Source organism: Methylophilus sp. 14 (assembly GCF_015354345.1).
Taxonomy (GTDB): Bacteria; Pseudomonadota; Gammaproteobacteria; order Burkholderiales; family Methylophilaceae; genus Methylophilus.
In genome coordinates this window covers 1-57,671 of the sequence record NZ_JADKYS010000009.1, presented here as the reverse complement: position 1 = coordinate 57,671, position 57,671 = coordinate 1, and the positions used below count along the sequence as shown (strand labels likewise).

At 52.2% G+C, this 57,671-nt stretch carries 45 protein-coding genes and 1 riboswitch (1 of these 46 running past the window's edge); of the genes, 24 read left to right on the top strand and 21 right to left on the bottom strand.

Annotation, left to right across the window (positions count from 1 at the left end; translation table 11 throughout):
- The 16 genes from INP78_RS14185 to INP78_RS14110 all read right to left on the bottom strand — a co-directional run.
- On the bottom strand, positions 1-2,503 hold the 5' portion of the coding sequence (locus INP78_RS14185) for a sulfite reductase subunit alpha (RefSeq protein WP_194742850.1). Its footprint begins 1,664 nt before the window's first position; the window shows 2,503 of its 4,167 coding nt (coding positions 1-2,503); it begins with the start codon at positions 2,501-2,503; its stop codon lies beyond the left edge, outside the window.
- Between the two features lie 18 nt (positions 2,504-2,521).
- A complete protein-coding gene (gene nirD, locus INP78_RS14180) occupies positions 2,522-2,905 on the bottom strand; it encodes a nitrite reductase small subunit NirD (RefSeq protein WP_194742849.1) in 384 nt (127 codons plus the stop codon).
- Positions 2,906-2,920: 15 nt separating this feature from the next.
- Entirely contained in the window at positions 2,921-5,488 is a 2,568-nt protein-coding gene (gene nirB / locus INP78_RS14175) for a nitrite reductase large subunit NirB (protein ID WP_305076183.1), read from the bottom strand.
- 481 nt (positions 5,489-5,969) lie between these two features.
- Positions 5,970-7,658 carry a bifunctional protein-serine/threonine kinase/phosphatase gene (locus INP78_RS14170; RefSeq protein WP_194742848.1) on the bottom strand — a complete coding sequence of 563 codons (1,689 nt, stop codon included), beginning with the start codon at positions 7,656-7,658 and terminating at the stop codon, positions 5,970-5,972.
- A gap of 33 nt (positions 7,659-7,691) precedes the next feature.
- Positions 7,692-8,903: a NarK/NasA family nitrate transporter gene (locus INP78_RS14165; RefSeq protein WP_194742847.1), complete on the bottom strand. Its 1,212-nt coding sequence runs from the start codon at positions 8,901-8,903 to the stop codon at positions 7,692-7,694.
- Between the two features lie 78 nt (positions 8,904-8,981).
- The gene (gene cobA, locus INP78_RS14160) at positions 8,982-9,767 is read right to left on the bottom strand and encodes a uroporphyrinogen-III C-methyltransferase (protein ID WP_194742846.1); all 786 of its coding nucleotides are present in this window, start codon (positions 9,765-9,767) and stop codon (positions 8,982-8,984) included.
- An 18-nt stretch (positions 9,768-9,785) separates the two neighbouring features.
- Positions 9,786-11,255, bottom strand: coding sequence for an alginate export family protein (locus tag INP78_RS14155; RefSeq protein ID WP_194742845.1), 1,470 nt, complete (start codon positions 11,253-11,255; stop codon positions 9,786-9,788).
- Between the two features lie 90 nt (positions 11,256-11,345).
- A complete protein-coding gene (locus INP78_RS14150; RefSeq protein WP_194742844.1) occupies positions 11,346-12,155 on the bottom strand; it encodes an ABC transporter ATP-binding protein in 810 nt (269 codons plus the stop codon).
- A 21-nt stretch (positions 12,156-12,176) separates the two neighbouring features.
- A complete protein-coding gene (gene ntrB, locus INP78_RS14145) occupies positions 12,177-13,103 on the bottom strand; it encodes a nitrate ABC transporter permease (protein ID WP_194742843.1) in 927 nt (308 codons plus the stop codon).
- Positions 13,104-13,121: 18 nt separating this feature from the next.
- Positions 13,122-14,441: a CmpA/NrtA family ABC transporter substrate-binding protein gene (locus INP78_RS14140; protein ID WP_194742842.1), complete on the bottom strand. Its 1,320-nt coding sequence runs from the start codon at positions 14,439-14,441 to the stop codon at positions 13,122-13,124.
- A 347-nt stretch (positions 14,442-14,788) separates the two neighbouring features.
- Positions 14,789-16,057 (bottom strand): nitrate regulatory protein, encoded by a 1,269-nt coding sequence (locus tag INP78_RS14135; RefSeq protein ID WP_194742841.1) that lies wholly within the window; start codon positions 16,055-16,057, stop codon positions 14,789-14,791.
- Between the two features lie 127 nt (positions 16,058-16,184).
- Positions 16,185-17,639, bottom strand: coding sequence for an efflux transporter outer membrane subunit (locus INP78_RS14130; RefSeq protein ID WP_228522921.1), 1,455 nt, complete (start codon positions 17,637-17,639; stop codon positions 16,185-16,187).
- A 4-nt stretch (positions 17,640-17,643) separates the two neighbouring features.
- Positions 17,644-20,790 (bottom strand): efflux RND transporter permease subunit, encoded by a 3,147-nt coding sequence (locus tag INP78_RS14125; protein WP_194742840.1) that lies wholly within the window; start codon positions 20,788-20,790, stop codon positions 17,644-17,646.
- 18 nt (positions 20,791-20,808) lie between these two features.
- Positions 20,809-22,011 carry an efflux RND transporter periplasmic adaptor subunit gene (locus tag INP78_RS14120; protein ID WP_194742839.1) on the bottom strand — a complete coding sequence of 401 codons (1,203 nt, stop codon included), beginning with the start codon at positions 22,009-22,011 and terminating at the stop codon, positions 20,809-20,811.
- Between the two features lie 177 nt (positions 22,012-22,188).
- Complete coding sequence (gene ybaL / locus INP78_RS14115; RefSeq protein ID WP_194742838.1) at positions 22,189-23,886, bottom strand: YbaL family putative K(+) efflux transporter; 1,698 nt, start codon at positions 23,884-23,886, stop codon at positions 22,189-22,191.
- A gap of 202 nt (positions 23,887-24,088) precedes the next feature.
- The gene (locus tag INP78_RS14110) at positions 24,089-24,691 is read right to left on the bottom strand and encodes a TetR family transcriptional regulator (RefSeq protein ID WP_194742837.1); all 603 of its coding nucleotides are present in this window, start codon (positions 24,689-24,691) and stop codon (positions 24,089-24,091) included.
- 127 nt (positions 24,692-24,818) lie between these two features.
- Between INP78_RS14110 and INP78_RS14105 the strand changes: the two genes are divergently transcribed.
- The 11 genes from INP78_RS14105 (at position 24,819) to INP78_RS14055 (ending at position 36,715) form a co-directional block, all read left to right on the top strand.
- Positions 24,819-25,982, top strand: a complete 1,164-nt coding sequence (locus INP78_RS14105; RefSeq protein WP_194742836.1) for an efflux RND transporter periplasmic adaptor subunit — start codon at positions 24,819-24,821, stop codon at positions 25,980-25,982.
- Positions 25,983-26,025: 43 nt separating this feature from the next.
- On the top strand, positions 26,026-29,136 hold the full coding sequence (locus tag INP78_RS14100; RefSeq protein WP_194742835.1) for a multidrug efflux RND transporter permease subunit: 3,111 nt from the start codon (positions 26,026-26,028) through the stop codon (positions 29,134-29,136).
- The gene (locus INP78_RS14095; RefSeq protein WP_194742834.1) at positions 29,126-30,508 is read left to right on the top strand and encodes an efflux transporter outer membrane subunit; all 1,383 of its coding nucleotides are present in this window, start codon (positions 29,126-29,128) and stop codon (positions 30,506-30,508) included. Before INP78_RS14100 ends, INP78_RS14095 begins: the two co-directional genes overlap by 11 nt.
- 177 nt (positions 30,509-30,685) lie before the next feature.
- A complete protein-coding gene (locus INP78_RS14090) occupies positions 30,686-31,321 on the top strand; it encodes a hypothetical protein (protein WP_194742833.1) in 636 nt (211 codons plus the stop codon).
- Between the two features lie 234 nt (positions 31,322-31,555).
- Positions 31,556-31,798, top strand: a complete 243-nt coding sequence (locus INP78_RS14085; RefSeq protein ID WP_194742832.1) for an AbrB/MazE/SpoVT family DNA-binding domain-containing protein — start codon at positions 31,556-31,558, stop codon at positions 31,796-31,798.
- Positions 31,795-32,208, top strand: a complete 414-nt coding sequence (locus tag INP78_RS14080) for a PIN domain-containing protein (protein ID WP_194742831.1) — start codon at positions 31,795-31,797, stop codon at positions 32,206-32,208. The genes INP78_RS14085 and INP78_RS14080 overlap by 4 nt, the downstream gene beginning before the upstream one ends.
- Positions 32,209-32,570: 362 nt before the next feature.
- A complete protein-coding gene (locus tag INP78_RS14075) occupies positions 32,571-33,059 on the top strand; it encodes a DUF2726 domain-containing protein (RefSeq protein WP_228522920.1) in 489 nt (162 codons plus the stop codon).
- Between the two features lie 65 nt (positions 33,060-33,124).
- Complete coding sequence (locus INP78_RS14070; protein ID WP_194742830.1) at positions 33,125-33,652, top strand: transposase; 528 nt, start codon at positions 33,125-33,127, stop codon at positions 33,650-33,652.
- Positions 33,653-33,839: 187 nt separating this feature from the next.
- Positions 33,840-35,180: a GTPase HflX gene (gene hflX, locus INP78_RS14065; RefSeq protein WP_194742829.1), complete on the top strand. Its 1,341-nt coding sequence runs from the start codon at positions 33,840-33,842 to the stop codon at positions 35,178-35,180.
- 138 nt (positions 35,181-35,318) lie between these two features.
- On the top strand, positions 35,319-35,774 hold the full coding sequence (yidD, locus tag INP78_RS14740; protein ID WP_194742828.1) for a membrane protein insertion efficiency factor YidD: 456 nt from the start codon (positions 35,319-35,321) through the stop codon (positions 35,772-35,774).
- 371 nt (positions 35,775-36,145) lie between these two features.
- Positions 36,146-36,715, top strand: a complete 570-nt coding sequence (locus tag INP78_RS14055) for a PEP-CTERM sorting domain-containing protein (protein ID WP_194742827.1) — start codon at positions 36,146-36,148, stop codon at positions 36,713-36,715.
- Between the two features lie 95 nt (positions 36,716-36,810).
- Here INP78_RS14055 and INP78_RS14050 read toward each other — a convergent pair whose 3' ends face one another.
- The gene (locus INP78_RS14050) at positions 36,811-37,695 is read right to left on the bottom strand and encodes a LysR family transcriptional regulator (RefSeq protein ID WP_194742826.1); all 885 of its coding nucleotides are present in this window, start codon (positions 37,693-37,695) and stop codon (positions 36,811-36,813) included.
- Positions 37,696-37,803: 108 nt separating this feature from the next.
- On the opposite strand from INP78_RS14050, the gene metE reads away from it, so the two are divergent.
- The 8 genes from metE (at position 37,804) to INP78_RS14010 (ending at position 49,422) form a co-directional block, all read left to right on the top strand.
- A complete protein-coding gene (gene metE, locus INP78_RS14045) occupies positions 37,804-40,092 on the top strand; it encodes a 5-methyltetrahydropteroyltriglutamate--homocysteine S-methyltransferase (protein WP_194742825.1) in 2,289 nt (762 codons plus the stop codon).
- 177 nt (positions 40,093-40,269) lie between these two features.
- On the top strand, positions 40,270-40,782 hold the full coding sequence (locus INP78_RS14040; RefSeq protein ID WP_368668006.1) for an RNA polymerase sigma factor: 513 nt from the start codon (positions 40,270-40,272) through the stop codon (positions 40,780-40,782).
- Complete coding sequence (locus INP78_RS14035) at positions 40,779-41,630, top strand: FecR family protein (RefSeq protein ID WP_194742824.1); 852 nt, start codon at positions 40,779-40,781, stop codon at positions 41,628-41,630. The genes INP78_RS14040 and INP78_RS14035 overlap by 4 nt, the downstream gene beginning before the upstream one ends.
- 31 nt (positions 41,631-41,661) lie before the next feature.
- Positions 41,662-42,162, top strand: a complete 501-nt coding sequence (locus tag INP78_RS14030) for a sigma-70 family RNA polymerase sigma factor (RefSeq protein ID WP_194742823.1) — start codon at positions 41,662-41,664, stop codon at positions 42,160-42,162.
- The gene (locus INP78_RS14025) at positions 42,147-43,133 is read left to right on the top strand and encodes a FecR domain-containing protein (protein WP_228522919.1); all 987 of its coding nucleotides are present in this window, start codon (positions 42,147-42,149) and stop codon (positions 43,131-43,133) included. Before INP78_RS14030 ends, INP78_RS14025 begins: the two co-directional genes overlap by 16 nt.
- A gap of 104 nt (positions 43,134-43,237) precedes the next feature.
- The gene (locus tag INP78_RS14020; RefSeq protein WP_228522918.1) at positions 43,238-45,607 is read left to right on the top strand and encodes a TonB-dependent receptor; all 2,370 of its coding nucleotides are present in this window, start codon (positions 43,238-43,240) and stop codon (positions 45,605-45,607) included.
- 149 nt (positions 45,608-45,756) lie between these two features.
- Positions 45,757-48,165 (top strand): TonB-dependent siderophore receptor, encoded by a 2,409-nt coding sequence (locus INP78_RS14015; RefSeq protein WP_194742822.1) that lies wholly within the window; start codon positions 45,757-45,759, stop codon positions 48,163-48,165.
- Positions 48,166-48,177: 12 nt separating this feature from the next.
- Entirely contained in the window at positions 48,178-49,422 is a 1,245-nt protein-coding gene (locus tag INP78_RS14010) for a PepSY domain-containing protein (RefSeq protein ID WP_194742821.1), read from the top strand.
- 15 nt (positions 49,423-49,437) lie between these two features.
- Here the strand turns inward: INP78_RS14010 and INP78_RS14005 are convergent, their stop codons facing one another.
- Complete coding sequence (locus INP78_RS14005; protein ID WP_228522917.1) at positions 49,438-50,661, bottom strand: OmpP1/FadL family transporter; 1,224 nt, start codon at positions 50,659-50,661, stop codon at positions 49,438-49,440.
- 282 nt (positions 50,662-50,943) lie between these two features.
- Positions 50,944-51,165: riboswitch (cobalamin riboswitch) on the top strand.
- Between the two features lie 172 nt (positions 51,166-51,337).
- Here INP78_RS14005 and nrdA point away from each other — a divergent pair.
- From nrdA to yfaE, 3 genes are all read left to right on the top strand, one after another.
- Entirely contained in the window at positions 51,338-53,617 is a 2,280-nt protein-coding gene (gene nrdA / locus INP78_RS14000) for a class 1a ribonucleoside-diphosphate reductase subunit alpha (RefSeq protein WP_194742819.1), read from the top strand.
- 210 nt (positions 53,618-53,827) lie between these two features.
- On the top strand, positions 53,828-54,961 hold the full coding sequence (gene nrdB / locus INP78_RS13995) for a class Ia ribonucleoside-diphosphate reductase subunit beta (protein WP_194742818.1): 1,134 nt from the start codon (positions 53,828-53,830) through the stop codon (positions 54,959-54,961).
- 22 nt (positions 54,962-54,983) lie between these two features.
- Positions 54,984-55,394, top strand: coding sequence for a class I ribonucleotide reductase maintenance protein YfaE (gene yfaE, locus INP78_RS13990; protein ID WP_049638982.1), 411 nt, complete (start codon positions 54,984-54,986; stop codon positions 55,392-55,394).
- A 29-nt stretch (positions 55,395-55,423) separates the two neighbouring features.
- Here the strand turns inward: yfaE and INP78_RS13985 are convergent, their stop codons facing one another.
- Both INP78_RS13985 and INP78_RS13980 read right to left on the bottom strand, forming a co-directional pair.
- Positions 55,424-55,831, bottom strand: a complete 408-nt coding sequence (locus INP78_RS13985) for a type II toxin-antitoxin system VapC family toxin (protein ID WP_194742817.1) — start codon at positions 55,829-55,831, stop codon at positions 55,424-55,426.
- Between the two features lie 8 nt (positions 55,832-55,839).
- Positions 55,840-56,094 (bottom strand): type II toxin-antitoxin system Phd/YefM family antitoxin, encoded by a 255-nt coding sequence (locus INP78_RS13980; protein WP_194742816.1) that lies wholly within the window; start codon positions 56,092-56,094, stop codon positions 55,840-55,842.
- 171 nt (positions 56,095-56,265) lie between these two features.
- On the opposite strand from INP78_RS13980, the gene INP78_RS13975 reads away from it, so the two are divergent.
- The gene (locus tag INP78_RS13975; RefSeq protein WP_194742815.1) at positions 56,266-56,514 is read left to right on the top strand and encodes a type II toxin-antitoxin system Phd/YefM family antitoxin; all 249 of its coding nucleotides are present in this window, start codon (positions 56,266-56,268) and stop codon (positions 56,512-56,514) included.
- Between the two features lie 99 nt (positions 56,515-56,613).
- Here INP78_RS13975 and INP78_RS13970 read toward each other — a convergent pair whose 3' ends face one another.
- On the bottom strand, positions 56,614-56,826 hold the full coding sequence (locus tag INP78_RS13970) for a hypothetical protein (protein ID WP_228522916.1): 213 nt from the start codon (positions 56,824-56,826) through the stop codon (positions 56,614-56,616).
- A gap of 279 nt (positions 56,827-57,105) precedes the next feature.
- Here INP78_RS13970 and INP78_RS13965 point away from each other — a divergent pair, with 279 nt between their 5' ends.
- Complete coding sequence (locus tag INP78_RS13965; protein WP_194742814.1) at positions 57,106-57,561, top strand: dsDNA nuclease domain-containing protein; 456 nt, start codon at positions 57,106-57,108, stop codon at positions 57,559-57,561.
- Positions 57,562-57,671: the final 110 nt, after the last annotated feature.

Below are 57,671 nucleotides of genomic sequence, written 5' to 3'. Positions count from 1 at the left end.
CTGGCAAGCCTGCAGGCAGGTTAGCGCCCTCTGGTAGCCAGCTACGTGCAAACAAACCAGCCAGAATTCCGTTAATCAATACATGCTTGGCCGGAGCCAGTGGTGCGTTTTCTGGCAGCGTGGGCACGCCACCTAACTGGCGCGATTCTTCGGTACGCAAGCCGGTGACAAAGCCTTGCAGGTAAAGTTGTTCCTGCGCATCCAGGATGATTTCCGGTTGCTTATCTAGCCCCAGCAACCTGGCTAAAGCGTCGATATCTTTCATATTGAGTTCCTTGTTATTCTTTGTCGAGTCACCTGTGCTGGTGACGGTGATGTGCGCATCGTCTGCCTGGCTAGCGGGGCGCTGCGCGGGCGCGACGCGTGTCATGGCGACGGCGCAGAATTTGAATTCGGGTTGTTGCGAAATGGGGTCTATGGCATCACTGGTGACGGCATTAATGGTGAGGTCGTCGCCGAAGACATCGTTCCAGTGAAAGGGCGTAAAACAATTGCCCGCGCGCACGCGGTCGGTCACCACGGCAGGTAATACGGCGCGGCCACGCCGCGAGCGAATCTCGACCTGGTCTTTATCTTGTATGCCCAACGCAGCAGCATCTTCAGGGTGCAGCTCTACAAAAGGGCCAGGGTTGAGTTTGTTTAATGTGGCAATCTTGCCGGTTTTGGTCAGGGTGTGCCATTGGTGTTGCAGACGGCCGGTATTGAGCACAAACGGGTAGTCCGGGTCAGGCAGTTCGGCCGGATCCATATGCGGGCGGGCAAAAAACACGCCTTTGCCGCTGGCGGTGGCAAACGCAATGCGCGGTTGGCTGCCATCTTCACGAATGGTCAGCTTCTGGCTGATGCCGTCGTTAAGGTAGCGAATCGGGTGCCGATCTTCAGTGTTGTCTGGCGCACATGGCCATTGCAGGGGTTGCTGGCGCAACTTGTCATGGCTGACGCCACGGATGTCGTAGCCGGTGTTCAGGTTAGAGGCGCGGGTGATTTCTTCAAATACTTCGGCGGCAGAGGTATAGCTGAAGCCCTCGCTAAAGCCCATCTCGCAAGCGACTTTTGCAATGATCTGCCAGTCTGTCATCGCCTCGCCCGGCGGATTCACCGCATGCTGCATCAGCGTCATATTGCGTTCGGAGTTAATCATCACGCCTTCTGCCTCGGCCCATAGGGCGCCCGGGAGCAAAATGTCGGCATAGCGATTGGTTTCGGTATCTAAAAACGCATCCTGCGCAATCACCAGTTCGGCTTTTTCTAGCCCTGCAATCACATTTTTACGGTTTGCCATGCTGGCGACCGGGTTGGTGCAAATCACCCAGCACGCTTTGATCTTGCCTGCCATCATCTGTTCAAACATGGCGACCGTGCCGCCACCCAGGCGCGTATGCAGGGTGCCTTCCGGCACCTGCCATAATTGCTCAATAAATTGGCGGTCTTGTTCGACCAGCACAGAGCGCTGGCCTGGTAAGCCTGGGCCCATATAGCCCATTTCACGGCCGCCCATGGCATTGGGTTGTCCGGTCAGTGAAAACGGGCCGCTACCTGGGCGGCAAATCGCACCTGTGGCCAGATGCAGGTTGCAAATGGCATTGGTGTTCCAAGTGCCATGTGTGCTTTGATTCAGGCCCATGGTCCAGCAACTGATCCAGTTTTTGCTGGTGCCTATCCACTCGGCTGCTTGGCGAATATCCGCCTCATTTAAGCCTGTGATGTCCGCCACTTTTGCTGGGGGATAGTCTTCCAGAAAGTCCGACATGTCCTCCCAGCCTTCGGTAAATTCGGCAATAAATGCAGTATCGGTATGGCCGTTTTTTACCAGCAGGTGCAACAGACCATTGAGCAGGGCCAAGTCTGTGCCTGGCTTGATCTGCATAAACAGGTTGGCTTTATCGGCCGTGGTATTGCGGCGTGGGTCGACGACGATTAACTTGGCCCCGGCCTTGACTCTATCCATCATGCGCAGGAACAGGATAGGGTGGCAATCGGCCATATTGGCGCCAATGACAAAGAACAGGTCAGTCTGGTCAAAGTCTTCGTAGGAGCCCGGTGGGCCATCTGCACCCAGCGATAGTTTGTAGCCACTGCCTGCGCTAGCCATGCACAGGCGTGAGTTGGATTCAATATTGTTGCTGCCGAGATAGCCTTTCACCAGTTTGTTGGCGAGGTACTGCGACTCTATCGACATCTGGCCAGACACATACAGCGCAATCGCATCCGGCCCATGTTGGTCCAAAATGGCGCGCAGGCGGCGGGCGGTTTCCTTGATGGCGGCATCCAGCCCGGTACGCACCGACTCTTGCCCGCGCGCCGGGCGCACGTAGGCGTATTCCAAACGTCCGGAGTCGGCGATGGCCTGGATACACGTATTGCCTTTGGTACACAGGCGTCCAAAGTTGGTCGGGTGCTGCTTGTCGCCATACACCTTGATCACCTTCTGGTGTTCTACTTCCATCACAATGCCGCAACCGACACCGCAATAAGGGCAGACTGATTTAACCTGTGTCACCATGATGCTTGTTACCCCTGACTAAACCTGCACCCACACCGTATCGTCGCGCAGTTCTACCGGGTAAGTCTTGAGGCTGATGCTGGCATCCTCTACACAAATCCCCGTGCGCAACTGGTAGTGATGCTTGTAGATAGGCGAGGCGACCACCCGTTCGCCACCTAAGTCACCGACGATGCCGCGCGACAGCACGTTGGCGTCGCTGTGCGGATCATAGTTATCCAAAGCGTAGAGCTGGTTGTCCTGCAGGCGGAAAATCGCAATCTGACGACCTTCAACCAGGGCGCAGACGCCCATATTCGGCCAGATGTCTTCGAGGGCACACACCGTGTGCCAGACGCCAAACTGGCTTGCGCTTTGATTCATTGCCGCATCCAATGCGACGGCTTGTTGAACTTGACTCATGACTGACTCCGTTGATTACTCTGTGGTGGCGAGGATAGGGATGACCTTCGCTTGTTTCTTTTCTTCTACCGTGGCCGGGCGTATCTGTTCGCGTTCGTTCACGAAGACGATGTTGCTGTCTTCTGCTTTGCTGTTCACAAAGCTACGGAAGCGTTTGCGCACTTCAGGATCGTTGACGGCGGTTTTCCATTCATCCTGATAGTGGTCGACCACGTGTTGCATCTGAGCTTCCAGCTCGGCGCCCAGGCCCAGCGAGTCATGAATCACCACGTCGCGCAGGTAGTCGAGGCCACCTTCCATATTGTCGCGCCAGGTGCTGGTGCGTTGCAGGCGGTCGGCAGTGCGGATGTAGAACATCAGGAAGCGGTCTATCATGCGGATCGCTTCTTCTTTGGTTAGGTCGCTGGCAATCAGCTCGGCGTGGCGTGGTTTCATGCCGCCGTTACCGCAGACATACAGGTTCCAGCCATTTTCAGTGGCGATCAAACCGACATCTTTGCCTTGGGCTTCGGCACATTCACGCGTACACCCAGAGACGCCAAACTTGATTTTGTGCGGGGCACGCAGGCCTTTGTAACGGTTCTCCAATTGCACGGCGAGGCCGACACTATCGTCGACGCCATAACGGCACCAGGTAGAACCGACGCAGCTTTTGACCGTGCGCAGTGATTTGCCATAAGCATGGCCAGACTCAAAGCCAGCGGCGATCAGCTCTTCCCAAATATTCGGCAATTGCTCAACGCGGGCACCGAACATATCGACACGGGCGCCGCCGGTGACTTTGGTGTACAAATTGTATTTCTTGGCGATCTGGCCGATGGCGATCAGGCCATCCGGCGTCACTTCGCCTCCCGGCATACGCGGCACGACGGAGTAGCTGCCATCTTTCTGGATATTGCCCAAAAAGTAGTCGTTGGAATCTTGCAGCGAAGCCAGGTCTTTTTTGAGGATAAAGTCGTTCCAGACCGACGCGAGGATACTGGCGGCGGTCGGTTTGCAAATGTCGCAGCCCAGGCCTTTACCGTGTTTTTCCAATAGTTCGTCAAACGTGCGGATTTGCTCTACGCGCACCAGGTGGTAAAGCTCCTGGCGCGAATATGGGAAGTGTTCGCACAGGTGGTTGTTGACGGTCATGCCCAGTTTCACCATCTCGGCCTTCATCACTTGCGTCACCAATGGTACGCAGCCACCGCAGGCCGTCCCCGCTTTGGTGCAGGACTTGATGGCGCCTATGCTGCAATTGCCCGCCGCCACGGCTTCACCAATCGCGCCTTTGCTGACGTTGTTACAAGAACACAGCACCGCGGCGTCAGGCAAGGCATCCACGCCCAGGCCTGGTTTTTCCTTGCCATCGCTGGCTGGCAGAATCAGAAACTCAGGATTTTCCGGCAGCGCCATCGCATTGACGGTCATCTGCTGCAAGGTACCGTATTCATCAGCATTTCCAATCAGCACCGCGCCCAGCAGCTTTTTGCCATCCTCGCTGACGACGATTTTTTTGTAGATATTGCGTACTTCATCCGTGTACTGATAGCTGCGGCAACCATGGGTTTTGCCATGCGCATCGCCCACGCTGGCCACGTCTACGCCCATCAGTTTGAGTTTGGTGCTCATGTCCGCACCTTGGAAGGTGGCCGTGGTTTCACCTGACAAGTGCGCACAGGCGGTACGCGCCATGTCATACCCTGGGGCAACCAGGCCATACATTTCGTCATGCCAGCTGGCGCATTCGCCGATGGCATAAATGTCGTGGTCACTGGAACGGGAGAAAACATCAATGGCGATGCCGCCACGGGCGCCGATAGCCAGGCCAGATTCGCGTGCCAGTTCGTCGCGTGGGCGGATCCCGGCAGAGAACACGATCATGTCGGTTTCCAGCCAGGTGTCATCAAAAAACACCATGCGGTGGCGTGCCGTCGCACCATCCACAATCGCTGTGGTGTTGCGGCTGGTGTGCACGTGTACGCCTAGCTCTTCAATTTTGCTGCGCAGTACTTTGCCGCCCGCTTCGTCGACTTGCACCGCCATCAGGCGTGGTGCAAATTCCACCACGTGGGTGTCCAGGCCCATGTCTTTCAAGGCTTTGGCACACTCCAGGCCCAACAGGCCGCCGCCGACCACGACACCGCTTTTAGCCGTTTTGCCTGCGGCGGTCATTGCTTCCAGGTCTTCAATGGTGCGATAGACAAAGCAGTTTTCGCGATCACGGCCAGCGACAGAAGGCACGAATGGGAAAGAGCCGGTGGCCAGTACCAGCTTGTCGTATGGCAGGACGGTGTTGTCTGTCAGGGTGACGGTATGCTGGTGACGGTCAATCTGGCTGACGCGGGCGTTGAGGCGCAATTCCAGGCCAGGGCGGTCATAAAAACCGGGTTCGACTAAAGATAAATCCTCAGCGGTGCTGCCGGAGAAAAAGCTGGAAAGGTGCACGCGGTCATAGGCAGGCCGTGGCTCTTCGCCCAATACCGTCACTTGCAGCCGCGCCGCGTGCAGATCAGGATGGCGCTTGACCAGCTCCTGCATAAAATAATGTCCTACCATGCCGTTGCCGACGATGACGATGCGGGTAAGTTGATTCATCATGTGTTTCCTATCATGGGCAAGCATGCGCGTGGTCGTTGTGTTGCCATAAACATGTCTTGCGATTTACCTAAGTGTTTACCAGGCCTAAAAACGAAAAAAGGCGTCCATAGCCAATGCCGCGGATGCCTGATGCAACGCTGCGGATAAGCTATGGACGCCGTTGTCCATTCAGGGATGACTGACTGCCAGCATCCCTTTTTAAAAAAATACTCATCTTCAATGAAGAGGATTTATTGCTTGAAAAGCAATTGATATGCCAATCTGAGCTTTGGAGGGGTGTTGAGTGTTTTAACTAATTGATCTGTATAGGTTTTAAATGTGCTCAACAGGTAAAAGGGTGCATCATTATGGGGTGTAAGCAGCGGCCTCTGGGAATGGCGTGTGCACGCTAATGATGCAAATTAAAGGGATTGCACCAGAATTGATCTTTGCGGGAGGCATCGGGGTTGCCTGGGCTGAACAAGCCAGCCGTCTAGGCAAATTAGGAGATAAACAGCAAATACACCAGCAGCAGATTGATCAGCAATGAGCACACCGCCAGCCATTGCCATTTCACCAAGCGGGCGCGCGCAATCAGCGGCGTGCGTGGAATCGCTATCGACTTTAATTCGCCATGTTCTAGTGCCAGCAACATTTCTTCTGCAGTTTCAAAACGGTCGGCTGATTTTCTGGCAATCGCCTTCAGAATAATGTTTTCTAGCCAGGCTGGAATCTCTGGTCGGTAACGGCTGGGTCGGATGGGTTCGCCAAAGCGTGGTGACTGGAAGGGTTCTACTTCGCCATAGGGATATTTACGCGTCAGCAAGTGGTACATGGTGACGCCCGCTGCGTAAATGTCCGCTTGCCTGTCAGCGACTTGGCCATCAAATAACTCGGGGGACATAAAACTGGGGGTGCCTGGATTTTCCATTTGCTCAGGCATGGGCAGGGTAGGGTTGAGCGCGACGCCGAGATCGAGAATACGCAGGCGATTATCACTGCCAATATGAATATTGGCGGGCTTGATATCGCGGTGCACGATATTGAGGCGGTGCAACATGCTGAGCCCGCGCAGTAAGTCCTGGCCGATATTGGCCACACCGTTCATTGTAAAGTGGTGTCCGGCATCCAGCCGTTGCTGCAAGGTCGCGCCTTCATGCCAGGTCATCACGTAGTAAAGATAAGTGCGTTGCTCTCTGGTGAGTGGCAGGATTTGCGGCACACATTGCGACACGACGCGCTTCGCCAGCCACTCTTCATTTAGTAAGGCTTCACAGCTTTCTGTATCATCGGCACGGGCAGGTTGCAGGGTTTTTAATACAAATAATTGCCCGGCCGTGTTTTTGACCTGATACAGGATGCTGACACGGGAATCATGGATGATTTTGGTGACCGTAAATCCATTGATTTGACTGCCAACCGTCAGCTTGGCTGGTAGCGGCAAGTGGTGTGCGTCTGCCAGCATATCGGTCAGATGATCTTGGCCGATGCTTTCGATACTCACCACCACGGCAGAGGCATTATCGGGGCTACCTTTGTCTATCGCCAACTGCGTCAGGTGTTCGGCCACCATTTGCGGTGTGCGGTAGAGCATCAATGCTTTGTGAATTTCGGCATTGCCCAATGCTGACCATACGCCATCGCTAACAATCACATAGACATCGCCGGGTTGCAGCAGTCCTTCGGCATAATCCACCGTTAATTGGTCGTCCAGACCTATGGCCCGTTTGAGGACATGGCGCATGTCTGGCCTGTCCCAGACATGGTCAGTCGTGAGCTGCTCCAGGCATTGTTCGCGCAGACGATAAATACGCGTATCCCCCACATGTGCCAGTACATACCGCTGGCCGCGTAACACCAGCATGGATAAAGTCGTCGCCATGCCCGCCATCTGGCTGTGCTTGCGTGCGTGAGATAACACCCATTGATTAGCCGCCTGAACCACTTTGTCCAACGCATGTTGTATGGTCCAGGTGTCAGGCGTGGCGTAGTAGTCAGCCGAGACGGTTCTTGCCGTCATTTCAGCCGCTTCTGCGCCGCCAGCACCGCCGCTGACGCCATCGGCAACCAGCATCAGTGCGCCTTTGATGGCCAGCTGGGAAGCAGCCGGTGTCACCGCAGTCACGTAGTCTTCATTACGTGGCCGCGGACCGGTCAAACTGCTTTCACCTACTGTAAATACCAGGGTCATCTGTGCGTGATCTTACTTCAATGGTTAGTGTGGTTATACCTTGGCCGCCGTGACACTGGCGGCACCCCAAGTGGTCCGCCAACGGTTTTTAACACCCGCCAGGCCGATGAAAGCCAGGATGGCCAACCCGGCAAAGATGGTTAAGCCAAGCTGGTAGCTGCCGGTGAGTTGTTTGGAGTAACCCAGGCTGGAGGCCAGGTAAAAACCACCGATGCCACCTGCCATGCCGACCAACCCAGTCATCACGCCAATTTCTTTACGGAAACGTTGTGGCACTAATTGAAACACAGCACCATTGCCCATGCCAAGCGAAGCCATGGCCAAGACGACGACGCACAGACCTGCTGCCTGGCTATCCATCCCCAAACTCAGGATAAACAGAAAGGCGGCAGCCAGAATATACATCGCGCTCAGCGTGCGGATGCCGCCGATACGGTCTGCCAGCAAACCACCAAATGGCCGCACCAGTGAACCGGCAAACACACAGGCGGCGGTGAAATAACCCGCATGCACAGGGTCCAGGCCATACTGGTCATGGAAGTAAATGGTCAGCGAAGAAGCCATGCCAACAAAGCCACCAAACGTCACACTGTAAAACAGCATAAACCACCAGGCGTCTTTGTCTTTGAGCACGGACAGATATTGCGACAACGATTTAGGCGCCGGGGTATCTGGCGCATCTTTTGCCAGCGCAGTATAGACAATCAATGCCAGCAACAGCGGGATCAGGGCCAGTCCAAATACATTGTTCCAGCCAAACGCCACGGCCAGGCCCGGGGCGAATAAAGCCGCCAGCGCGGTCCCTGAGTTGCCTGCACCTGCAATACCCAAGGCGGTACCTTGATGCTCAGGTGGATACCAGCGGGAGGCCAGTGGCAAGGCCACGGCAAACGCTGCACCGGCAAAGCCCAAAAACACCCCAAGCAACAAGGCTTGCTGATACGTCTGTATGCCATGCAACCACGCCGTCAGCAAGGCCGCCAGCACGATCACCTGGCCAATCATGCCCGCTTTTTTAGGTTTAAGCTGATCAACGAGTACGCCCATGACAATACGTAACAAGGCGCCTGTCAGCACCGGGGTTGCAACCATCAGGCCCTTTTGCGCCGGGTTTAATTGCAGGTCACTGGCAATTTGCACTGCGAGTGGGCCGAGCATGACCCAGACCATAAAACTCAGGTCAAAATAAAAGAACGCTGAAAATAGCGTAGGCTTGTGGCCTACCTCCCAAAAACTCTTTTTCATCTGTTGCTCCGGTAATCTATGTAAGAGGTTGTTGTGCGTGTGCTGACCATTAAATATGCATCAAGGCACGCTGTAAATTTAAGCTGCATGGGCCTGATTCAACCAGGATTGCAGCGAGTGTTGCCAATCTGGCGCTTGTTCAGTGCGCTTGGCTAATGTCACCACTTCGCCGACGACAATAATGGCCGGACTTTTTATCTCTTCTCGATGGGCTTCATAAGGCATGGCCTGTATTGAGGAGATGACTGAGCGTTGATCATCACGTGTCCCGTTTTCGACCACCATACAGGGCATGTCTGCTGACATCCCTGCCTCTATCAGTGCGCGTGAAATCTCAGGCAAGTGTTGCAAGCCCATATAAATCACCAGCGTGGTATTCGACGCGACCAGCGCTTGCCAAGGCAATGGACCGCCATCCTGCGTATGGCCAGTGACAAAGGTGACGCCATGGTTCAACCCTCTGTGGGTCACAGGCACCTCCATGCTGGCACAGGCGGCGATGCCACTGGTCATGCCGGGAATAATCTCATAAGGCACATTCGCTGCACGCAAGGCCAGCATTTCTTCGCCGCCACGGCCAAACACAAACGGATCGCCGCCCTTGAGGCGCACCACTTGTTGCCCTTGCTCGGCCAGCGCCACCAGCATGCGGTTGATAAAGTGCTGCGGGGTAGACTTGCAGCCGCCGCGCTTGCCGACTGGCACAATGCGTGCCTGCGGGCAATGTGCGAGCAGGGCCGGGTTGACCAGGTCATCGACCAGCACTACCTCAGCTTGCTGCAAGGCCTTGATGGCTTTGAGCGTAATGAGGTCCGGGTCACCTGGGCCAGCTCCGACTAAATAAACTTTTGCGGCTGAAGTCATAGGCAATTCCTTATCGTGTTAAAACGTATACATGGCAGTCAGCCATAATTTTTCGGTGTCGCGCACACGGCCACGGTTACCTGCGACGTTATCTGGGACGTTAGCTGTGAGCGCATAACGGTCGCCTTCCGTAAAGCGGCCATACTCCAGCTTGGTCATCCAGTTTTTATCTACATTCCAGGTCACGGCAGCATTCCATTCTTTACCGTAACGGGAGCCTTTACTGCTGGTGCCGCCACCGACAGTGTGGAAGTCTTCGTCAGAGTCAATCAAGTGATAGTCAGCAAAGAACAACAAGTCGCCATAGCGGTAAGTGGCGGTCACAAAGGTATCTTTAATGCCTTCAAGTGGCGTGGCCAAAAACTTGTCTACCCAGCCCTGGAACAGGTGGTTGGTACCCAGTGGGGTCTGGAAAGCATATTTGCCGTTGTTGCTGGATAACAACTCCTGGTCAACGCGCATGTTGAAGTTATCAATGCCAAAACCGCCGCCGACTTTGTAATAGTGCGCGTCAATACGGGTGTCACCATTGCTGTAATCTGTCTGTTTGGCATATTCAGCTGTGTAGTGTGCACGGTAGTTAGGGGTGAATGGATGTGTGCCATCCAGGCGCAAACCAACAATCTTGTTGCCCTGGTCTGCATTCTGGTTAGCTGCACCGCCTTTGCCAGCAGCAATCGCCGCTGCGGTGGTGCCATTACCAAACCAGGCACGGCCCATGCCTAAATCTTGAAACCCATCCAGGTAGGCATAACCCACCAAGAACTCGGTAGGTGAAATACGGTAGCGAGCATTGACAATATCCAAGGCGCCATCTGAGCGGTGTTTTGCCGTGATTTGCTCCAGGCTCTCAAAGTGGGCAACAAAGATTTCAGTGTCAGGGATGGTTTTATTAAAAATCGACACACCATCAAACACTTGCATGACCTGGCGGAAAGCAATGTCGCCGATAAAGCGCACGTTATCCAGGTTGACTTGCTGGCGGCCTGCACGTACACGGGTGTTTTTAATGCCTGTCCATTCTACAAATAACTGGTTAAGACCGGTGTAGTCAGGGTCAACTACCTTCGCGTATTCGATGTTACGTGCCTGGTTGGAAACACTATTGGTCAGCGTGCTGTTGGTACTATCGTTAAAGTTGTCTGCCAGTTTGGACACGTTAATTAACTGGGCCGCAAAGCTGAAGTTATGGTAGGGCGCAGTTTGCCAGCCAATCAGGCTGCGCATCGTCAATGCGTTGGCATCTTTCAGTTCTTTCGTTGCGGTTGGGTTAGCCGTGCCATTTGGCATGGTCGGTGGCTGCAAACCATCCTGGTCTACATTCTCGTAACGCAACCTGAAACTGGTCATGTTTTTACCGGTTTTAATGGCATCCATGAAGGTATATTCAGGCAGGGCTTCTTCCTCCGCCATGGCTTGCATGCTTAACGCTGCCAGTAAAATCGCGACTGAAACTTGACGCAAGCGTGGGTGTGAGTTAGCGTTCATGTGTTGCTCCTTTATGCAATGTGGGGTAACCATACTTCGATGAGGTATGCGGTGCTGGCGGGTGACCGCCCGTCAGCACTACTTTTATGTTTATGCTGCCTTTTTGGCGTGGCGCTCATACAAAAACTTCAATACTTCGCTACGCAGATGCGTGTAAGCCGGGTCTTCTACCAGCTCCAGGCGTTTGCGCGGGCGTGGTAAATCCACTTCCAGAATTTCACCAATCGTGGCTGCCGGGCCGTTAGTCATCATGACAATGCGGTCTGATAGTAATACGGCCTCATCCACATCGTGCGTGACCATGACAGCGGTGCAACCAGAGCGCGCCATAATGCCCATCAGTTCGTCTTGCAAGCTAGCGCGGGTGAGGGCGTCTAGTGCGCCAAACGGCTCGTCCAGTAACAGCACTTTAGGTTCCATGGCCAGTGCGCGGGCAATGCCAACGCGTTGTTTCATGCCGCCAGAAATCTCGTTCGGGCGTTTTTCCATCGCATGGCTTAAACCCACCAGTTCCAGCGCATCACGCGTGCGCTCAGCCAGTTGTGATGCGCCTTCTTTGTCGCCAAACACGCGCTCTACTGCCAGGTAAACGTTTTCAAAACAAGTGAGCCATGGCAGCAGTGAGTGATTTTGAAAGACCACGGCGCGCTCAGGGCCGGGTTTAGAGATTTCACGACCAGCACAAAACAGGTAGCCTTCACTCGGTTGCAGCAAACCGGCAATCAGGTTGAGCACGGTAGATTTGCCACAGCCAGAGTGGCCGATGATGGAAATAAATTCGCCTTCGCGGATATTCAGGTTGATGTCTTTCAGGGCCTGAAAACTGCCTTTTTTGGTCTGAAACGTCATATTGACGTTTTCAATCAGCACATAACGGTCTTGCATCGTAGGGGTCGTCATAATCAAGTCTCCTGTTTCCGGTTATTCGTAGCTATAGCGTTTTGCGACCAGCACCAGCAACTGTTCAAGCAACAAGCCAACAATGCCGACAATAAAAATGGCGATGATGATGTGTTCTACATTGAGGTTGTTCCACTCATCCCATACCCAGAAGCCGATGCCCAGGCCGCCAGTCAGCATTTCTGCCGCCACAATTACTAGCCAGGCCGCGCCAATCGACAGGCGCACCCCGGTCATCATGTAAGGCATGACATAAGGCAGCAGAATTTTGGTGACCACTTTCCATTCGGATAAATTGAGCACTTTGGCCACGTTCATATAGTCTTGCGGCACTTTGCTGACGCCGACGGCGGTGTTGATAATCATCGGCCAGACGGCGGTAATAAAGATCACCCAGATCGCTGCCGGGTTGGCGGCTTTGAACACCAGCAGGCCAATCGGCAGCCAGGCCAGTGGTGAGACTGGCTTAAGCAAGCTGATAATCGGCGCCGCCATGCGGGACATAAAAGCGTAGCGGCCAATCACAAAGCCCATCGGGATGCCGACAATCGCCGCCAGCCCAAAGCCGGTCGCCACGCGTTTGAGCGAGTTGAGGATGTTCCAGCCGATGCCCATGTCATTCGGGTTGTTGATGTAAAACGGGTCGCTAAACAGTTCGACGGCCGATTGCCAGGTTTTTACCGGGCCAGGCAAGCCTTGTGTCAGGGCAGACACCGTGGCCCAGATGGCGGCAAATATCAGCAGGCCAGTCACAGGCGGCAACAGCCATTCAAATGCGCGTTTGGCTCTTGCCGCCCATGCTCCCCGCTTCTGCAAAAGCGGGGCGGCTGCTGTCGCTGTGGTTGAGAGAGGGGTAACCACAGCAACAACCGGTTGCGCAGGGGCTGCTTTCACAGCCGCTTCGCTTGTTCGCATGATTTTTTCTTTGCTAAAACTGACGACACTCATGGTGATTCTCCTTAAAAGTTAGGCTTTCACCTTGAAGCTGTTGGCATAGGCTTTCGGGTCTTTCCCATCCCACACCACGCCATCCATCAGTTTGCTGCTACGCATCGCGTCTGGCACCGCAATGCCCAGCGATTTGGCTGCTTCGGTATAAATGTCGATACGGTTGACCTTTTTCGCGATGCCCAGGTAGTCAGGGTCAGACTTCAGCAACCCCCAGCGTTTGTGCTGCGTCAGGAACCACATGCCATCAGACAGGTAAGGGAAGTTGACCTTGCCGTCGTTGAAGAACTTCATGTAGTTAGGGTCTTCCCATTTTTTGCCGATACCATTGTCGTAATGGCCGAGAAAACGGCCTTCAATGACTTCTTCAGGCGCATTCACATAGGCTTTGCCTGCAATCAGTTTGGCCACTTCAGGGCGGTTTTTCGTCGCATCAATATAGCGGCAAGCCTCTAAAATCGCTTTAGTTAATGCCAGCGTGGTATTCGGATTTTTTGCCGCAAACTCAGCGGTGGTGCCCAATACTTTTTCCGGATGATCGGTCCAGATATCCTGTGTGGTCGCCACAGTAAAGCCGACTTTGTCGTAGATGGCACGTGCATTCCACGGCTCGCCCACGCAATAACCATCCATATTGCCGATACGCATGTTGGCGACCATTTGCGGTGGCGGCACCACAATGGTTTTCACATCTTGCATCGGGTTGATGCCATAGCTGGCCAGCCAGTAATACAACCACATGGCGTGCGTGCCGGTAGGGAAGGTTTGTGCAAAGGTAAAGTCGCGGTTCTCGTTATCGAGCAGACGTTTGAGCGTTGCACCGCTAGTCACGCCTTTTTCTTTCAACTGGTTAGCCAGTGTGATGCCCTGGCCATTGTTGTTGAGAGCCATCAAAATATTCATGTCTTTTTGCTGACCGCCAATGCCCAGTTGTACGCCGTAAATCAAGCCGTACAATACGTGTGCAGCATGTAACTCACCATTGGCAAGTTTGTCACGCACGCCTGCCCATGAGGCCTCTTTGGACGGCACAATTTTGATGCCGTATTTTTTATCGAAGCCCATTTGTGCGGCGACGATAATCGGCGCACAGTCCGTCAGCGGGATAAAGCCGACTTTCACTTCAGTGATTTCAGGCGCATCTGAACCGGCAGCCCAGGCCTGACTGCGAATGGCAGAAGGCACCATATTCATCATGGCTGCCGCGCCAAATGCACCGGCCATGGTGTGCATGAAAAAGTGGCGGCGTTGCAGGTTAACTTGCTCGGTTGTTGAAACTGCGCTGGTGACGGTTTCATTGGCGGTGGCCGTCACATTATTGTTGTCAGAACTGCTCATTGCTGCTCCTTAATCATCTAATCAATCGGAAAATAAAAAACAAAAAGGCGTCCTGAATGCAGACTGTTTTTTGTCTACACTCAGGACGCCTTTGTCCTTGTACTACGCAAGTCATCAGACTTGTTTACTGCCCGGCCGCGCTATTTAAGCGGCTGGTATCACATGAGGTTTTCAACCACCGTTAGCTGAAGCCTCAAGCCAGATTAGCAATTGCCGTGCCAGCTAGAGGGCTATTTTTAAGTGGTTGTTCTATAATGATTTTTTTAGCGGGTTGTCTTTTTGTACAACCTTTTTGGAGCGGTGCTGTCCGCACCATACGTGTGCGGATGCACCAATTTGACGGGCGCTTAGCCCGGGTGTGCGTGATGCGCGAGGATGTTCTCCGCCACATCAATGATCTTGCGATTTTGCTCCATGGCGATGCTGCGCATGGCTTTAAATGCTTCCATCTCACTCAACCCGCGCGTGCTCATCAGCAACCCTTTGGCGCGCTCTATCAGCTTGCGTTCAGCCAGCGCTTTTTTAGTGTCGGATAACTCACTCTCCATCTCGGCAATCTGCCGCGACTGCTGTTGCAGCAGTGTAATCATGGAAGCCATGGGGTAGGCCTGCGAGGTATCATGCGCCTGAAAATTCAGCGCGTTTTCAACCGGGATGGCCAGGTTGAAAAAGGTGCTATTGAGCGCTGCGTTAGGCGTGGCCTGAATCTCCTCCAGATATTGCCGTGTTTGCGCAAAGTCTTGCTTGGCTTTGTTTGCCAGCCCGGCCAGTAACTCATGCATGGTTTGAACCAACTGGCATTGAATCTGCCACATCGCGCTCAAGCGCTGGCTGCACAACTCAAACCAGATGTCTGCACTGTTTGGGCTGAGTGCCTGCTGGTCTTTAGCGCTACTCAGTTTGGCACGATATTGCTGGTGTTGCTGATGCCAGTGGGTGGATTGCAAGGCCGCCCACGCGCCACCGACCTCTTCACTGCCAAACTGGCAGAATAATTCAAAATGCCGGTCTTGCTGCGCAATCAGCTCAAACAGCTTGTGCTGATGCGCCAGTTGCAGGTTGCCTGAGCCAAACATATAGGCGCCCACGGCCCGCTCTTGTCCGGCGAATTCCTTGCCCTGAATCAGGTTGTACAGCGTCAGCAGACAGGTGGCAATTTTGCTATTGACCGAGCTGTCTGTGATCTCGAAAATCAATGCAATCAGGCTGCCGATCAAGCGGTTAAACGATTCAATGCAGTCGGCAAAAGAGATTTTTTGCAAGGTGATTTGATGGCGCAAAGAGACCATCTGATCGAGGCCGAGCAATATCCACGAGGTGAGCGTGAGCTGCTTGGCATCTGCCAGTGTATTTTTATCCAGGTGCTGTTGTAGTGCCGCCCTGAAGCTGGCTTCCATGGCCTGATTTTGCGTAATGATCTCAGCGCGTTCTGGCGCAAAGCGCTTGCCGTGAGAGGCGATATACAAACAGCTGGCACCGCGTTCGGTTTGTATCGAATGGATCAATTGGCCAATTTTTTCGACAAATGCGATACAGCTGTCGAGTCGCTCCAGCTCCTCGATGTGTCTGATTTTGGCCAAGGTAATGGTTTGGGCGGGGGAAATTTCTGTGTTCATCACTGGGCATCAAGCAAGAAGTGTGCGCGACTTGATGGCGGTCTTTATATTGTTGCAGAGGTTGATGGTATGAGCGGCAATAAATCGATATTGCCTGTTAAAAATGACGATGTACCGACGCTGCCTGTCAATGCCAACCGCCGCCCATCACCTTGTACAAGGTCAATTGGCTAGTCGCATCGTTTAATTGCAGCGTCACCAGCGATTGCTCGGCGGTATAGTGGGTGCGTTGTGCATCCAGCACGACCAGGTAACTGTCGACACCATTTTTAAAACGGACATCCGCCAGCTGGAACGCTGCATTGGCGGCAGCCGTGAGGGATTGCTGGGCATCGAGTTGTGATTGCAGGCCTTCACGTTGTGCCAATACATCCGCCACTTCGCGGAACGCAGTTTGCACGGTTTTTTCGTATTGCGCGAGCAAAATATCACGATTTTTTTCTGCCGAGGTCAGGTTGGCGCGGTTGCGGCCTGCGTTAAACAGCGGCAGGCTGATTTGCGGTACAAAGGTCCAGATGCCAGAATTTTTAGCAAATAGGCCCGATAACTCCGTGCTGGCCGAGCCGACGGTGGTGGTTAAACTGATGGTGGGGAAAAAGGCTGCGCGCAGGGCGCCGATATTCGCATTGGCGCCTTCCAGCAAGTGTTCTGCCGCGCGCACATCTGGCCGTTGTTGCAAGATCTCTGAGCTGACGCCGCCAGGCAACGGCATGGCCAGCACCACGCTGGAGAGTGTTGCTTCAGGCAGCCACTTTTCAGGCACGATAGCGCCTGCCAGCAAGTTAAGCGCGTTCATGTCTTGCTTGATCTGCATTTTGTAGGTAGCCACCGCGACGCGTGCGCTGTCGACACTGGTTTGCAACTGCTTTAACGTCAGCGCGTTGGCAACACCGAGATCAAACATTTTCTGATTGATGTCGTAAGTGGCTTGCTGGCTTTGCAGGGTCTGCTCGGCGATGGCGAGGCGTTTTTGGTCAGCTGCCAGGGTCAGCCAGGCGGTGGCGACTTCGGCAATCAGGCTGATTTGCGTACTGCGCCGATTCTCTTCATTGGCATAAAACGTCTGCAAGGCTTGCTGGTTGAGGTTGCGTATGCGGCCAAACAGGTCGAGCTCATAAGCGCTAAAGCCGACAGTCGCACGGTAAATATGTGAAATATTGCCGCTGCTGTTACTGCTACCCGCCGCGCCAGTGGCTGCCCCCGCGGTATTGCCTGCGGTGTTGTTGGCGGCGCTGGCCATGCCTTTAGAGGCCGTCTCGGTCACGCTGGCGGCCACCGTCGGGAACAGGTCAGCGCGTTGCACCTGATACAGTGCGCGTGATCGCTCTATGGTCAGCGCGGCGACTTGCAGGTCACGGTTGTTTGTGAGCGCCAGCGCAATCACCTGGCGTAACTTTTCATCGCTGATATACGACTGCCATGGCAAATCTGTAAACGCTTTTGGATCGCTGGCTGCGTTGCCAAGCGTGGCCGGGACGGGCGCGGCAGGGCGTGTATAAAATGGGGCCAGGTCTATACAGCTACTCAGGCTGAGTGTGAGTGCCAGTAATCCGGCCAATTTGTGAGTATGCGATGTTTTCATAGGATTAGTCATGGGCCGTATTGGTCTGGGCGGCCTCTGCGCGATAAGGGAACAATGAGCGTATCAGCACGTAAAACAGTGGCACAAAAAAGACGCCAAGAAACGTGGCGGTTAACATGCCGCCAAGCACGCCGGTGCCGATGGCCTGGCGACTGACGGCACCGGCGCCATGACTGAATGCCAGTGGCAAGACGCCAAAGATAAAGGCAAGCGAGGTCATGAGTATCGGCCGCAAACGTAGTTTCACGGCTTCCAGCGTGGCCGTTAGCAACGGTTGGCCACGCTCTTGCAAATGCTTGGCAAATTCGACAATCAGAATCGCGTTTTTGGCTGACAGGCCTATGGTGGTCAACAGACCGACCTGGAAATACACGTCAGCCGTCATGCCGCGTAAACTGGTGGCCAGCACGGCGCCCAAAATACCCAGCGGCACCACCATAATCACCGAAAACGGCACCGCCCAGCTTTCATATAAGGCCGCCAGGCACAAGAACACAAATACCACTGAGACGGCATACAGCAAGGGGGCTTGTGAGCCTGAGAGTCGCTCCTGGTAGGACTGCGCACTCCACTCATAGCCGATGCCTGCCGGTAATTGCTTGATAATGCTTTCAGCAATGCGCATGGCTTCGCCAGTGCTGGTGCCTTTGGCCGCTTCGCCGACGATTTCAACCGAAGAAATACCGTTATAGCGTTCGAGCAACGGTGAGCCAGAAACCCAGCGCGTATTGGAAAACGCAGAGAAGGGCACCATGTCGTTGGTGCTGTTGCGCACATACCAGCGATCGATATCCTCGGGTTGCATGCGGTAAGGCGCATCGCCCTGCAAATAGACTTTTTTGACGCGGCCCTTGTTGATAAAGTCATTCACATAAGTGCCGCCCATGGCGATAGATAGGGTGGTATTGATGTTGGCGGTAGTCAGGTTGTAAATGCCGGTTTTCTGGTCATCAATATTGAGCCTGAACATCGGCGTATCATCCAGCCCGCTCGGCCGCACGCGGTTCAGTTTGGGATTATCTGCAGCCAACTGAATAAACTGGTTTCTGGCGTCCATCAGTGCTTGATGTCCCAGCCCGCCGACGTCCTTGAGTTCTAACGTAAAGCCGGACCCTTGGCCGAGGCCGCGCACGGGGGAGGGCTGATTCACAAACAGTTTGGCATCGCGGATTTTGGACAAGGCCTTGGTCATTTTGTCTGCCAGTGAAGCAGCATCCTCGCCTTCACCACGCAGCTCCCAATCCTTGAGCCGGATAAAGGCACGGCCGGTGTTCTGGCTGCCACCCCCACCTTGGCCCAGGCCGGCAATAGTCAAATATTCATCAATGACGGCTTCCTGACTGTCCAGGTAGTGCTCGATTTGACGCAGTACCCGCTGCATCCTGCTATCGGTTGCACCTACCGGCAGTTGAATCTGCGCCATGAGGATGCCCTGGTCTTCGGTGGGCAGGAAGGAACTGGGTAAGCGCAGGAACAGGAAAGCCAGCAAGGCAAGAATGCCTGCATATATCACCATGGTGAATAGTTTTTTACGCAGGATTTTTTCAACCACTGCCTGGTAGCTATTGGCAAAGGCCTCAAACGCCGGGTTAAACCATCGGAAAAACCAGCCGAACAGGCCACCTGTCGCTGCATGGTGATGGTTGGATGGCGTGAGCATGGTCGCACACAAGGCAGGGGTCAATGTCAGCGCAACCAGCACAGATAGCAACATGGCCGACACAATGGTGATGGAGAACTGGCGATAAATCACACCGGTGGCGCCACCAAAAAACGCCATGGGGATGAACACGGCAGACAACACCAGTGAAATGCCGACCAGGGCACTGGTGATTTCGCCCATGGATTTACGCGTCGCTTCTTTCGGGCTCAAACCTTCCTCACGCATGACGCGCTCGACGTTTTCTACCACCACAATCGCATCATCCACTAGCAGGCCAATCGCCAGCACCAGGCCAAACATGGTCAGCGTGTTAATCGAAAAGCCAAATGCTGCCAATACGCCAAACGTGCCGAGTAGCACCACTGGCACCGCAATCGCCGGAATCAGTGTCGCACGCAGGTTTTGCAAAAACACATACATGATGATGACAACCAATAGAATGGCTTCGACCAGTGATTTCACCACTTCTTTGATCGAAATACGTACAAACGGTGTCGTGTCGTAAGGGATGTGAATGCTGAGCTTTAACTCGGGCGGGAAATACGGTTCCAGCGCCGCCAGTTTGTCTTTCACAGCCTGTGCGGTGGCCAGGGCATTGGCGCCAGAGGCGAGTTTGACGCCAAACGCTGCCGAGGTTTTACCGTTGAGGTTAGCCACCGGCGTGTAACTCTCGGCGCCTAGTTCAACGCGGGCCACGTCTGACAAATGCACTACATAGCCGTCTGTGCCGGACTTGACGATAATCTGGTTGAATTGTGCTACGGTTTGCAGCTTGCTGCGCGCGGTAATTGGCGCATTGAGGCCTTGCCCTTTGATTGCGGGCAGCGCGCCTAGCTGGCCAGAGGAGACTTCGGTATTTTGCGCCTGGATGGCGGCAGAAATATCCGCAGGGATCAGCGCGTATTTTTGCAGCTTGGCCGGATCCAGCCAAATGCGCATGGCGTAGCCTGAGCTCAGCGCCTGCACATCGCCGACGCCATCCAGGCGGCTGATCTGGTCAATCAGGTTGCTGGAGATATAGTCGCCAATGTCGATCGCACGCACCGTCGGGCTATCGGACATCAAAGAAATCATCATCAGGAAGTCGATGCCGGTTTTGGCCACCGTGACGCCCTGGCTTTGTACGATCTGCGGCAGCCTGGGCATGGCCTGTTGCAGTTTATTTTGCACCTGCATCTGTGCCACATCGGGGTTAGTGCCCGCATCAAAAGTGAGGCTGATATTGGCTGTGCCTGAAGACGTACTGCTGGCCGACATATAGGTCAGGTTATCAATGCCCTTCATGTACTGCTCAATCACTTGTGTCACTGAGTTTTCAATGGTGTCGGCCGCGGCGCCCGTATAGTTAGCGCTGATAGACACGCGTGGTGGCGCGATATCCGGATATTGCTCGAGCGGGAGCCACTCAATGGCGCCTATCCCTGCCAGCATAATGACAATGGCAATCACCCAGGCAAAAATAGGGCGCTGAATAAAAAAGGACGCCATAATTAAATTCTCTTCTGGTTAGCGGGCAGGGTTCACGGTAGCCGGTTGTGCTGCAGTCGTATCTGTACGGCTGGTCGCGGCAAACGGCACGGCCTTCACTTCGCTGCCCACACTAATGCCTTGCACACCATCCATAATCACGCGGTCACCTGCCTGCAAGCCACTTGTGACACGCCAGTTGTCACCTTGTGCGCCACTGGTTTCCAGGGTTTGCTGGATGACTTTTTGTGTGTTGTCCACCAGTAGCACCGTGGGTTCACCGCGCGTATTTCTGGTCACCGCACGTTGCGGCACCAGGATGGCGGCTTTTTCTTCGGCGACATCAATCAGGGCGTGCACATACATGCCAGGCAGCAAGATGCCTTCCGGGTTAGGCACCACTGCGCGCAGGGTGACCGCGCCCGAGGTGGTGTTGACGCTGATGCCGTTGAATTTGAGTTTTCCGGCATGCGCATAGGTGGAACCGTCTTCCAGCACCACGCGTACCGGAATTTCTTTTTGCGACGTGCTGCTCAGCTTGCCGCTGGCTATATCACGTTTGAGTTTAAGCAAGTCACTGCTGGACTGGATGACATCAACATAAATCGGGTCCAGTTGTTGCACGGTGGTGAGCGCTGTGTCCTGGCTGGCGGTAACCAGCGCACCAGGCGTGACGGTAGACGTCGAGACAAAACCAGTGATGGGCGCAACCACGCGTGTGAAATCGAGGTTGATTCTGGCTGTAGCCAGCGCCGCCCTGGCAGCAGCCACGTCGGCTTCGCCCTGTTGCAATGCCGCTTGCGCGTCATCGTTATCCTGTTTGCTGATCGCATTGATTTTGACCAGTTCTTTATAACGGTCGGCTTTTAGTTTGAGAGTGGTCAGCGAGGCTTCGGTTTTTTGTAGTGCAGCGGCCGCGCTTTGAGTGCTGGCCTGGTAAGGGGCCGGTTCGATTTGGTACAGCAGTTGGCCTGCTTTGACCAGTGCACCTTCAGTAAAGGCACGCTGGCGGATAATGCCGCCGACTTGCGGCCGCACTTCTGAAATCATGAATGGATTGGTGCGCCCTGGCAGGTCGGCCACAATCGGCTGGCTGGCTGGTTGTACGGTGATGACCCCGACTTCTGGCGTTTTTTTGGGTGGTTTGTTGTCTGATTGGCCGGATGAGCAGGCAACCAGGGTCAGGCTGGCAAGACACAATACAAAAATGCTGCTTTTTGCATAAAGGGAGTGGGGGTTCATAGATTACCAATATCGATATCGTTATTGTGGTCTGACAAGATTATATTGCGTTTGATTGAGCGTAAATGTAACGATACGTATCGACTGCCAATACAACGACATCATAGCGTTAAATCGTGGGGGATGACAAAAAAATCAGGGCTGCAAAAGCAGCCCTGATTTGCGGGTGAGATGCGCCTAAAGCACGTGGCGTTCAAAGCGATGCAAGACGTGCGCAGACATGCCTTTGGCCAGCTCTTCCTCGCCAAAAAACACCGCTTCGCCGAGGTCTTTTTGCAGCCGCTGGTATTCGTCTTCGTGATGGGTGCGGATCACCACTTCAATGTCCGGTTTCAGTTGCTTGGCAATGTCGACAATTTTACGGATGTCCATGGCGTCTGGCGTGGCGATAATCAGCATGGCTGCATTGGCAATGTGCGCCTGTATCAACACCATGGGGTCGGCAGCATTGCCCGACACCGCTGGCTGGCCTTGTTTGCGCAGTTTTTCCACCAGCTCACGATTTTGCTCGGCCACCACAAACGGGATCGCTGAGTCGGTGAGGGATTGTGCAATCCGCTTGCCAACGCGGCCATAGCCCACCAACACTACTTGGCCTTCCAGGAACTTGCGCTCGGTCGACATGGGCAACTCGCCATACGGGTCCATGCGCAATGACAAGCGCCGTGCGACATCAGACGTATTCACCACCCAGTTGGTCAGGGGTTTAATCGAGGCAAACACCAGTGGGTTCAAGGCAATCGAAATCAGCGCCCCTGCCAGTACCAGGCTCATGCCGTCTTGTGACAACAGATTGAGCGAAACGCCGAGCCCAGCCAAAATAAACGAAAACTCACCAATTTGACCCAGACTGGCGGCCACGGTGAGGGCGGTGTTTAACGGATAACGCAGCGCCAGCACGATGGCGACCGCAGCCAGCGATTTACCGAGGATAATAATGGCGACCACCGATAATACCTGCGCCGGTTGCTTGATCAGGATGCTAGGGTCAAACAGCATGCCCACGGCGACAAAAAACAGCACCGCAAACGCATCGCGGAAGGGCAGGGAGTCTTCAGCCGCACGGTGACTGTATTCGGATTCACGCATGATCATGCCCGCGAAAAAGGCGCCCAGTGCAAACGACACATGAAACAGCGAGGAGGCAAAAAAGGCCACACCGATAGCCACTGCAATAACTGTTAAAGTAAATAATTCACGTGAGCCAGTGCCTGCCACATACCACAGCAACCACGGCAACACCCGTTTGCCGATCACCAGCATCACCACCACAAAGCCGGTGATTTCAAGCAAGGTCACACCGATCGTTTCCCAAATGGCGCTGGCATTGGTGGCTTCCCCTTGGCCGCCTAGAACACCTGCCAATGCGGGCATCAACACCAGTACCAGTACGGTCACCATGTCTTCTACCACCAGCCAGCCGACAGCGATTTTGCCGTTCATGCTTTCCAGGATGCGCCTGGATTCGAGCGCTTTGAGTAACACCACGGTACTGGCGCAAGACAGCGACAGGCCAAATACCAGGCCGTGCCCCATGCTCCAGCCCCAGGTGTGTGCCACCAGCATGCCGAGCAGGGTGGCCAGCGTCATTTGCGCCAGTGCGCCTGGCAGGGCGATACGTTTGACCGACATCAGGTCTTGAATCGAAAAATGCAGGCCGACACCAAACATCAGCAACATGACGCCTATTTCTGATAATTGCGAGGCGATTTCAATATCGGCAACAAAACCAGGCGTGGAGGGCCCAATTAAAATCCCGGCAAACAAATAGCCAATCAGCGCTGGCAATTTGAGTTTTTCGGCAATCAGGCCGAACACCAGGGCCAGCGCAAATGCGGCAGCAATGGTGGTAATGAGTGAGAGGTTATGGTCCATAGCAGTGTGTTCTTAAATTATTGTTATCAGGTGTATCCAATGGCGGACGACGCGCCAGGGGCAGGCAAGACGGCGCCGTCGTGTTTACTGACCTTGTTCATGCTAAAAAGTTGAACAATTTTATTGTCATCAATGTATCTGCCCTTTATCTTGCCGCAAGGCAGGCGCATTCGTCAATGACAGCGCGCAATATTTATGGCGGTTATAGTGGCATCGACAAGCGTTGCAGGCCGTACTCACACAGTTGCTCGGCACGCTGCCAACGCTGCGATTCACTGAGGTTGCCAAAATAGATAATGCTGAACACGCCTTCAATAATCGACTGGCAATACAAACTGATTAAATCAAAGTCGACCGCTGCCGAGAGTTCTTTTTGCGCAATCGCCTGTTTCAGCAGGCTATCGATTTGCGTAATGCGCTTTTTCTCCCAGGCAAAGCGCAATTGCAGCAATTCTGGTGAATCATCAATGCCGATATATAAAAAGAACAGGACGCGCTGAATGGAGCTAGGCTCAATATAGCTGCGGATCTCGTGCAGGCAATATTGCTTGAGGTTGCCTAATGCCGCCAGGGCAGGCTGGAGCTGGAACGGGGAGACAGTTTCAATCACGCGTTCCGCCATGGCGGTAGCGACTTCCAGCTTGCCTTTGTAGTGGCCGTACACGGCGCCGCGTGACAACTCGGCGGCTTCGGCAATGTCGGCCATGGTGGTCAGCGTAAAGCCTTTGCGATAAAACACGTGTTCCGCGGCATCCAGAATCTGGTCGCGGGTTTTTTGCGCATCTTCCTTGGTTTTTCTGGCCATGATCTCTAGGCTTATCATTCCTCAAACAATTTGCGTATGATACCAAAAAATAATTAATCAGTCATGATTGATTAATTATTGAAGGGCGGATAGAATATTGATGTCCATATAGTAGGAAGGCATGTTCATGTCCCGTTTTTCTGTCAGCACGGCCGCTGTTGCCGCGCTTTTATTATTGCAACTGTCTGCTTGCAGCAAGCCGCAAGAATCCACCCAGGCTGCAACGACTGCACCTGAGGTCGACGTCGTGACCGTACAAACTGCAGAAATCCCGGCTGAGGTGGAGTTGCCCGGCCGTGTAGAAGCTTTCCGAATTGCCGAGGTGCGCGCACGCGTTTCCGGTATCGTCTCTAAACGACTGTATCAGGAAGGCCAAACTGTGAAGGCGGGCACGCCTTTGTTTGCCCTCAACCCGGAGCAGTTGCAGGCCAGCAAGCTGGAAGCCGATGCCGAGTTGGCCAGAACGGAAGCCAATTTGGTGAATGCCAATGACAAGTTGCAACGCTACCAGGCGCTGGTCGGTGACCAATCAGTGAGCCAGCGCGACTACCGTGCGGCGCAAGCCGAGGCACAATTGGCCAAAGCCGAAGTGGCAGCGGCGCAAGCCAAACTCAACCGCGCTAAGCTTGATGTGGCGTATGCCAATGTGACGGCGCCGATTGATGGTGTCGCGCGTCGCGCCTTGGTGACCGAAGGTGCTCTGGTGGGTAAAGATGAAGCCACACACATGACCACGGTCGAGCAAATCAACCCGGTGTATGTGAATTTTGCGCAGTCTTCTTCTGAAGTGTTTGCTTTGCGCAAAGCCTTGCGTGACGGCCAGTTGAAAGGCAATCATGGCCAATTAGAGATTGCTTTGCTCTTGCCGGATGGATCTACCTACGCAAGCGCCGGCAAACTGTCCTTCTCGGATGTGTCTGTCAACCAGACCACAGACTCAGTCGTCATGCGCGCCATTTTTGAGAATCCGCAGCAGGAGCTGATGCCTGGGGCTTATGTGCGCTTGAAAATCCGCCAGGCGACCAATCCGAATGCGATTTTAATCCCCAGGGATGCTTTGATTCGTGACCAATTCTCAAGTCGCGTTTGGGTGGTGAATGCTAAAAGTGAACTGGAATCGCGCGAGGTACAAACTGGCCGCGTGCTGGATAAACAGTGGGTGATTGAGCAAGGCTTGCAGCCCGGTGAGCAAGTGGTGGTGACGAATGCTGCCACGCAAACCGCGGGTGTGAAAGTGACGCCCAAGCAGGTGAGTGCCAAAGACAATATCACGAAAGCTGTCGCGCCTTGAGGGATGCGGTATCACACAAGCCTCAAGTTAAGGGAAGCAGGCCATGAGTCGTTTTTTTATTGATCGCCCGATTTTTGCCTGGGTGATTGCCATCCTGATTGTACTGGCGGGCCTCATCGCCATCAAACAATTACCGATTGCGCAGTATCCTGACATTGCGCCGCCTGTGGTCAACATTGCCGCCACTTACCCTGGCGCATCAGCCAAGGTGGTTGAAGAAACCGTGACCTCGATTATCGAGCGCGAAATGAACGGCATGCCAGGCCTGATGTATGTGTCGGCCACCAGCAACCAGGGCATGGCTTCGATTAGTGTGACGTTTAGGCAGGGCACCAATCCCGATCTGGCCGCAGTGGACGTGCAAAACCGCCTTAAAAGTGTGGAAGTGCGTCTGCCGGAAATTGTGCGCCGCAGCGGGATTCTGGTCGAAAAATCGGCAGATAGTTTTCAGTTAATCGTGTCGTTGACCTCAGAAGATAACCGTTACAGCGAGATCGACCTCGGGGAATTGTCCTCAGCCACAGTGATGCCTACGCTTAAACGTGTGCAGGGCGTGGGTAAAGTACAGTCTTTCAGCCCGGAATATGCCATGCGTATCTGGCCGGATCCACAGAAAATGGCGGGCCTGAATGTCAGTGTGACCGAAATCTCTAATGCCTTGCGTAGCTACAATACGCGCCTGACCTTAGGCCAGGTAGGCGCCAGCGGCGTGCCGGAAGGCGCACCGCTCAGCGTCACGCTGGAAGCCGAAGCCACGCTTAAAACCGTAGAAGACTTTGCCAATGTGCCGATTCGCAGCCAGGCGGATGGCTCGGCCTTGCTGGTCAAAGATGTGGCACGGGTGGAAATGGGCAGTAGCGATTACACCTACAGCTCTAAAGTGAATGGCAAGAATGCAGCAGGTATGGCGATCAAGCTGTCACCGGGCTCGAACGCGGTAGAAACCATCAAACGCGTCAAAGTGGCGATGGAGCAAATGCAACCCTATTTCCCGCCAAATGTGGTGTTCCAATTGTCTTATGACTCCTCGGCGTTTGTGTCTATCTCGATTAAAAAAGTGATTCAAACACTCATCGAGGCCGTGCTGCTGGTGTTCGTGGTCATGTATTTATTTATGCAAAACCTGCGTGCCACGCTGATTCCGACCATCGTCGTGCCGATTGCCTTGATGGGCACCTTTGCCGTGATGTACTGGTTGGGGTATTCCATCAATGTGCTGACCATGTTTGGCGTCGTGCTGGCGATTGGTATCCTGGTCGATGACGCGATTGTGGTGGTGGAAAACGTCGAACGCCTGATTGTCGATGAAGGTTTGTCTGCCTATGATGCCACCATCAAGGCCATGTCGCAGATCAGTGGTGCCGTGGTCGGGATTACGGCCGTGCTGGTGTCGGTGTTTATCCCCATGGCCTTTTTTAGTGGCGCGGTGGGTAATATCTACCGTCAGTTTTCACTGGCGTTATCCGTGTCGATCAGCTTTTCGGCCTTTCTGGCACTGTCACTCACGCCTGCCTTGTGTGTCACACTGTTGCGCCATGAGACCAGCCCAAAAGCGCGTTTCTTTGTCTGGTTTAACCGCAGCTTTAAGTGCATGACTGACAGGTACACGCGTTTGACCGGTGGTTTGCTCAACAAGCCGTTGCGCTGGCTGGCCGTGTTTGGCCTGATTGTGGCGTTGGTGGCTTGGCTGTTTATGCGTTTGCCGAGTGCGTTTTTGCCAGAAGAAGACCAGGGTAACTTTATGGTCATGGTGTCTTTGCCACAAGGGGCGACGCTGGCCGAAACCGCCGACGTGTTGGGCGACATGAGCCGTTATATCCAGCAGAACGAGCCGGTGGATATTATTTTTGAAGTCAGCGGCTTTAGCTTTTACGGCACCAGCACCAATAGCGGCATGCTGTTTATTACGCTCAAAGACTGGTCAGAGCGGCCCAAGGCTGAACAGCAAGTGCAGGCGATTGTAAACCGCGTCAATCAGCACTTTTATGGCCGCCCTAACTTGAGTATTTTTGCCATGAATGCGCCGCCATTGCCAGAGCTGGGCAGTGTGGGCGGCTTTGACATGAAACTGGTAGACCGCGCCAGCGTGGGCATCGAGACCTTAATGAAAGCGCGCGACCAGCTGATTGCCGAATCGGCCAAGCATCCTGAATTAGCCAATGTGTTGTTTGCCGGGCTGTACGATACGCCGGTGGTGAATATGCAGCTTAACCGCAGCAAGGCTAATGCCTTGGGCATTTCGCTGGATGAAATCAACGACTCACTGGCGACCTTGTTGGGCTCTAACTACCTTGGTGATTTTGTCTATGGCAACCAGGTGCGCCGGGTGTTAATTCAGGCCGATGGCAAACAACGGCAGACGCTGGAAGATATCAAGAAAATCCGCCTCAAGGCAGCAGATGGTAGTTTAGTCCCGCTGTCGTCCATCATGACGCTGGATTGGGCCATGGGCACACCGCAACGCACGCGCTTCAACGGTTTTCCGTCCTTTAATATCAATGGCGGCGCCGGGCCGGGGTATAGCAGTGGCGACGCCATGCAAAAGATCGAAAAACTGGTGCAAGGCCTGGGAAAAGGCATCGGCTTTGAATGGGCCGGGCAGTCGCTGGAAGAAAAACAATCAGGTAGCCAGGCCGCCATGTTGTTTGGTTTGTCGATTTTGATTGTGTTCCTGGTACTGGCCGCTTTGTATGAAAGCTGGGCGATACCATTCGCCGTGATGCTGGTGGTGCCATTGGGCGTATTGGGGGCATTGCTGGGCGTGACTTTGCGTGGCTTGCCTAACGATATTTACTTCAAGGTTGGCCTGATTGCGACCATTGGTTTATCCGCCAAAAACGCCATTCTGATTGTCGAGTTTGCACGTGAACATGTATTGCAAGGCATGCCGTTGCTGGAAGCCAGCTTGCTGGCAGCCAAAGAGCGTTTGCGGCCGATTGTGATGACCTCACTGGCGTTTGGTGTCGGCGTGATTCCGCTGGCATTCTCTACCGGTGCTGCCTCTGGCGCACAAGTCGCCATCGGCACCAGCGTGCTGGGCGGTATTATTGCCGCCACCTTGCTCGCCATCTTTTTTGTACCGTTGTTTTTTATTGTGGTGGGGCGCTGGATGAAAAAACCAGCCACACAGCAAAGGGTGTCACATGAAATTTAGTCGTATTTCAGCCATGCTCGTACTGGCATTCGCCATGAGCAGCTGCTCGCTGGTGCCTGAGTATTTTAGGCCAGCTGCGCCTGTGCCTGAAACTTATCCCGGCCAGTCAAATAATGAGTCTGTTACCGAAGCACCACCACTGACTTGGCAAAGCTATTTTGCAGATGCGGATTTACAAAAACTGATACAAGTCGGCTTAGAGCATAACCGTGACCTCAAAACTGCTGTGTTACGCATGGACGAAGCCAAAGCGACTTATGGCGTGCAAAAAGCCGACCGTTTGCCAACCATACAAGGCAACCTGAATTACGACCGTAATAGAACGGTGTTTAGCTCCAGCCAGGCGTTTGAAGCCGAGTTGTACAAGGCTGGGGTAGGGATCTCCGATTATGAGATAGACGTGTTTGGTCGCGTCAAAAACTTGACGCAAGCCGCGCTGGAGCAATACCTCGCCGTCACCGAAAACCGACAGGCCATCCAGGCCACACTGGTGAGCGAAATCGCCACCCAGTATGTCAATCTGCTTGCAGTCCACGCGCAGCTCAAAGTCACGCAGCAAACTCTGGCTGACAGGCAGCAAACCTTGCAACGCACGCAACGCCGCTTTGACGCTGGGTTGGACCAAGTGCTGGATGTGAAAGCGGCGCAAATTCAGGTCGAGCAAGTGCAGGCGCAACAAGCACAATGGCAGCGCCAACTGGCTACTACACAAAACGCCTTGTATTTACTGCTAGGTGAATCATCACAGCGTACACCATTTGTGATTAAACCTTTGGAGGATGTAAAACTGGCCGACGTCACGCCCGGATTACCTTCAAGCTTGCTGACCAGACGCGCCGATATCCGCGCTGCCGAGCATCAACTCAAAGCCGCCAATGCCAATATCGGCGCCGCCAGGGCCGCGTTTTACCCGCGCCTGCAACTCACCACCAATGTCGGCCTGGTCAATTCAGACTTCTCCAAACTGTTCTCAGACACCGGCAGCAACTACTGGGCCTTCAGCCCGCAACTGGTCATCCCGATTTTTAACTACGGCCGCAACAAAGCCAACCTCAACCTGGCCGAAACCCGCCAGCGTATCGAAGTGGTCAATTACGAAAAAACCATCCAAACCGCATTTAAAGACGTGATGGATGTGCTGAGCACACGCACCGTGATTAGCGAAGAAACCGCCGCTAGAAATCGTTTGCGCGAACTGGAAAGCAGCCGTTTGCAACTGGTGCAACGTAAGTTAGATCAGGGTCTCGTAACTTACCTTGAGTTGCTTGATGCGCAGCGCAGTGTGCTTGATGCACAGTCGCAATTGGTGCAGATTCAGCAGCAGGCATTGCAGAATCAGGTGGGGCTTTATAAGGCGCTAGGCGGGAGCTAAAGCTTCACAAAAACGTGATTGACGGGTTTGAGTTTGTATTTTAGGATGCACTGAAATTTAATGATCATTTGAAAATGTTAAATAAAATTCATTCCATCTCAATCAAAAATGCACCCATCAAGGAAAATAAAGCGTCATTTATAACGCCTACTTTACGTTGTGCCTTTTGAGAGTCATATGCCACAGCCTTTATCACCAAGCCCTGAGTACCTCTCCGCCTATTTGCAGAGATGGGAGGGCTTGGAGAACTACCGGCTTCAGGAGCAGTCCCTTGCTCTTCTCTTCAAGGAATTATGTCCATCCAACAATGTGCTAGAGCAAGTGCTTCTGAAAGTCAGTGCCCTGAACGATTTTTACAGCACAAACATATTTGACACCTACACGGTGGCAAAGCACATACGCGAAATGGACATTGAATCTCGCCTCAAAAATGGCGACCTTTCGCTGGTGAATGAATTAGCTATGGTTTCAATCCGAGACAAGAAATGGAATTTTTATTCCTTCGCCTCAAAGTATTGCAGTCACCATTTCCCCGAGAGTTTTCCAATCTTCGATTCATACGTTGAGAAAATGCTGTTGCACTACGCCCACGCCGATAACTTTTATTCTTTCCATAAGGGAGACTTGAAGCACTATGAGAGCTTCGTCAAAATCATCAAGGAGTTCCAAACTCACTACGGTCTTCGCCAATTCTCGCTTCGGCAAATTGATATTTTTCTTTGGCTTGCTGGGAAAGATAGCTTCCCTCCAAGCTATAAAAGCGGCATAACCCGTCGCTCAAGCAGGACGGCGCAAAAGCGCGTCGCCCCTTAGCTAAGTGGTTGTGGGCAACTAGTTGCCCACAATGTGACTAACGTCCTCAAGTACGCACTTTACAAGTTACCACCTTTAGCCCGCGTAGGGCGTACCCGCTTGCGGTACGCCGCATAGATAATCAGCCCTTAAACCTATCAATAGGGCCAGTCTCGACAACTCATGGTGTGAGCTAAATTACTTTTAATGATATACTAATTTAAATGTATATCATTTAGTAAAAGGGTGAAGTCCATGCAAGTAGCAAAATGGGGTAATTCATTGGCTGTGCGGTTGCCTGCGAGTGTTGTGCAGGCACTAGACCTTAAAGAAGGCGAAGAAATTGATTTGCATGTGGCAGGCGAGCGGAGCTTTGAAGTCAGCAAGCAAGCCAATGCAAAAGAGCTGCTGACGCGTTTACGTGCATTGCGTGGGCGGTTACCCGATAGCTTTCGTTTTGACCGTCTGGAAGCAAATCTTCGGGATGGCGAAAAGTGAGCAAGCCGTTTATTGATAGCAACGTGATTTTATATTTGCTATCTGACGACGCAGGTAAGGCTGATAAGGCGGAATCCATTGTCGCCGCAGGAGGCATTATTAGTGTGCAAGTGCTGAATGAAATCACTTCGATTTGCCACAAAAAATTAAAAATGGACTGGGTGGAGATTGAGGCTGTTTTAGACGCCATTAAAGCCAATCTGGACATTGTTCCACTCACTGAGAAAACGCACGCGCTCGCTGTGCAAATTTGTAAACGTTACCAACTCTCGTTTTATGATGCACATATTTGCGCGGCGGCGATTGAAGCAGGCGCAAATTTATTACTGTCTGAGGATATGCAGGATGGGATGCTGCTTGATGATATAGCGATCAAAAATCCTTTTAATGGCTTTCAAAAGCAAACGTAACAGCCCGCGTAGGGCGTACCCGCTTGTGGTACGCCGAACACATTAACGATCAATCATTACTCCAACCTGAGCATCCTGTTGTGCTTGTTCAATCTAATACATGAATTGCTTTTGCTGAGCGCACCTGCGTTAAACAGCGCTTTAAGCATTGCCCTTTAACCCTCGACTAATGAATCCTTCTTGTGGTGCATTGTGTAAGTCTGCCTTGCACAAACGATTGTTGACGTGGTTAAGCTTGTATTTTATTATCGATGAAATTAACAAATTTTAATAAATATCAAAATTAATCTTTCTGAAAAATTCCAAACAGCAATGACGGCAATGATTAAACAGATAGCAGCTTAAAACGGGAGGAATCACAAATGATGAGTTTTACCTTTTTACTGTTAGTTTTGGTGATGATCATCGTTATCGTTGGATTGCTGAAAGTAAAGTCTCAAGGTAATTCAGGTTGTCATGATATTTGGCCTTTTTATGCAAAAAAGCCTCTATCAGCCCCTGAACAAATTTTATATTTCCGGCTTGTTGAAGCACTTCCCGACTATATTGTGTTGGCTCAAGTCCAACTTTCCAGATTTTTAGGTGTTAAGAAAGGCCACAATTACCAATCATGGTCGAATCGTATTAATCGAATGAGTGCAGATTTTGTCATCTGCAAAAAAGACGCTTCTATTGTCGCTGTGATTGAGCTTGACGACAGCACTCACCAAAAACTCGATAGGCAAATTGCGGATAATAAGAAAGATAAAGCATTAGAGGCGGCGGCAATAAAAGTCGTGCGTTGGCAAGCTAAATCAATCCCTGACCTTTCAGAAATCAAAGCCGTCTTTATTGATCAACCTACGCTGTAGAGCATAAAAGGTAGGGTGTACCCGCTTGCGGTACGCCTAACGATGACTCGTCATCCATCACACTCATGGTATATCGTCGCGCTTGGTATAAAGGTGGAACGTATTTTTTTACGGTGAATTGTTTGCAACGCAAAGATAATCAATGCCTGGTTGCGAATATCAGCCTGTTGAGAGAGGTGATTGCCAAAGTCAAGCAAACCCATCCATTTAAAATTCATGGATGGGTGGTGCTGCCAGAGCACATGCATTGTGTGATTGAGTTGCCAGAAGATGATGCCAATTTTGCAATACGCTGGATGTTGATCAAGATGCTATTTTCAAGAGGTTTGCCGAAAATCGAGACGATATCAGATGTGCATAAACAACGGCGTGAGCGAGGCGTCTGGCAGAGGCGTTATTGGGAGCATTTGATACGTGATGATCGTGATTATCAGGCCCATATGGATTATGTGCATATCAATCCAGTGAAGCATGGTTTGGTTAAACAAGCAAAGGATTGGCCATACTCGACCTTTCACCGACTAGTCAAAGACGGTGTTTATAAGCCAGATTGGGGTGGCGGAATAGAAGGTGTGTTGCCTTATAAAGATTAAGCTGGAGATAAGGCGGACTGTAAACGAGTCCGCCCTACGCATTCTAAACATGCCCCACTAACTTCTTTGGTTATCTACACGACTCTGTCATAACTACTCAACTGATTTATCTCACCACACATAGTGGTGCTTTTCTCTTTTGCAGGTACTATCTGCCTTCCCCCAATTCAAGAGACTTTATCCCCGAATGCAAAGTGAAATAAAAGCGCCTGAGATGCACGCCGTTGTGGCGGCCGTTCAACTGCCAACGGTCAGTGATATGGAGTTTGAAGCTTCGCTGAACGAGTTGCGCGAACTGGCTAAAACACTGGGTTACAAGGTGGTGCACACCTTTGTGCAAAAGCGTCAGGGCTTTGATATTACTGGCTATCTTGGAGTGGGTAAGCGCGAAGAGATTCGTGAGTATGTGCGCAGTGTGGCTGAGCAGAGCGAGTCGCAGGCATTCAATAGCGCGCTGCCTCCTATTGAGGCGGTGCTGGTTGATCATGAAATTTCGCCGTCGCAGGCGCGTAATTTGGAGTTAGAGGTCGGCTGCGAGGTGATGGACCGCACCATGGTGATTCTAGAGATTTTTCACCGCAATGCGCGTTCACGTGCGGCGCGTGCGCAGGTGGAGATCGCCCGCTTGGGCTATATGGCGCCACGGTTGCGCGAGGCGGCCAAATTGGCGGGCCCGCAGGGGCGGCAACGTAGTGGCGCGGGTGGTCGCGGGGCAGGCGAGTCGCACACTGAGCTGGATAGACGCAAGATTCGCGACCGCATTGCCGAGCTGCAACAAGAAATTGTGATCATGGATGGCGAGCGCCGGACGCAACGCGCACGCCGTCAAGAACGGCAGACGCTGGCGAATGTGGCGCTGGTGGGCTACACCAATGCTGGTAAATCTACCTTGATGCGGGCGCTCACAGGCAGTGAGGTGCTGGTGGCGAATAAATTGTTTGCCACGCTGGATACCACCGTGCGCGCACTATATCCAGAAAGCGTGCCGCGTGTATTGGTGAGTGATACGGTCGGGTTTATTAAAAACTTGCCTCATGACCTGGTGGCCAGTTTTAAGTCTACGCTGGACGAAGCCCTGGATGCGGCTTTGCTGTTGCATGTGATTGATGCCAGTGACCCAGGGTTTGAGCGCCAGCTTGCCGTGACGGATCAAGTGCTTGCAGAAATTGACGCCGATGTGGTGCCGCGTATTCGTGTGTTTAATAAAATTGACTATGTGGGCGACGCGGCGGCGCAAGCCGCGTGTGAAGCGGCATTGCGGCTCAAGTACCCGGATTGCATCGTCATGAGCGCTCGACGCCCGGATGAAGTCGCCAGGCTGCGCCAGCACATCATCGACTTTTTTCAGCAAGACTTGGTTGAGGCCGAACTTTTTTTGCCGTGGTCAGCACAACAGTTACGCGGCAAGATTTATAGTACTTGTCAGGTATTGGAGGAGCGCTCAGTCGATGACGGCACTTTCTTAACTGTGCGCGGCCAGCCTAATGATATTAACAACCTGCGTGAGCAGGTTGCATTGGTGCAGTGATTTAGCCTCCCAATAATGATCGGTGCATGAGTTTGAGCAGACGTTGCATTATCCGTGAGGTTGCGGTACGCCGCCATGCATCATCCCCGAAAAGCTAATTTCTACCAGATGTTTTCTCTTCCGGTATAGAGTGTAGATATGCACTCACTGACACTTTTTGCAATCCGGTTTTACCAACGCTTCATTTCCCCGTACAAGGGCTTTTCTTGCGCATACCGCTATCACACTGGGCATGCGAGCTGCTCTGTACTTGGTTTTCGCGCAATTCGACGATATGGCGTCTTTGATGGTTTTCTTGTGCTAAGAAAGCGGTTGTATCTGTGTGGCGTATCTCATCGGCGCTATTCTCCGCCAAAAGTGAGGCCACACCGGAAACAACGGGGTGATTGTGATATCGGCGCTGACCTCCCTTGCGACGCAGGGTGCAAGATGCCCAATCTGAAATCGTGCCCTATGTTTGAAGCCCTGAATTGCGCAGATGCATGTAGTTGTGATTGGCCTTCTCGAGACAAAAAAGACACGCAGAATGAGGCGGAGATTCATTTGCCCCCAAAATGTGAAAGCAATGCCAGTATCAATGCGTCCTCAAGTTGAATAGTCAATCTGGTTGACCCTGTGATGTTCGCCATGTGCGCGTGTGAAAATATTGCAGATTTGGCGTTTGTCTTTACAAAATTTAGGATTTTTGCTGATTAAAAACGTATGCAATATATCGCTAAAAAACTGATATGTATTTATATAAATCAATTAAAAAATAATGAGTTATATCAGGTGTCGTTTGTATTTTTGTAACAACTGCAATGCTTTATAAGTTTGTTTTTTTACGCAAGTTAATATTCTGTTGCTCTTTTATTGCGGAAGAGTAATATTAATGAAAATTATTGCAATAAGTAGTTTAGGGGCGATAGCGAGTTTTTTGTGTTTTTTTATTAATCTTTAAGTATTTTTATTGAGTGGAGGAGCAAATGAAACATTTTAGTAAATTTGCGGTAGCTATGGCCCTGGCAGTTGGATGCACACAAGTTTTTGCTGCGGGATCTATTTTTGTCACTGAGCCTGGAGCCGACGGTTTTAATATTGAAACTGGTGGTTTTAACGGATCCAGTTACGAGATTTCTAAAATAGTGTTTGATTTTAGCAGCACCATTACAGCGGATGGTAGTTATCTGGTGATTGATGGCTCGCCATTCTCTGTGACTGCGCCAGCAGGAGGCACCGCTGTGTTCTTTGGTAGTGGCGCCGTATTTGGTTTTGACTTCACAAGTTTCAACACCTTTGAATCATTCAGCTTCAAGTGGGATCCCGACTCAGCAATTAGCGGCGCTTATGGCGCAACAGCGCTGGATTTCATTGGCGGAACAGTCACAGCCTATACTACCAATGGCCTATACAAAGGATCTTTTGAGTTAGTTGGCACTGGACCAGACGTCACTGCTTCACTTTCACCTTATGTCCCTGTGCCAGAGCCACTGACCAGTGCTAGCCTGCTTGCAGGTTTGGGTGTGTTAGGTTTGGCACGTCGCCGTCGCTCATAGTGATTGTGATTTTCTGTTTTAAAAGCCCATCAGATGATGGGCTTTTTTATTTTGCACCGCTCACACTCAAAAATGGATAACTGTCATTGCAATATTCAGCCTATTGATTGAGAAAGGGCAATAAACGCATGGACATAGTCTGCCTCTCTATCCGTTTCGCGTGTGCCAAGATAAATCTGTTTGGCAATGCCTTGTTTGCCTAGCTTGACGGGCACCACGTCAAAACGGCTTTGATATTCCTCCACCAGCCAGCGCGGCAAGGCGGCGACGCCACGGCCGCTGGCGACCATTTGCAGCATGATGTCGGTGGTTTCAATCGGTTTGTGTACCTGCGGGCTGATGCCTGCGGGTTGTAAGAACTGGTTGTAGATATCCAGTCTGTCTACATCTACCGGGTAGGTGATCAGCGTTTCGCTGCTCAGTTGGTCTGGCCTTGCGTATTCTGCCTGGGCGAGTGCGTGCTGGCGGCTCACGACTAATACTTGTTCGTAGTCAAACACCGGCACAAATTTCAGGCCTGGTTTATACAGCGGGTCTGGGGTGACCAGCATATCGATCTCATAGCTGAAGAGGGCACCGATGCCCCCAAACTGGAATTTCTGTTTGACGTCTACATCCACGTCCGGCCAGGCGGCTAAATAAGGCGATACTACTTTGAGTAGCCATTGGTAACACGGGTGGCACTCCATACCAATGCGCAAGGTGCCGCGCTCGCCTTGGGCAAACTGTCTTAAGCGTTCTTCAGCGAGTGATAGTTGCGGTAATAATCGGTTGGCGACTGCCAGCAGGTATTGCCCGGCTTGTGTGAGTCGCAAGCTACGGCCTTCTCTTAGCCAAATATCAGTGCCTAGTTGCTGCTCCAGTTTTTTGATCGAATGGCTGAGGGCAGATTGTGTGAGAAATAGTTTTTCTGCTGCAGCGGTCAACGAGCCTTGTTGCTCGACCTCGCGGATGATTGCCAAATGGATACGTTCTATCATGATTTAATTCATGAATAAAATTAATTGATTGTTGAAATAATACCATTTTACTTCATGATTTGTGTTTTCTAGAATGTGTGTTCTTTAACGAGCACACACGAGGTTGGCATGGCGACGATACACAATCTGGGATTTCCGCGCATAGGCGCAAAACGCGAATTGAAATTTGCTTTAGAGGCTTATTGGAAAGGGCAGTCTTCACTGGATGCATTAAAGCAGGTGGGGCAAGATTTGCGCCGTGACAATTGGGCGTTGCAAGCTAACCTGGATTTCACACCAGTCGGTGATTTTGCATTTTATGACCAGGTGCTGGACATGAGTTTTACCCTGGGTAACTTGCCAGCGCGCGTGCAAGATTTTCATGGTGATGCGCTGGATAACTATTTCCGTGTGGCGCGTGGCCGCTCTGCTGAGTCTGATGAAGCGCATGCGCAGTGTTGTGGCGGCGTGGCGGCGGGGGAGATGACTAAGTGGTTTGATACCAACTACCACTACATCGTGCCAGAGTTTACGGCGGAGACGCAATTTAAACTGGATGCGACGCGTTTGCTGGCACAACTGGCTGAAGCGAAAGCGCAGCAGGTGAAAGCCAAGCCGGTGATTATCGGCCCGGTGACTTATCTGGCGATAGGCAAAAGCAAAGATGATTCTGATCGCCTGGCGTTGCTGCCGCAGTTGTTGCAGGTGTATACAGAGTTACTGGAAACACTGGCTGCGCAGGGCGTGGAATGGGTGCAGATTGACGAGCCGATTTTGGTGACTGAACTGACGGCCGAATGGCAGCATGCGTTTAACCTGGCTTATCACCAGTTGAAGAGCTGCCGCGTCAAATTGCTGTTGGCGACTTATTTTGGCCCGTTGGCGGATAACCAATACCTGGCGGCTAATCTGCCCGTCGCCGGATTGCATGTGGATGCGATTAATGCGCGCAGTGAAGTCGTGCCTTTGCTCAGCATGCTGCCTGCGCACAAAGTGCTGTCTGTGGGGGTGATTAACGGCCGCAATATCTGGAAAACAGATTTGAATGCCACGCTGGATTGGCTGGAGCCGATTGCCGAACGTTTGGGTGATCGCTTGTGGCTGGCGCCTTCGTGCTCGTTGTTGCATGTGCCAGTGGATCTCGACAGCGAAGTCAAACTGGATGCCGAGGTGAAGTCATGGCTGGCCTTTGCCAAACAAAAGCTGGAAGAGTTACAGGTGTTGGCGAGGGCATTGAATCACGGTCGCGCTGCAGTGAAAGTAGCCTTGGCAGTCAACCAGGTGGCGATTGACGCCCGCCGCGCCTCTAAACGTGTGCATAATCCGCAGGTGAAAGCCGCGCTGGCAACACTGACGCCGCAACTGGGGCAGCGCCAGAATACGTATGCGCAACGTGCAGCGAAACAGGCGGCATTGCTCAAGTTGCCCAAGTATCCAACGACGACCATCGGTTCTTTCCCACAAACGGCTGAGATTCGCCAGGCGCGCAGCCAGTTCAAGGCCGGGGCATTGAACCTGGCGGGTTATGAGCAGGTCATGAAAACGGAAATTGAGCGCAGCGTGCGTGAGCAGGAGTCACTGGGCCTGGATGTATTGGTGCATGGTGAAGCCGAGCGTAACGACATGGTGGAATACTTTGGTGAGCAGCTGGATGGCTATGCCTTCAGCCAGTTTGGCTGGGTGCAGTCTTATGGCTCGCGTTGCGTTAAACCGCCTATCCTGTTTGGCGATATCAGCCGTCCACAAGCAATGACGGTGGAGTGGATCAAGTATGCGCAATCCCTCACTGGCAAACCGATGAAAGGCATGTTGACAGGCCCGGTGACCATACTCAACTGGTCATTTGTTCGCGATGATCAGCCACGTGCGGTGAGTTGCTACCAGTTGGCATTAGCGATTCGTGAAGAAGTGCTGGATTTGGAAAAAGCAGGCATTCACGTGATCCAGATTGATGAAGCCGCTTTGCGTGAGGGCTTGCCTTTGCGTAAATCGCAATGGAAGGAATATCTGCAATGGGCAGTGGAATCTTTCCGCATCACGGCTAACGGTGTGCAGGACGAAACACAAATTCATACCCACATGTGTTATTCCGAGTTTAACGACATTATTGCCGCGATTGCCGATATGGATGCCGACGTGATTACGATAGAGACGTCACGCTCTGATATGGAACTGCTGGATGCGTTTGATGACTTTAACTATCCGAACGAGATCGGGCCTGGCGTATATGATATTCACTCGCCGAATATTCCGACGCAGCAACATATTGTGCAGTTGATGCAAAAAGCGGCCGAGCGGATTCCGGCAGAGCGTTTGTGGGTGAACCCGGATTGCGGCTTGAAAACCAGGCAGTGGGCTGAGGTGTTGCCAGCATTGACCAATATGGTGGCGGCTGCCAAGGTATTGCGCGCAGCTTGATCAAGCCTGCTTTTTATATGCATCTCTTGATGGACACCTGACGGGTGTCCGTTTTTCTTTGGATGATGCGGTGCCAATCATCTTTGCTTTTTTTGACTCAATTGATAATGATTTTCATTTGAATTTTATTGGGCGGACCGTTAACATAGCGATTATATTCATCGAACCTTGATTGCCGTGCTGCAACATCCTGAAAATTCTAAACTGATGGTCGCTTTGGTCTATCACTATGACGAGCTGATTAATTATGTGAAACGTCGTTTCGGGGACCATCATTTTGCGCGCGATGTCGTGCATGACGTGTGTATAGAGTTGATGGAACGGCCATTGACGACGCCAGTGCATACCCCGATGGCGTTTCTGCGCAAGCTGTCCAGCCATCGGGCGATAGACCGCTACCGCCAGTATCAGGTACAGCAATCACACCTGCATGCCATGCAACAGACGGTAAGTGATGTGCACCATGTGGATGGCGAGCGCGTGTTGCATTTTGTGCAACGCCTGGAAGCCCTGAAACGTATTATTGAAGCGTTGCCTGCCCGGCAGCGGCAAGTATTCCTGCTGCACAGGCTACACGATATGCCACAGCAGGAGATTGCAGACGAGTTAGGGGTTTCCCGCAATATGGTCACCCAGCATTTCACCAAGGCGATGGCCAATATCCAGCGCCAGTGGGGGATGTCAGCATGAAACATATTTCTCATAACAAAATAGCTTCGCCGCCGCCATTGGCTGGGCAAGATTCTTTGAGTCCTTTTGCGCAAGCCTTGCGTGCGCATTTTCCATCACGCGAAGAGATTTTGCGTGAGGCCAGGCAGCAAACGCAGCGGCAGCGCGGTTTGAAGAAAGTGGCGGCTGGTGTGGCCATGTGCCTGCTGTTTGCCATGAGCTGGTATATGGATCCTGTCTTGCAGCGGGAGTCATTGCAAACAGCCGTTGGCCAGCAAGCCAGCTTTGACTTAAAGGATGGCAGCCAGGTCACACTGAATACCAATAGCATGCTGGTGGTAGAGCAGCATGTGTATTCACGGCAACTCAGGCTGCAGCAAGGCGAGGCCTTGTTTAGCGTGAAGCATGCCTGGCGCCCGTTTACGGTGTATGCCTACCATACCGAAATCCGCGATATCGGTACCATTTTCAATGTGCGCAACACGGCTCAGGGGGCAGATGTCACCGTGGTCAAAGGCATGGTCGAGGTGGTGACCGCTGCGGCGACCCAGCGCCTGACTTGTAACCAGACCGTGAGTTCCGGCGAGGGACGTTTATCTTTGCCACGCGAGGTGTCGGCAGAGGCTGCGACAGCCTGGCAGCAGGGCAGGCTGATGTTTGATGCCACGCCTCTGAATGAGGTGATAGCAGAGTTGCAGCGTTACCGTGCTGGGCAGATTGTCATCAAGGATAAGCGCATAGGGCAGTACCCGTTGTCTGGGGAGTATGACATTCGCGGCATTGATGCCTTGATTGATGTGTTGCCAGACATACTACCTGTGCATGTAGAGCATCGCGCAGACCAGTCTGTTGAGATCAGGCATCGTTAACCATGACCAGGCTCATGGAGAGGAAGGTGTCATGGCTTCGCTAAATGTGCGTTGGCAGCAACTGCATGAGGTCTATTGCCAGCATCACGACTGGCTACAAGGCTGGTTGCGCAAAAAAACCGGCAACAGCTGGGATGCCGCCGACATTGCGCATGACACGTTTGTGCGTGTGATGCATAAAGACAAGCTGGCACAGTTGGCGGCAGAGCCCAGGGCGTTGCTGGTGCATATTGCCAAAGGGCTGGTGATTGATCACTGGCGCCACCAGCAAGTCGAGCGTGCTTATCATGAAACGCTGGCGCAACTGCCAGCAGACCTGTGCCCCTCGGTAGAGGAGCAGCATTTGATTTTAGAATCGCTACAGCAGATTGATCGGCTATTACAGAACATGCCTGCGCAAACCCGTGCTATTTTTTTGCTGGCGCAATTAGATGGCTTGACCTATCAACACATTGCCGACCAGCTCGGCCTATCATTAATTACCGTCAAGCGTCATATGCGTAAAGCGTACCTGGCATGCTTGAGTTTATGATGTCGCCCGGCACCCATTCCACACACATGCAGGATCAGTCCTCACTGGAGCAAGCAGTAGACTGGCTGCTTAAACTGCAATCCGAGCAACCAACGGCGGCTACGCTGGGGGCATTTGAACACTGGTTGGCTAGCCATCCGCAGCATGCAGCGGCCTGGTCACGCCTGACGCAAATACAGCACACCTTTGCTCAAGTGCCGCACAAACATTTTGCTAAGCAAGTGCTCACAAGTATAGACCCGGCATCCCGTCGCAACGCGCTGAAAAAGTTGGGCACACTAGCCATCTTACTGCCCACTGCCTGGCTGGGTTACCGTGCATTACCACTGGTGCGTTTGCAGGCTGAATACCAGACGGCTGTCGGTGAGCAAAAACACCTGCAATTGGGCGATGGTACGCGGCTGGTCTTGAATACGGATTCAGCTGTCGATGTGCAATATCACGCCCAGCGCCAGATTATGTTGCGCCAGGGGGAAATCTGGCTGGAAACCGGGCATCAGGATCAGCGCCCATTGGTTGTGACGACGCCGCACGGGCAACTGGTGCCATTGGGCACGCGCTTTAATGTCAGGTTGAGTGCAGAGCGCACCACGCTGGCAGTCACTGAGGGCGCGGTCCGGATTGACCTCCGCAATGGTCAAAGCACCGTGGTGCAAGCCGGGCAGCAGCGCGCATTTGCCAACGATGCCTTCGAGCAAACGCGGCTGGCTGATCAGCGCGTGGGATATTGGCAGCAGGGCATGTTGCTGGCGCAGGACATGCCACTCAATGATTTGCTCAAAGAGCTGGCGCGCTACCGTCATGGTGTGATTCGCTGCCATCCAGACCTGCAGCGCATGACGGTGTCGGGTGCATTTCCTGTCAATAATACCGATGCAGCACTCGATTTGCTGCAAAAAACCTTACCGGTAAAAGTCGTCGCGCCTAGCCGCTACTGGATCATGATTGAACCTGCATCTGCCGCAGGATAAAAAATGTTGTTTACCCTGATACTTTTTTAGCGTTCGTCCGGTGTACATGATGAAGGCCGTTCTCAGGCCATTTCATTATTGATACTTAAGAAAGCTCTCAGGCAATGACCTCTTCCGTTTTTAAACTTACTCCGTTGCAGAGCGCACTGCGTGTTGCTTTGTGCGGCTTTATCTTGGCGGCCAGCCCGTCGCTGGTGATGGCGGATAGCCCCAAAGCCGTCGCCGAGAAACAGCGTTATCAACTCGCCCCAGGCCCCTTGGGTCATGTGCTGGCGGAGTTTGCTGCATTGACTGGCACACGGCTGTCGTTTGCCCCCGCATTGGTTGCCAACTTGAAAAGTGACGGCCTGCAAGGGTATTACAGCGTCAATGAGGGATTCGAAACTTTGCTCAAGGGCAGTGATTTTGCGCTGGATGACAAGGGTGGCCAGCAATATTCGTTAAAGAAGAGCGCGAAAGTCAGCAGTTCTGCTGCAGCCACGACCAGCCCTCATGAGTCCGTGGATACCTTGCCAGAAGTGACGGTGCAGGGTGAAAAAATCACGCGTAAACTCAGTGAAACTTACTCTAGTGTGGCTGTCGCTACCGCCCAGGATATTCGTACCCATGGCGATCAGTCGCTATCTGACATCATGGCGCGCACGCCTGGTGTATATACGCAGTCACGTAATGAAACCTGGGGCATCCGTGGCGTGCCGGTGACAGGCTTTGATGACCAGGGGCCGCTGTCGCTCAACAATGCGGTGTCAGTGTTTGTGGATGGCGCGTTGCAAACCAGCAGTATGGTGACCATGAGCCCGCTTTCAACCTGGGATATGAAACAGGTGGAAGTGTACCGCGGTGCGCAATCGACGGTGCAAGGCCGCAACGCATTGGCGGGTGCGGTGATTATGCAAACCAATGATCCCGAGTTTAAAAATACACTGACCTTGCAAGGCAACCTTGGCAACTATTACCAGCAGGGTGGGGCGCTTGCCGCCAATGCGGTATTAGTGCCAGAGGTGTTGGCAGGCCGCTTTGCCTTGAATGTGCAAAATGAAGATGGTTATATTAAAAACCGTGTGCTGGATAACAATGCTGACCCGCGCCGCTCTATCAATGCACGTGGCAAATTGTTGTTATTGGCTGGGGATAACACAGAGGCTTTGCTGACCTTATCGCACACCGATTACCACGCCGGTAGCAATGGCGTGACGCAACTCAATAACCAGCCGCAATATTACAAGTTGAACCAGAACACCGATGCTTTTGATGCTATACAGCAAAACGAGGCAACGCTAAAGCTGACACATCAGCTCAATAAGTCATGGGCGTTAACCAGTATTTCTTCGGGGACCAATGCGAACTACCAAAGCTTGCTGGATTTTGATCAGGGCGCCGTAGATAGCGAAGAAGCCAATCGCCACCATCAAACCAGATTATTTAGCCAGGAGTTTCGCGCCACATACCAAGGGGATGCCGTGAAAGCACATGCTGGCTTCTATTATGGCTCTTCGAGAATCAAGTTTAATGATACTTTGGGCGTCGTGGGATTCGGGTCGGTATTGATGGCGGATGGCAGAAGCCAGATACGTAACCAAGCGATCTTTGGTGAAGTGAACTGGGATTTGGATGCGCATTGGCAGGCCATTGCCGGTTTGCGTTATGACCGTGAGAAAAATGAAGCCAAAGTAGATTATGTGCTGGATACCTTCTCACTTTCACCTGTCAGCCAGGCGGATGACAAAAAAACTTTTGGCGCCTTGCTGCCCAAAGCGGGCATTAACTATATCTGGTCGCCTACCCAGCGTACTGGCTTTGTGGTGCAACGCGGTTATCGTGGCGGTGGTATTAATATGCGGGTGCCATCCGATCACCGACCATATGACGCGGAATTCACCACTACCTACGAGTTTTCTTACCGCGGTAGCTGGCCAGAATACGGCCTGAAAACATTTGCCAACGTCTACTACACCGATTGGAAAGACCAGCAGGTTCGCCAGCGGGATAGCTTGAATCGGCTATATATTTCCAACGCCGCCAGAAGTCGCATGCGCGGCCTGGAAGCCTCGGCTGAGTATGCGATCAATAGTGACTGGCAAGTGATTGCCGGTGCCGCCTACAACCATACCGAGTATCTGGACTTTATCAACAGTGATGGCCTCAATATGCGCGGTAAACAGTTCATTATGGCGCCAAGAACAAAAGTGAACCTGGGTGTGAATTATCACTTAGGCAATCAGTGGCTGTTCAATGTAGACACGGTTTACCAGGATAGCAGCCCTTCCGTGTATCTGCTCACAGAAACCAGACGCAACGACAGCGTAGTGCTGGTGAATGCCAATGCGACCTATCGTTTAAATCCACGTACGACGCTCAACGCTTTTGTGCGTAACCTGTTTGACCGCGAGTACGTCACCAATAATAGTAGTGGTGATGTGCTGGATGTTGGCGCGCCACGTTTGTTTGGAGTGGCGCTCAAATTAGAGATTTAGCGTATATGACTATGCACACTACCAGTCAGCCCAGACAGGTAGTGTGTGCTTGGCAACCTTAGTTGAATAATTTTTTAGCCCAGACATCAACATCAACTCGTGACCAAACGACATACCAGTATAAACGTATATAAATCACTGGGAAAAAGATGTCACACACATGTAAACCTCTACTGCTGGCCTTAGTGCTGACTGGTCTTTCAATCACCGTCCATGCTGTTGAGCTGGATATCCCTTCGCAGCCGCTAGATAAGGCGCTCAACGCATTAGCGCATCAAACAGGGGAGCGTATTATTTTCTCCACGGAGTTGACCGAGCGTAAGCAGTCGCCCGCAATCAAGGGTGATTACAGCGTGCGCCAGGCATTGGACAAGCTATTGCATGGCAGCGGCCTGGAATTGAAAGCGACGCCAGGCGGTGGCTATACGATGATGAAAGTATCGCCCCTGCCTGAGCAGAGCCATGCCGAGCCGCAAATGATGCCTGAAGTCAGCGTGGCTGGTCGTACGGAGCAGGAACGTGCCAATGCCAAGCTCAAAGGCTATGTGGCCAAACGCAATATCACAGCCACCAAAACTGATAGCGATATTCTTGAAGCGCCACAGTCGATATCAGTGGTGACACGCGACCAGATGACCATGCAGGCGGTGCAGTCCGTTGGTGAGGCCTTGCGATATAGCGCGGGCATTGTTGCAGAGTCTAACGGGCCTGATCCGCGTGCAGATACCATAGGCGTGCGCGGTTTTAGCATAGGCCGCGACCAGTATCGCGATGGCTTGCGCAATTATGCCTTCAGTAACCAGGGTGGCACTGTGGTTGAGCCGTTTGGCCTAGAGCGGGTAGAAGTCCTGCGTGGACCTTCTTCCATCCTCTACGGCCAGGGTGCGCCTGGCGGTATCGTGAATCTGGTGAGCAAGCGCCCCACGGATAAGCCATTGCATGAAGTGGGGGTAGTGCTTGGGCAATACGACCGCAAGCAGATCAATGCCGACTTCAGTGACTATCTGACCGCGGATGGCACCTGGTCTTATCGTGTCGCCGGGCTGGTGCAGGACAGCGATACCCAGATCGACCATGTCAAGGATGACCGCATTTACATCGCGCCATCATTGACCTGGCGTCCGAGTGATTTCACAACATTGACCTTGCTGTCTGATTACCAGAAAAATGACCGCGGCCAAGGCTACCAGGCATGGCCGCGTGTCGGCACGCTGGTCAATAGCCGCTTTGGCAAAGTGTCTAGCAGCACCTTCCTCGGCGAGCCCGGCCTCGATAAATACGAGCAGGAACGTTACTCCCTGGGCTACCAGTTTGAGCATATCTTTAACCAGACTTTCACCTTCCGCCAAAATCTGCGCTACCAGCGCATGGCCACCGATGCGATTTCTACCTATTTACGTGCCTTGCAAGCTGACCAGCGCACGATTACCCGCGAGGCGGGTGGCAACGAGGAAGAAGTTGAGAACTTAGTCGTTGACAGCCATGTGCAAGCCAAATGGTCGCATGGTAACTTTGAGCATACGATGGTTGCCGGGCTTGATAGCCAGCGCCTGAATAATGACCAGCGCCGCACTTTTGCCCTGGCGGGCACACTGGACATTTATGCGCCTGTCTATGGGCAAACAGCGATTAATCTGCTTGAAAGTGCCAATATTGAACAACGCCAGCGCCAGACCGGCCTGTATGTGCAGGACCAGGTGAAATATGACGGCAAGTGGGTAGCGACGCTGGGTGGCCGTAAAGACTGGACGCGCATGGAGACTGATAACCTGCGCACGCCATCGGCCTCTGCTTCCCAAAAGGATGAGGCCGAAACCTGGCGAGCCGGACTGGTTTACCTGGCCGACAATGGTTTCTCGCCTTATGCGAGTTATACAGAATCCTTTTTGCCAGTAATAGGCACGACCTTTGCTGGCTCGGCATTCAAGCCGGAAACAGGTAAACAATATGAGCTGGGCTTACGCTTTCAGCCCAAAGACAGCCAGACGCTCTATACCGCAGCATTGTTTGATTTGCGCAGGCAAAACGTAACGACACAAGACATCCAGAACCCTACTTTCCAGATTCAGCAGGGTGAAGTGCGTTCACGCGGGCTGGAGCTAGAAGCCAAAACGCAATGGGATGCCTGGTCTGTCATTGGCAGCTATACCTACCTTCTGCCGGAGATCACCAAAAGCAATAACCGCAACGCACAAGGGATTGCCCTTGAAGGCAAAGATCCTAACCATGTGCCACACCATACGGCTTCCATGTGGGTGGATTACCGCTTTCCCACTGCTTTGTTGCAGGGGATGACGCTGGGTGGCGGTGTGCGTTATATCGGCAGCCGCTATGGCGATGATGCCAATACCATCCGCATGCCGTCTTATACCCTCGTTGACCTGGCCGTGCGCTATGACCTGACCCAACTCGGTGAAGGTTGGAAAGGTTGGCAGTTTGCCGTCAATGCCAGCAACCTGTTCGATAAGGAATATGTTTCCAACTGCGGTTACTACGGTGACGGTTGCCGCTGGGGCTTCCGCCGAAACGTCATGGCACAACTTAATTATCATTGGTAACAGATACGGTTAATGCGACACATTCTTGTACTCTGGCATCGCTGGGTGGGCCTGGCGATGGCTGCTTTCCTGATCATTTCCGGGTTGACTGGCGCTATCATCGCGTTTGAAGATGAGCTGGATGCCTGGCTAAACCCGCAGCTGTTTCGGCCGGTATGGCAGGCCGACAAGCCTGTGCTGGATCCTTATGCTTTGCAGGCCAGTGCGCAGCAGCAGGCTCCGGCCAATACCCTGGTTGATGAAGTCTTGTTCAAATTGCCGGATGCGCAGACGGCGACTGGACTGACGGAACGCGTGCTTGCATTCCGGCTCAGCCCTGCTGATCCACGAGCGACGGAGGCCGTAGCTGATCAGCTATTTATCGACCCGCAAACCGGGGCCAGCTTGGGCGTGCGTAAATATGGTGAAAGCCTCTTTCAGCGTGAAACACTGATTACCTTCCTCTACAGGTTGCATTATTCGCTGGCCTTGCCTGGCAAAAGCGGCCACCTCATTATGGGTATCGTCGCGCTGCTCTGGACGCTAGATACTTTTGTGGCGTTTGCTTTGACGCTGCCTCGGCGGCAGACGAACGCTAAAACCAGGTTCTGGCACCGCTGGCGCCCAGCTTGGATGGTGAAATGGCAAGCCAGCGTCACACGCATCAACTTCGACTTGCACCGTGCATTGGGCTTGTGGTTGTGTACGGTGTTGCTCATTTTTGCCTGGTCCAGCGTCATGTTTAACCTGCGCGACCAAGTGTATTTGCCTGTTATGACTAAGGTGATGCCATTTGATTTGTCTTGGCGCAGTGTCCCCAAGCTTGATCAGCCGCTGATCCGTTTACCCATGCCTTGGCCGGAAGCCCACCAAATGGCGCGCCAGGCCATGCTGGAGTTTTCGCAAGTACATGGTTTAACTATCGACTTTGAAGACAGGTTGCGCTTAGACCGCGTGCGCGGCGTGTATATGTATTCAGTGCACAGTTCGGCCGATTTGCGCGAGGATAGGGGCAATACCGCCATCCTCATCGATGTACAGACCGGAAAATTGAAAGGGTGGTGGTTGCCGACCAAGGGTGAAGCGGGCAATACCTTCAGTAACTGGTTAGGTGCCTTGCATATGGGGCAGGTGTTCGGTTTGCCTTACCGGATATTTGTCTGTTTGAACGGCGTGGCGCTGGTGGCTATTTCCGTCACTGGTGTACTGATTTGGAGCAGGAAGCGCGCAGTCAAGAAGCGGGGAAAGTCTTCAGTGCGCGCAGCAGAACTTATTTAAGAATATTTGTGTAGCCTACCAGCGGCGGCTGAGCATAAAGTGCAAAAAGATCGCCTCGTTGCGGATTTCTGAGTCGCCAAGCAATCGGCTGTTGTATTTGACGCTGACGGGCAGCATCCATTCCACGCCGCCTGTCATCAGCCAGTTCTGGTCAATTTTACGTGCCGCACCAAAGGTGAGGTGATGCTCTAGAATGCCTGCCAGTAATGGGCTGGAATTCTGACGTGGGATCGGGTTTTTGCCGTAGTTGTGACCTGCATACAGTGTCGTTCTATCATCCCACTTGTATGCCACGCCGGTAGCGACTACCCACTGGTCTTTCCAGTCGGCGGCTGCCACTGGGAAAGGGTATACAGCAGGTGCGGCGGCATTATTGGGCTTGGTGGCACGCAGTTTGATGTCATTGATCGCATCATCCCAATTGAGCCAGTTCAATTTAAATGACAGCAACCATTCGTCCGTCGGTTTGAATGCCAGCCCGACAGCCACTTCGCGCGGCAAGGCGAAGCCTTTCACCGAGGCATTCGCATATTTCACTTTTCCCAACGTGGCGTAATCAGCGACGAGCGTACCGCCCGTCATGGGCAGCTCCGTCTTTTCTGTATAAGCCGCTGCCAGTGTCAGTGTCGGGGTCAACTTATATTGCATGCCTAACTTGAAGCCGGTGCGGATGGCAGAGGCGCCTTCTAGTTTATAGCCCGCAAAATTCGTGCTGCCGGCGCTGAAAGAGGTGTTGGAGAAAAAGTCCTGTTCTATGCTGCCATAGACCAGATTCAGGCTGGCGCCCAATGACAGCTTTTCATTCACCTGGCAGCCGATGCCGGGAATAATCTTGGCGATGCCAAACAGTGACGACAAATCATCGCGATTGCCAAACGGCGTACGCAAGTTGTCGAATACGCCGCCTGCGCCTCCTTGCGCGAACAAGCCTATGCCTGCCGTACAATCCGTATTCTCTAATGGTCGCGCATAGCCACCGCCACCAAGAAAAGTATAGCGGTTAGACGCATGTTCTTCGTTGCGCGGGTCTTTGTGCACCAGGTCGGTGGTGCGCAGCACTGAGCCGAACATATCCAGCAATGGTGCTTTGATCTGCGTCAGCCCGGCCGGGTTGGTATTGAGTGCGCTGGTGTCACGCGCGACAGCCACGTCAGCACCGCCCATCAGGGTTGATTCGGCACCAAAGCCTATGAGGTTGATGCCGTTGGTGGCATGTGCGGGGCTAGCAGCCGCCAACATGAGGGCGGTGAGCCTGCATCTTGTAGATAGACGGAGAAAAGTCATGACGGATTTGGTTTTTATTCGTTATGCCTAGTGTCGCATAATTCGTTACCACTGTGTCCTAATGATTACGACGTGAAAATAGCTTTTTTATCACGATAGGAGACGGCATATCACTCCTTGAAGTTGTGCAGTATGGTTGTAAAAATATTCTTGAATAAAAACAATCAGTTGCTCACTGTCAAGGTAAATAAATCAATATATTGTGTTTTTGATAATTGAAAAGCCATAGATATTGTTTTATAGTCGCATCCATACGGTATGCAGAAGACAGTCTTCTTCTGTATTTAAAAGGGAATCTGGTGCGTGAAGACGGCGCAGTCCTCATCAAGCCAGAGCTGCCCCCGCAACTGTGATCAGCGAGTTATTTGCTGTTAACAACGCCACTGATAAATTCGGGAAGGCAAAGCAAATAATGGTGACCTGAGAGCCAGGAGACCTACCGTAAGTTTTTTCTTGTTAACGTTTGAGGCGGGGTGTCCTCGGCAGATGCAGTGAGCCAAGTTTTGTGCTGATTGCTCGTCTGGCCTTTAAGCGGGTGCATTTTCTGCGGTCCTGGGTTTGCCCGGGGCGGGATGCGCGTTGCGAAAAGCCTGTGCCATGCCACCTTCGCTGCCATGATTGGGAGCCATTAATGTCACAATACGAATCCATGCAGGCCACAAAACGGGATGGTCGCAAGGAACCGATTAATCTCGACAAAATTCACCGCGTGATCGACTGGGCCGCACAAGGCCTGAATAATGTGTCGGTGTCGCAGGTAGAGTTGCGCTCCCATATCCAGTTTTACGATGGCATTCGTACTGACGACATTCATGAAACCATCATCAAGTCAGCCGCTGACTTGATTTCTGAAGAAACGCCTGACTACCAGTACCTGGCTGCGCGTTTATCTATTTTTCACCTACGCAAAATCGCTTATGGCCAGTTTGAGCCGCCACATTTGTTTGACCACGTAACGACGCTGACCGAACTGGGCAAATATGACCCGCATCTGCTGCGCGATTACAGCCGTGAAGAGTTTGATGCGTTAAATAGCCACCTGGACCACTGGCGCGATATGAATTTCTCTTACGCTGCTGTGAAGCAGCTTGAGGGTAAATACCTGGTGCAGAACCGCGTTACCAAGAAAATCTACGAGAGCCCGCAGTTCCTGTACATCCTGGTGGCCATGAGCCTGTTTGCCAATTACAAAGGGCAGACAAGACTGGATCTGATCAAGCGCTTCTATGATGCAGTGTCTACTTTCAAGATTTCGTTGCCTACACCTATCATGTCTGGTGTGCGTACGCCTACGCGCCAGTTCAGCTCCTGCGTGCTGATTGAGTGTGATGACAGCCTGGATAGCATCAACGCCACATCCAGCGCCATTGTGAAATACGTGTCACAGCGTGCCGGTATCGGCGTCAATGCGGGCCGCATCCGCGCCCTAGGCAGTGAAATCCGTGGTGGTGAAGCACAACACACTGGCTGCCTGCCGTTCTACAAATTGTTCCAGTCTGCAGTGAAGTCTTGCTCACAGGGCGGCGTGCGCGGTGGTGCAGCCACCTTGTTCTACCCACTGTGGCATTTGGAGGTTGAGTCACTGCTGGTGCTCAAAAACAACCGTGGTGTGGAAGAGAACCGTGTACGCCACCTCGATTACGGCGTGCAGATCAACCGCCTGATGTATCAGCGCCTGATTAAAGGCCAGAACATCACCTTGTTCTCCCCACACGATGTACCAGGCTTGTACGATGCCTTCTTTGCCGACCAGGACGAATTCGAGCGCCTCTATGCGCAATACGAAGCCGATGACAGCATCCGCAAGCGTAGCTTGCCAGCCGTAGACCTGTTCTCGCTGGTGATGCAAGAGCGCGCAGGCACCGGCCGTATCTACATCCAGAACGTCGACCACTGCAACACACACAGCCCGTTTGACCCGGCCGTTGCACCTGTGCGCCAGTCCAACCTGTGTATGGAAATTGCACTGCCGACCCATCCATTGAACGACATCAATGATGAAGAAGGCGAAATCGCCTTGTGTACTTTGTCTGCCTTTAACCTGGGCGCGCTAGAGTCATTAGACGAGCTTGAAGGCCTGGCTGATTTGGTGGTGCGTGCGCTGGATGCCTTGCTGGAATATCAGGATTACCCGGTCAAAGCCGCTCTTAACGCCACCAACAAGCGCCGTTCTTTGGGCGTGGGTGTGATTAACTACGCTTACTACCTGGCCAAAAATGGCACCAATTACACCAGCGACGCGGCCTTGGGTCTGACCCACCGCACGTTTGAGGCGATTCAGTATTACCTGCTAAAGGCCTCAGTGCAGTTATCACGCGAATTTGGTCCATGCGGTGCGTTTAACGAAACCACGTATGCCAAAGGTATTTTGCCGATTGATACCTACAAAAAAGACCTCGACGCCGTTTGCAGCGAGCCATTGTTGCTGGACTGGGAAAGCCTGCGTGCCGACATCCAGAAAGATGGCCTGCGTAACTCTACGCTGACAGCATTGATGCCATCCGAGACGTCCAGCCAGATAGCCAACGCCACCAATGGTATCGAACCACCGCGCGGCCTGGTGTCTGTCAAACAGTCCAAAGACGGTATCTTGCGCCAGGTGGTGCCAGAGATTGACCGCCTGCGTGACCAGTACCAGTTGCTGTGGAAAATGCCTAGCAATGAGGGTTATCTCAAGCTGGTGGGCATTATGCAAAAGTTTGTTGACCAGTCTATTTCTGCCAACACCAACTACGACCCGACGCGTTTTGAAGGCGGCCGAGTGCCGATGAAGCAGCTGCTCAAAGACTTGTTGCAAGTGTACAAACTGGGCATCAAAACCTTGTACTACCACAACACCCGCGATGGTGCGACAGAAGGTGGCACTGAGGCGGAAGATGATGGTTGTGCCAGTGGCGCCTGCAAGATTTAAATAAGCGTTGACTCAGTGGCTGCGCGGGCAAATTGCAACGTTGAGCGGTGCTCGAAATCCTCATGTACTCCATGTACATTCCGGTTTCTGTGCTCCTGACGCCTTGCACTTTATCCCGCTCGCTCACTGATTAAACGCTTATTGCAGTGGGGTAATGAATAGATTTTAAAAACAGTTTGAGAATAGAACTTAAACATTAGGAACACGGCTATGGCCTACAGCATCTTTACCAAAATCGACAACGAACAGTTAAAAGAACCCATGTTCTTCGGTCAGCCCGTCAACGTGGCGCGCTATGACCAGCAGAAATATCCGGTGTTCGAGAAGCTGATCGAGAAACAACTGTCATTCTTCTGGCGCCCGGAAGAGGTCGATGTGTCACAAGACCGTGCTGACTACCAGGGCCTGCCTGAGCATGAAAAGCATATTTTCATCAGCAACCTCAAGTACCAGACGTTGCTGGATTCCATCCAGGGCCGCAGCCCTAACGTTGCCTTGTTGCCATTGGTGTCACTGCCCGAGCTGGAAACCTGGATTGAAACCTGGGCGTTTTCCGAGACGATCCACTCGCGCTCTTACACTCACATCATCCGCAACATCGTCAATGATCCTTCTATCATTTTTGATGACATCGTGCGCAATGACAACATCACCGCACGTGCCTCGGATATCGCCCATTATTACGACGAACTGATCCATCAAACCATGTTGTATTCGCAACTGGGCGAGGGCGATCACGTCATCAATAGCGAAACCATCTCAGTCAACAAGCGCGAGCTCAAAAAGCTGCTGTATCGCTGCCTGATGAACGTGAACATCCTCGAAGCCATCCGCTTTTATGTCAGCTTCGCCTGCTCGTTCGCCTTTGCCGAGCGCAAGGTGATGGAAGGCAACGCCAAAATCATCCGCCTGATTGCGCGTGACGAAGCCCTGCACCTCACCGGCACCCAGCACATTCTCAACATCATGCGCTCCGGGCAAGATGACCCCGAGTTTGCCGAGATCGCCGCCGAGTTGCACACCGAATGTTTTGAGATGTTTAAAACCGCCGCCGAGCAAGAAAAAGAATGGGCAGAATACCTGTTTAAAGATGGCTCCATGATTGGCTTGAACAAAGACATTCTTTGCCAATACGTGGAATACATCACCAACACCCGTATGGCCTCAGTCGGCTTGCCACCGGCATTCCCCAATGCCAAAAACAACCCGATTCCATGGATCAACACCTGGCTGGCCTCAGATACGGTGCAAGTCGCGCCGCAAGAGGTGGAATTAAGCTCTTACCTGATTGGTCAAATTGATTCTGAAGTTTCGGCAGATGATTTGAACGGCTTTGAGTTATAAACAGTAGTGGTCATCTAAACCAGTGATTAGCATCCGCAGCCAGCACAGCCGCTTTAGCCTGCTCCCGCAAGAAACCCTGCTCGAAGGCCTCGAACGCACCGGCCACGAAGTAGAGTATCAATGCCGGAGCGGTTTTTGTGGTGCCTGCCGCGTGCGTATGCTCGATGGCGAAGTCGATTACGTTGAACTGCCACTCGCCTTTATCGCCGCCGATGAAATTCTCCCATGCTGCTGCGTGCCAAAATCCGATTTATGGCTAGACTGCGAACTCCGCTTCGACTTGCAAACCGCGCAGATGCAAGACGATATGTTCCCAGCACAGCAATCCCTGTTTGATGAAGACCTGCCAACGGCAGACACGCCCGTAAAAAAACTGCTGCGTAGAAGAGTGGTTAAAAATAACGTGCAGGCTCGCAACCTGTCATTGTTCTAAAGGCCTGTTTATTGGCTTTTGCTAAAGGCTTAGGATGCTTCAAACGGATTAAGCAAAGGCACATCAAAACGCTCAAAATCCCGGACATTGCGAGTCACCACAGTGAGCTTGTGTCTCAACGCCGTGGCGGCAATCATGGCATCTTCATAAACTGTGTCAGATTGGCGATGCATCAAGGTTGCCCATAGTCTGAAAGTCGCTGTATCCATCGTTAACACATTGTAAGTAAGCGCGACCTGATCCGCCCAAGCCTCTATGGCTGCTGCTTTCTGGCTATCTTGTTCACGGGTGATTTCGATACCTGCTTGAATTTCGCCGAGAGTCACGGCGCTCAGATATAAGTCTTCATCTGCAACTTCTTCTAGCCAGGCAACAACGCCACCATGTGGTCGAGGTTTGCGCAGTTCAGAAACGATGTTTGTGTCGAGTAAATACATATTTGAATTTACAACGGCGAAACTACGCGACGATTCGCGTTACCACGTGCAGGTATCATCAAGTCAATACGATCATCCTCTCCCAGCAGCAAAGCCTTGAGTGAAGGGCGCGCAGTATTGTTTAAGCGCTTCCACTCAGCCATGGGGACCAACACTGCTGTTTCTGCCCCGCGCCGTGTGACTACCTGCGGCCCCTCGCTCAAGCAGGTGTCCAACAGTTCACTAAAACGCGACTTTGCATCTTGTACAGGCCAACTGTTCATATTGCACCTCCAATAATTTAAAATGACTAGTTATCTGACTAGTTTAAGATGATTTGGTTTATTCGACAAGTATCTGGATTTATGCAGATCCGTGCTTGCTATTAAAGGCTTTACTCAAGCGCTAATGAGTTTTAAATTAGAGTAACTCACATTTTGTCTGCCTAAACCCTTATGAAAATCATCAATATCAGTGCAGCAAAAGCACAGCTTTCCAAATTGATTGATCAGGCTGTAAAAGGTGAGGCTTTTATTATTGCCAAGGCGGGCAAACCGCTGGTTAAAGTTATTAAATTAGATATCACTGAAAAGCTCGTTACCAACCGTATCGGTTTTATGAAAGGTCAAATTCAGGTTCCAGATGACTTTGACGCCATGGGAAAGCCTGAAATCACCCGCCGATTTGAGGGGACGTTAGATTAATCCTGGATAATTATTCTTAGGCAATAAAAAAGGCGCATTAAGCGCCTTTTGAGTTCGCAATTACAGGCAGGTTCTTAACGCCAGCCTATCCTCGCCATGTTAGGGGCGTACCCACTGCATTTTTATATGTGGTGTACGTGCTTTCGAGTCTTTAGAAACCATATTGCAGCTGATAATCTCGCAACGCCAATACATCTGGCGGATTTTTTCATCAGCTTCGCTGCGTGTTTTGCCGAATACCTGCAAGTTCTCAACCAGCACACCATTCGCACTGCGAATCGTGTACAAAAACTTTCCTGGAAGATTCATCATTCAATGTCACCCCGACAGTTTTGTGGTGTTAAACACCATATTTATAGTGATATATCGTTACCATAACAAAGAACTTTAGGGATGTATAGATTGTAAAGATGGTTTTTTTATAGTTAATTCAACAATTTAAAGGGTTTTTTGCATAAAACGCATATGATTTCACCTGTAAATTAAGTTTAGAGGTTTTATTAGGTAGGCATTGAAGATTAATTAGATTTGTTGTTTTTTACTTTTTAAACTATTGTGTGAAGTGTTATGAGGCTTAATTGAACTGAACTTATGACAACAACGAAAAAAAATACAGATAACAGTAACTCTGTAGGGCAGCTAGTTATTTCATCAAACGCCAAAGTTGAAGTTAATGCAGTGAGCGTTTATAAAACTACTATTTCAGAGAATATTCCTCTTGGTTTGCCAAATATGGTTTCAGGCTTTGCCATGGCACCCAGCGATGTCGGCGATGAAACTCAGGATCGCTTTAGATATCAGTCGGCCATAGGGGCAATATTACTTGCAGAGGGTTTAATTGATAACTCCATAAATTCAATCTGGTGTGAGCATCACGATGATTTCTTATTGGAAAAGAAATCAGGGCGTTATGTTGCAATACAGGTGAAAACTGATAGTAGCGAAAATACCAAAATACGATTAGGTTCTGAGGACTTATTAGAATCACTTAAGCGATTTTGCCAGCATGAGTCATCTTACGGAGATAAAGTTGATGAATATCAGTGAATCGCCCCGGCTGCATTAGATACTTTTTAGCCTCATAATTGAGGTTAACAGGAGTATTAAATGAGCAATAAAAGATTCACTGAGGAATTCAAACAAGAAGCGGTCAGATT

Coding starts and splice junctions, on each gene's coding strand:
- INP78_RS13970 (WP_228522916.1), bottom strand. CDS start 56,826: ATGATGAATCTTCCAGGAAAGTTTTTGTACACGATTCGCAGTGCGAAT.
- yidD (WP_194742828.1), top strand. CDS start 35,319: ATGCACTCACTGACACTTTTTGCAATCCGGTTTTACCAACGCTTCATT.
- ybaL (WP_194742838.1), bottom strand. CDS start 23,886: ATGGACCATAACCTCTCACTCATTACCACCATTGCTGCCGCATTTGCG.
- INP78_RS14135 (WP_194742841.1), bottom strand. CDS start 16,057: ATGAACACAGAAATTTCCCCCGCCCAAACCATTACCTTGGCCAAAATC.
- INP78_RS14010 (WP_194742821.1), top strand. CDS start 48,178: ATGCGACACATTCTTGTACTCTGGCATCGCTGGGTGGGCCTGGCGATG.
- INP78_RS14120 (WP_194742839.1), bottom strand. CDS start 22,011: ATGAACCCCCACTCCCTTTATGCAAAAAGCAGCATTTTTGTATTGTGT.
- INP78_RS13975 (WP_194742815.1), top strand. CDS start 56,266: ATGAAAATCATCAATATCAGTGCAGCAAAAGCACAGCTTTCCAAATTG.
- INP78_RS14150 (WP_194742844.1), bottom strand. CDS start 12,155: ATGACGACCCCTACGATGCAAGACCGTTATGTGCTGATTGAAAACGTC.
- INP78_RS14055 (WP_194742827.1), top strand. CDS start 36,146: ATGAAACATTTTAGTAAATTTGCGGTAGCTATGGCCCTGGCAGTTGGA.
- INP78_RS14025 (WP_228522919.1), top strand. CDS start 42,147: ATGCTTGAGTTTATGATGTCGCCCGGCACCCATTCCACACACATGCAG.
- INP78_RS14170 (WP_194742848.1), bottom strand. CDS start 7,658: ATGACCCTGGTATTTACAGTAGGTGAAAGCAGTTTGACCGGTCCGCGG.
- nirB (WP_305076183.1), bottom strand. CDS start 5,488: ATGATGAATCAACTTACCCGCATCGTCATCGTCGGCAACGGCATGGTA.
- INP78_RS14075 (WP_228522920.1), top strand. CDS start 32,571: ATGATGAGTTTTACCTTTTTACTGTTAGTTTTGGTGATGATCATCGTT.
- INP78_RS14070 (WP_194742830.1), top strand. CDS start 33,125: ATGGTATATCGTCGCGCTTGGTATAAAGGTGGAACGTATTTTTTTACG.
- INP78_RS14110 (WP_194742837.1), bottom strand. CDS start 24,691: ATGGCCAGAAAAACCAAGGAAGATGCGCAAAAAACCCGCGACCAGATT.
- INP78_RS14125 (WP_194742840.1), bottom strand. CDS start 20,790: ATGGCGTCCTTTTTTATTCAGCGCCCTATTTTTGCCTGGGTGATTGCC.
- INP78_RS14020 (WP_228522918.1), top strand. CDS start 43,238: ATGACCTCTTCCGTTTTTAAACTTACTCCGTTGCAGAGCGCACTGCGT.
- nirD (WP_194742849.1), bottom strand. CDS start 2,905: ATGAGTCAAGTTCAACAAGCCGTCGCATTGGATGCGGCAATGAATCAA.
- INP78_RS14100 (WP_194742835.1), top strand. CDS start 26,026: ATGAGTCGTTTTTTTATTGATCGCCCGATTTTTGCCTGGGTGATTGCC.
- INP78_RS14140 (WP_194742842.1), bottom strand. CDS start 14,441: ATGAGCAGTTCTGACAACAATAATGTGACGGCCACCGCCAATGAAACC.
- hflX (WP_194742829.1), top strand. CDS start 33,840: ATGCAAAGTGAAATAAAAGCGCCTGAGATGCACGCCGTTGTGGCGGCC.
- INP78_RS13965 (WP_194742814.1), top strand. CDS start 57,106: ATGACAACAACGAAAAAAAATACAGATAACAGTAACTCTGTAGGGCAG.
- nrdB (WP_194742818.1), top strand. CDS start 53,828: ATGGCCTACAGCATCTTTACCAAAATCGACAACGAACAGTTAAAAGAA.
- INP78_RS14165 (WP_194742847.1), bottom strand. CDS start 8,903: ATGAAAAAGAGTTTTTGGGAGGTAGGCCACAAGCCTACGCTATTTTCA.
- INP78_RS14050 (WP_194742826.1), bottom strand. CDS start 37,695: ATGATAGAACGTATCCATTTGGCAATCATCCGCGAGGTCGAGCAACAA.
- INP78_RS14105 (WP_194742836.1), top strand. CDS start 24,819: ATGTCCCGTTTTTCTGTCAGCACGGCCGCTGTTGCCGCGCTTTTATTA.
- INP78_RS14015 (WP_194742822.1), top strand. CDS start 45,757: ATGTCACACACATGTAAACCTCTACTGCTGGCCTTAGTGCTGACTGGT.
- nrdA (WP_194742819.1), top strand. CDS start 51,338: ATGTCACAATACGAATCCATGCAGGCCACAAAACGGGATGGTCGCAAG.
- INP78_RS14155 (WP_194742845.1), bottom strand. CDS start 11,255: ATGAACGCTAACTCACACCCACGCTTGCGTCAAGTTTCAGTCGCGATT.
- INP78_RS14130 (WP_228522921.1), bottom strand. CDS start 17,639: ATGAAAACATCGCATACTCACAAATTGGCCGGATTACTGGCACTCACA.
- cobA (WP_194742846.1), bottom strand. CDS start 9,767: ATGACTTCAGCCGCAAAAGTTTATTTAGTCGGAGCTGGCCCAGGTGAC.
- INP78_RS14090 (WP_194742833.1), top strand. CDS start 30,686: ATGCCACAGCCTTTATCACCAAGCCCTGAGTACCTCTCCGCCTATTTG.
- INP78_RS14030 (WP_194742823.1), top strand. CDS start 41,662: ATGGCTTCGCTAAATGTGCGTTGGCAGCAACTGCATGAGGTCTATTGC.
- INP78_RS14005 (WP_228522917.1), bottom strand. CDS start 50,661: ATGTTGGCGGCTGCTAGCCCCGCACATGCCACCAACGGCATCAACCTC.
- INP78_RS14085 (WP_194742832.1), top strand. CDS start 31,556: ATGCAAGTAGCAAAATGGGGTAATTCATTGGCTGTGCGGTTGCCTGCG.
- INP78_RS14035 (WP_194742824.1), top strand. CDS start 40,779: ATGAAACATATTTCTCATAACAAAATAGCTTCGCCGCCGCCATTGGCT.
- INP78_RS14095 (WP_194742834.1), top strand. CDS start 29,126: ATGAAATTTAGTCGTATTTCAGCCATGCTCGTACTGGCATTCGCCATG.
- ntrB (WP_194742843.1), bottom strand. CDS start 13,103: ATGAGTGTCGTCAGTTTTAGCAAAGAAAAAATCATGCGAACAAGCGAA.
- INP78_RS13985 (WP_194742817.1), bottom strand. CDS start 55,831: ATGTATTTACTCGACACAAACATCGTTTCTGAACTGCGCAAACCTCGA.
- metE (WP_194742825.1), top strand. CDS start 37,804: ATGGCGACGATACACAATCTGGGATTTCCGCGCATAGGCGCAAAACGC.
- INP78_RS13980 (WP_194742816.1), bottom strand. CDS start 56,094: ATGAACAGTTGGCCTGTACAAGATGCAAAGTCGCGTTTTAGTGAACTG.